Source organism: Asanoa sp. NPDC049475 (assembly GCF_040676915.1).
Taxonomy (GTDB): Bacteria; Actinomycetota; Actinomycetes; order Mycobacteriales; family Micromonosporaceae; genus Asanoa.
On record NZ_JBFAPY010000001.1, the window covers coordinates 1,101,496 to 1,159,166 of the forward strand.

51 protein-coding genes, 1 tRNA gene and 1 pseudogene (2 of these 53 only partly in view) are annotated in these 57,671 nt (G+C 70.4%); 38 read left to right on the forward strand and 15 right to left on the reverse strand.

Annotated features, from left to right (window positions below; genetic code table 11):
• From AB0J88_RS05230 to AB0J88_RS05275, 10 genes are all read left to right on the forward strand, one after another.
• Positions 1-75: the final stretch of a pilin gene (locus tag AB0J88_RS05230; protein WP_364352588.1), read on the forward strand. Its footprint begins 213 nt before the window's first position; 75 of the gene's 288 nt are visible here — the last part of the coding sequence; its start codon lies beyond the left edge, outside the window; the stop codon is at positions 73-75.
• Positions 76-83: 8 nt separating this feature from the next.
• Positions 84-1,055 (forward strand): hypothetical protein, encoded by a 972-nt coding sequence (locus tag AB0J88_RS05235; RefSeq protein ID WP_364352591.1) that lies wholly within the window; start codon positions 84-86, stop codon positions 1,053-1,055.
• Positions 1,055-1,945 carry a PrgI family protein gene (locus AB0J88_RS05240; RefSeq protein ID WP_364352594.1) on the forward strand — a complete coding sequence of 297 codons (891 nt, stop codon included), beginning with the start codon at positions 1,055-1,057 and terminating at the stop codon, positions 1,943-1,945. Before AB0J88_RS05235 ends, AB0J88_RS05240 begins: the two co-directional genes overlap by 1 nt.
• Positions 1,942-3,690, forward strand: coding sequence for a DUF87 domain-containing protein (locus AB0J88_RS05245; RefSeq protein WP_364352597.1), 1,749 nt, complete (start codon positions 1,942-1,944; stop codon positions 3,688-3,690). The genes AB0J88_RS05240 and AB0J88_RS05245 overlap by 4 nt, the downstream gene beginning before the upstream one ends.
• A gap of 797 nt (positions 3,691-4,487) precedes the next feature.
• The gene (locus AB0J88_RS05250; protein WP_364737796.1) at positions 4,488-6,152 is read left to right on the forward strand and encodes a type IV secretion system DNA-binding domain-containing protein; all 1,665 of its coding nucleotides are present in this window, start codon (positions 4,488-4,490) and stop codon (positions 6,150-6,152) included.
• A gap of 164 nt (positions 6,153-6,316) precedes the next feature.
• Positions 6,317-7,219, forward strand: a complete 903-nt coding sequence (locus tag AB0J88_RS05255) for a replication-relaxation family protein (protein WP_364352603.1) — start codon at positions 6,317-6,319, stop codon at positions 7,217-7,219.
• A gap of 294 nt (positions 7,220-7,513) precedes the next feature.
• Complete coding sequence (locus AB0J88_RS05260) at positions 7,514-8,197, forward strand: hypothetical protein (protein WP_364352606.1); 684 nt, start codon at positions 7,514-7,516, stop codon at positions 8,195-8,197.
• A gap of 278 nt (positions 8,198-8,475) precedes the next feature.
• A complete protein-coding gene (locus AB0J88_RS05265) occupies positions 8,476-9,666 on the forward strand; it encodes a helix-turn-helix domain-containing protein (protein WP_364352609.1) in 1,191 nt (396 codons plus the stop codon).
• A gap of 74 nt (positions 9,667-9,740) precedes the next feature.
• Entirely contained in the window at positions 9,741-10,730 is a 990-nt protein-coding gene (locus AB0J88_RS05270; RefSeq protein ID WP_364352612.1) for a DUF932 domain-containing protein, read from the forward strand.
• 304 nt (positions 10,731-11,034) lie between these two features.
• The gene (locus AB0J88_RS05275) at positions 11,035-11,241 is read left to right on the forward strand and encodes a hypothetical protein (RefSeq protein ID WP_364352615.1); all 207 of its coding nucleotides are present in this window, start codon (positions 11,035-11,037) and stop codon (positions 11,239-11,241) included.
• Between the two features lie 68 nt (positions 11,242-11,309).
• On the opposite strand, the gene AB0J88_RS05280 is transcribed toward AB0J88_RS05275, so the two are convergent.
• A complete protein-coding gene (locus AB0J88_RS05280; protein WP_364352618.1) occupies positions 11,310-13,223 on the reverse strand; it encodes an Hsp70 family protein in 1,914 nt (637 codons plus the stop codon).
• Between the two features lie 50 nt (positions 13,224-13,273).
• On the opposite strand from AB0J88_RS05280, the gene AB0J88_RS05285 reads away from it, so the two are divergent.
• Entirely contained in the window at positions 13,274-15,943 is a 2,670-nt protein-coding gene (locus tag AB0J88_RS05285) for a LysM peptidoglycan-binding domain-containing protein (protein ID WP_364352621.1), read from the forward strand.
• 260 nt (positions 15,944-16,203) lie between these two features.
• Here AB0J88_RS05285 and AB0J88_RS05290 read toward each other — a convergent pair whose 3' ends face one another.
• The 3 genes from AB0J88_RS05290 to AB0J88_RS05300 form a co-directional block, all read right to left on the reverse strand.
• Positions 16,204-17,310 (reverse strand): 12-oxophytodienoate reductase, encoded by a 1,107-nt coding sequence (locus AB0J88_RS05290; protein WP_364352624.1) that lies wholly within the window; start codon positions 17,308-17,310, stop codon positions 16,204-16,206.
• A gap of 41 nt (positions 17,311-17,351) precedes the next feature.
• Positions 17,352-17,732, reverse strand: a complete 381-nt coding sequence (locus tag AB0J88_RS05295; protein WP_364352627.1) for a MerR family transcriptional regulator — start codon at positions 17,730-17,732, stop codon at positions 17,352-17,354.
• A 222-nt stretch (positions 17,733-17,954) separates the two neighbouring features.
• The gene (locus tag AB0J88_RS05300) at positions 17,955-19,091 is read right to left on the reverse strand and encodes an MFS transporter (protein ID WP_364352630.1); all 1,137 of its coding nucleotides are present in this window, start codon (positions 19,089-19,091) and stop codon (positions 17,955-17,957) included.
• Positions 19,092-20,917: 1,826 nt separating this feature from the next.
• On the opposite strand from AB0J88_RS05300, the pseudogene AB0J88_RS05305 reads away from it, so the two are divergent.
• Positions 20,918-21,130 (forward strand): annotated as a pseudogene (locus AB0J88_RS05305) (recombinase family protein); the annotation flags it as partial.
• A gap of 630 nt (positions 21,131-21,760) precedes the next feature.
• Here the strand turns inward: AB0J88_RS05305 and AB0J88_RS05310 are convergent.
• The gene (locus AB0J88_RS05310) at positions 21,761-21,895 is read right to left on the reverse strand and encodes a hypothetical protein (protein ID WP_364352633.1); all 135 of its coding nucleotides are present in this window, start codon (positions 21,893-21,895) and stop codon (positions 21,761-21,763) included.
• A 108-nt stretch (positions 21,896-22,003) separates the two neighbouring features.
• Positions 22,004-22,075: transfer RNA gene (locus AB0J88_RS05315), tRNA-Arg, on the reverse strand.
• Between the two features lie 281 nt (positions 22,076-22,356).
• Here AB0J88_RS05315 and AB0J88_RS05320 point away from each other — a divergent pair.
• Positions 22,357-22,896, forward strand: a complete 540-nt coding sequence (locus AB0J88_RS05320) for a hypothetical protein (protein ID WP_364352636.1) — start codon at positions 22,357-22,359, stop codon at positions 22,894-22,896.
• A gap of 272 nt (positions 22,897-23,168) precedes the next feature.
• Here AB0J88_RS05320 and AB0J88_RS05325 read toward each other — a convergent pair whose 3' ends face one another.
• The 3 genes from AB0J88_RS05325 to AB0J88_RS05335 are packed head-to-tail and all read right to left on the reverse strand — an operon-like array spanning position 23,169 to position 25,372.
• Positions 23,169-23,843: a winged helix-turn-helix domain-containing protein gene (locus AB0J88_RS05325; protein WP_364352639.1), complete on the reverse strand. Its 675-nt coding sequence runs from the start codon at positions 23,841-23,843 to the stop codon at positions 23,169-23,171.
• Between the two features lie 56 nt (positions 23,844-23,899).
• Positions 23,900-24,556, reverse strand: a complete 657-nt coding sequence (locus tag AB0J88_RS05330; RefSeq protein ID WP_364352642.1) for a DUF305 domain-containing protein — start codon at positions 24,554-24,556, stop codon at positions 23,900-23,902.
• A gap of 3 nt (positions 24,557-24,559) precedes the next feature.
• Positions 24,560-25,372 carry a DUF3105 domain-containing protein gene (locus AB0J88_RS05335; protein WP_364352645.1) on the reverse strand — a complete coding sequence of 271 codons (813 nt, stop codon included), beginning with the start codon at positions 25,370-25,372 and terminating at the stop codon, positions 24,560-24,562.
• Positions 25,373-25,469: 97 nt separating this feature from the next.
• Between AB0J88_RS05335 and argS the strand changes: the two genes are divergently transcribed.
• Genes argS through AB0J88_RS05350 form a run of 3 tightly spaced genes read left to right on the forward strand, consistent with a single transcriptional unit; the run spans position 25,470 to position 29,823 of the window.
• Complete coding sequence (argS, locus tag AB0J88_RS05340; protein WP_364352648.1) at positions 25,470-27,134, forward strand: arginine--tRNA ligase; 1,665 nt, start codon at positions 25,470-25,472, stop codon at positions 27,132-27,134.
• An 8-nt stretch (positions 27,135-27,142) separates the two neighbouring features.
• On the forward strand, positions 27,143-28,528 hold the full coding sequence (lysA, locus tag AB0J88_RS05345; protein ID WP_364352651.1) for a diaminopimelate decarboxylase: 1,386 nt from the start codon (positions 27,143-27,145) through the stop codon (positions 28,526-28,528).
• The gene (locus AB0J88_RS05350; protein WP_364352654.1) at positions 28,525-29,823 is read left to right on the forward strand and encodes a homoserine dehydrogenase; all 1,299 of its coding nucleotides are present in this window, start codon (positions 28,525-28,527) and stop codon (positions 29,821-29,823) included. Before lysA ends, AB0J88_RS05350 begins: the two co-directional genes overlap by 4 nt.
• Here AB0J88_RS05350 and AB0J88_RS05355 read toward each other — a convergent pair.
• Positions 29,820-30,314 carry a tetratricopeptide repeat protein gene (locus AB0J88_RS05355; RefSeq protein WP_364352657.1) on the reverse strand — a complete coding sequence of 165 codons (495 nt, stop codon included), beginning with the start codon at positions 30,312-30,314 and terminating at the stop codon, positions 29,820-29,822. The two genes, AB0J88_RS05350 and AB0J88_RS05355, sit on opposite strands and share 4 nt — an antisense overlap.
• Before the next feature lie 505 nt (positions 30,315-30,819).
• Between AB0J88_RS05355 and AB0J88_RS05360 the strand changes: the two genes are divergently transcribed.
• The 8 genes from AB0J88_RS05360 to AB0J88_RS05395 all read left to right on the forward strand — a co-directional run bounded on the left by AB0J88_RS05360 (position 30,820) and on the right by AB0J88_RS05395 (position 42,224).
• Positions 30,820-31,407, forward strand: coding sequence for a DUF5937 family protein (locus AB0J88_RS05360; RefSeq protein WP_364352997.1), 588 nt, complete (start codon positions 30,820-30,822; stop codon positions 31,405-31,407).
• 64 nt (positions 31,408-31,471) lie between these two features.
• Positions 31,472-32,521 (forward strand): threonine synthase, encoded by a 1,050-nt coding sequence (gene thrC, locus AB0J88_RS05365; RefSeq protein WP_364352660.1) that lies wholly within the window; start codon positions 31,472-31,474, stop codon positions 32,519-32,521.
• A gap of 60 nt (positions 32,522-32,581) precedes the next feature.
• Positions 32,582-35,845 carry an efflux RND transporter permease subunit gene (locus tag AB0J88_RS05370; RefSeq protein ID WP_364352663.1) on the forward strand — a complete coding sequence of 1,088 codons (3,264 nt, stop codon included), beginning with the start codon at positions 32,582-32,584 and terminating at the stop codon, positions 35,843-35,845.
• Positions 35,846-35,876: 31 nt separating this feature from the next.
• Positions 35,877-37,103, forward strand: a complete 1,227-nt coding sequence (locus AB0J88_RS05375) for an MFS transporter (protein ID WP_364352666.1) — start codon at positions 35,877-35,879, stop codon at positions 37,101-37,103.
• Positions 37,104-37,138: 35 nt separating this feature from the next.
• Positions 37,139-37,336, forward strand: a complete 198-nt coding sequence (locus tag AB0J88_RS05380; protein WP_364352669.1) for a hypothetical protein — start codon at positions 37,139-37,141, stop codon at positions 37,334-37,336.
• 40 nt (positions 37,337-37,376) lie between these two features.
• The gene (gene thrB, locus AB0J88_RS05385) at positions 37,377-38,327 is read left to right on the forward strand and encodes a homoserine kinase (RefSeq protein ID WP_364352672.1); all 951 of its coding nucleotides are present in this window, start codon (positions 37,377-37,379) and stop codon (positions 38,325-38,327) included.
• A 238-nt stretch (positions 38,328-38,565) separates the two neighbouring features.
• Positions 38,566-40,605, forward strand: a complete 2,040-nt coding sequence (gene rho, locus AB0J88_RS05390) for a transcription termination factor Rho (protein WP_364352675.1) — start codon at positions 38,566-38,568, stop codon at positions 40,603-40,605.
• Between the two features lie 239 nt (positions 40,606-40,844).
• Complete coding sequence (locus AB0J88_RS05395) at positions 40,845-42,224, forward strand: nitric oxide synthase oxygenase (RefSeq protein WP_364352678.1); 1,380 nt, start codon at positions 40,845-40,847, stop codon at positions 42,222-42,224.
• A gap of 104 nt (positions 42,225-42,328) precedes the next feature.
• Here the strand turns inward: AB0J88_RS05395 and AB0J88_RS05400 are convergent, their stop codons facing one another.
• Entirely contained in the window at positions 42,329-43,237 is a 909-nt protein-coding gene (locus AB0J88_RS05400) for an AAA family ATPase (protein ID WP_364352680.1), read from the reverse strand.
• A 153-nt stretch (positions 43,238-43,390) separates the two neighbouring features.
• Here AB0J88_RS05400 and rpmE point away from each other — a divergent pair, with 153 nt between their 5' ends.
• Together rpmE and prfA are read left to right on the forward strand one after the other, a co-directional pair.
• The gene (gene rpmE, locus AB0J88_RS05405) at positions 43,391-43,615 is read left to right on the forward strand and encodes a 50S ribosomal protein L31 (protein WP_364352683.1); all 225 of its coding nucleotides are present in this window, start codon (positions 43,391-43,393) and stop codon (positions 43,613-43,615) included.
• A gap of 87 nt (positions 43,616-43,702) precedes the next feature.
• Positions 43,703-44,791 (forward strand): peptide chain release factor 1, encoded by a 1,089-nt coding sequence (prfA, locus tag AB0J88_RS05410; RefSeq protein ID WP_364352685.1) that lies wholly within the window; start codon positions 43,703-43,705, stop codon positions 44,789-44,791.
• Here prfA and AB0J88_RS05415 read toward each other — a convergent pair.
• Both AB0J88_RS05415 and AB0J88_RS05420 read right to left on the reverse strand, forming a co-directional pair.
• Positions 44,777-45,280, reverse strand: coding sequence for an endonuclease V (locus tag AB0J88_RS05415; protein WP_364352688.1), 504 nt, complete (start codon positions 45,278-45,280; stop codon positions 44,777-44,779). The genes prfA and AB0J88_RS05415 overlap by 15 nt on opposite strands.
• Positions 45,277-45,972, reverse strand: coding sequence for a Clp protease N-terminal domain-containing protein (locus tag AB0J88_RS05420; protein ID WP_364352691.1), 696 nt, complete (start codon positions 45,970-45,972; stop codon positions 45,277-45,279). Before AB0J88_RS05420 ends, AB0J88_RS05415 begins: the two co-directional genes overlap by 4 nt.
• A 422-nt stretch (positions 45,973-46,394) precedes the next feature.
• Here AB0J88_RS05420 and AB0J88_RS05425 point away from each other — a divergent pair, with 422 nt between their 5' ends.
• On the forward strand, positions 46,395-47,732 hold the full coding sequence (locus AB0J88_RS05425; RefSeq protein WP_364352694.1) for a hypothetical protein: 1,338 nt from the start codon (positions 46,395-46,397) through the stop codon (positions 47,730-47,732).
• Here the strand turns inward: AB0J88_RS05425 and AB0J88_RS05430 are convergent.
• Complete coding sequence (locus tag AB0J88_RS05430) at positions 47,629-49,176, reverse strand: GGDEF domain-containing protein (RefSeq protein WP_364352697.1); 1,548 nt, start codon at positions 49,174-49,176, stop codon at positions 47,629-47,631. The two genes, AB0J88_RS05425 and AB0J88_RS05430, sit on opposite strands and share 104 nt — an antisense overlap.
• A 106-nt stretch (positions 49,177-49,282) precedes the next feature.
• Between AB0J88_RS05430 and prmC the strand changes: the two genes are divergently transcribed.
• The 4 genes from prmC to AB0J88_RS05450 are packed head-to-tail and all read left to right on the forward strand — an operon-like array spanning position 49,283 to position 52,071.
• A complete protein-coding gene (gene prmC, locus AB0J88_RS05435; protein ID WP_364353000.1) occupies positions 49,283-50,143 on the forward strand; it encodes a peptide chain release factor N(5)-glutamine methyltransferase in 861 nt (286 codons plus the stop codon).
• Positions 50,143-50,787 carry an L-threonylcarbamoyladenylate synthase gene (locus AB0J88_RS05440; protein ID WP_364353003.1) on the forward strand — a complete coding sequence of 215 codons (645 nt, stop codon included), beginning with the start codon at positions 50,143-50,145 and terminating at the stop codon, positions 50,785-50,787. Before prmC ends, AB0J88_RS05440 begins: the two co-directional genes overlap by 1 nt.
• Positions 50,788-50,789: 2 nt before the next feature.
• Positions 50,790-51,401 carry a phosphotyrosine protein phosphatase gene (locus tag AB0J88_RS05445; protein WP_364352700.1) on the forward strand — a complete coding sequence of 204 codons (612 nt, stop codon included), beginning with the start codon at positions 50,790-50,792 and terminating at the stop codon, positions 51,399-51,401.
• A gap of 10 nt (positions 51,402-51,411) precedes the next feature.
• Positions 51,412-52,071 carry an L-threonylcarbamoyladenylate synthase gene (locus AB0J88_RS05450; protein ID WP_364352703.1) on the forward strand — a complete coding sequence of 220 codons (660 nt, stop codon included), beginning with the start codon at positions 51,412-51,414 and terminating at the stop codon, positions 52,069-52,071.
• On the opposite strand, the gene AB0J88_RS05455 is transcribed toward AB0J88_RS05450, so the two are convergent.
• The gene (locus AB0J88_RS05455) at positions 51,992-53,518 is read right to left on the reverse strand and encodes an SDR family oxidoreductase (RefSeq protein WP_364352706.1); all 1,527 of its coding nucleotides are present in this window, start codon (positions 53,516-53,518) and stop codon (positions 51,992-51,994) included. The genes AB0J88_RS05450 and AB0J88_RS05455 overlap by 80 nt on opposite strands.
• A 158-nt stretch (positions 53,519-53,676) precedes the next feature.
• Between AB0J88_RS05455 and AB0J88_RS05460 the strand changes: the two genes are divergently transcribed.
• The 7 genes from AB0J88_RS05460 to atpA form a co-directional block, all read left to right on the forward strand.
• Positions 53,677-54,117 (forward strand): hypothetical protein, encoded by a 441-nt coding sequence (locus AB0J88_RS05460; RefSeq protein ID WP_364352709.1) that lies wholly within the window; start codon positions 53,677-53,679, stop codon positions 54,115-54,117.
• A 146-nt stretch (positions 54,118-54,263) separates the two neighbouring features.
• Complete coding sequence (locus AB0J88_RS05465; RefSeq protein ID WP_089246444.1) at positions 54,264-54,521, forward strand: AtpZ/AtpI family protein; 258 nt, start codon at positions 54,264-54,266, stop codon at positions 54,519-54,521.
• 13 nt (positions 54,522-54,534) lie between these two features.
• Positions 54,535-55,329, forward strand: coding sequence for a F0F1 ATP synthase subunit A (gene atpB / locus AB0J88_RS05470; RefSeq protein WP_364352712.1), 795 nt, complete (start codon positions 54,535-54,537; stop codon positions 55,327-55,329).
• 93 nt (positions 55,330-55,422) lie between these two features.
• The gene (locus AB0J88_RS05475; RefSeq protein ID WP_089246440.1) at positions 55,423-55,647 is read left to right on the forward strand and encodes an ATP synthase F0 subunit C; all 225 of its coding nucleotides are present in this window, start codon (positions 55,423-55,425) and stop codon (positions 55,645-55,647) included.
• Between the two features lie 34 nt (positions 55,648-55,681).
• Complete coding sequence (locus AB0J88_RS05480; RefSeq protein WP_364352715.1) at positions 55,682-56,209, forward strand: F0F1 ATP synthase subunit B; 528 nt, start codon at positions 55,682-55,684, stop codon at positions 56,207-56,209.
• On the forward strand, positions 56,209-57,030 hold the full coding sequence (locus tag AB0J88_RS05485; RefSeq protein WP_364352718.1) for a F0F1 ATP synthase subunit delta: 822 nt from the start codon (positions 56,209-56,211) through the stop codon (positions 57,028-57,030). The genes AB0J88_RS05480 and AB0J88_RS05485 overlap by 1 nt, the downstream gene beginning before the upstream one ends.
• 65 nt (positions 57,031-57,095) lie before the next feature.
• Positions 57,096-57,671, forward strand: the 5' end (the start) of a protein-coding gene (atpA, locus tag AB0J88_RS05490) for a F0F1 ATP synthase subunit alpha (protein ID WP_364352721.1). 1,068 nt of this gene lie beyond the right edge of the window; 576 of the gene's 1,644 nt are visible here — the first part of the coding sequence; its start codon is at positions 57,096-57,098; its stop codon lies beyond the right edge, outside the window.

Genomic DNA, 57,671 nt, shown 5'->3' on the forward strand with positions numbered 1-57,671 from the left:
TCGCTTCAGGGCTATGCACTCGCCGTCCTGTCACCGGTGATCCTGCAGATCCTGCAGGGCATCCTCGGCGGCTAGGCCACGTCATGGTCGACCACTTCCTCAACGGCGTCATCGACTGGGCAGCTGACCGCGTCATCGACATCCTCGGCGGCGTCCTGGCCTTCCTCACCTCGTCGATGTTCCTGTCCCCGGACGTCACCGTCCTGCCCCAAGTCCAGACCATCGCCGGCAGGAGCGCGCTCGTCGTCAACGCCTGCTTCGGGTTGGCGATCATCACGGTCGGCATCGCGGTGATGGTCAGCAGCTCCGTCGAGACGCGCTACCAGGCCAAGGACCTCCTTCCACGGCTGGTCGTCGGGTTCACGCTGTCCACGTTCGCCGTGCCGCTGTGCGCCGTCCTGATCAAGGTCGCCAACGCGTTGACGGTGTCGATGGTCGGTCCGGCGACGCCGACGTCTGACGCGGTCACGATGGCGCGTATCCACGTGACCGCTGCCCTGGCCGACCATCGCACCGCGGTGGTCGCGTTGCTTGTCGGCGTTCTGATCGTCGGGCTGCTGTTCACGCTCGTGGTCGGATGGCTCGCCCGCGTCGGCGTGCTGATCATCCTGGCTGCGGTCGCCCCGATCGCCCTGGCCGGCTACAGCTTGCCGTGGACCGAAGCGATCGCCCACCTGTGGTGGCGTGCCCTGCTCGGCTGCCTCGCGACCCCGACCCTGCAGGCGACCACCCTCACCATCGGTGTCGAGCTGATCCTCGACCCGCAATCGAACCTTCCCGTCCTTGTCGGGCTACCGCAGTCGGACCTGCTGAACCTGTTGATCGTGGTCGTGGTCCTCTGGGTCACCGTCTCCATACCGGGGTTCGTCCGCCGGCTGATCAAGCAGCCGCGTGGACGCAACGCCGGCGCGGTCGCGGTGCGAGCCGTGATGGTCCACGCCATCGGCCGCAACCTCCGCCGGAAACCCGGGCCGTCGCCGCGTGTGCGCGTCAACAACCACAGCCACCACCACTACCGCCGGATGCGCCGCGTCGTTCTGGATCGAGACGCCTGATGCACGACGTCGACGACGCTCCCCGGGCCGTGGTGCCCGCCAACATCAATGAACCGGACAAGATCGCGTTCGGGTTGACGTTCCGCCAGCTGACCATCGTCGGCGGTGTCGGCCTCGCCGGGTTCACCGTGTACCGGCTCGCCGGTCACCTACTGCCCGCGATGGCCTGGCTGTTGGTCGCGGCGATCGTCGGCGCCGCGACCGTCGTCGTCGCGCTCGGCCGCCGCGACGGGCTCCCGCTGGATGTGTGGCTGCGCAACGGCATCAGCTTCACGACCGCGCCGCGGACGCTCGCACCCGGATCACCGCAGAGCACTGCCCTCGTCGCCGTCGCCGGCGAAGCGGCCCTGCCCGCGCCGCTGCGTCTGCCCGTCACCGCGGTCAGTCCGAGCGGAGTGGTCAGCGCCGAGGGTGTCGATCGGGTCGTGATCGCCTGCGGCACCACCAACATCCACCTCCGTACCGGTGACGAGCAGGAGGCCCTCCTTGAAGGGTTCGGCCGGTTCCTCAACTCGCTGACCGGTCCGGCGCAGATGGTGGTCGCTGCGCAACGCCAGGACCTGTCAGCCCATGCCGAGGTGATCGCGGAAGCCGCCCATGGCCTGCCTCACCCGGCGTTGCGGACGGCGGCCGACGAGCATGCCCGTTTCCTGGTCGAGCTGGCCGCCAGCCGCGATCCGCTGCGCCGTCAGGTGCTGACCGTCGTCACGGGTCCACAAGCCGCCGACGCCGCGACGCGCGCGCTGTCCGCCCTGGGCGTGGACGCCATCGCTCTCGACGGCCCTGCGGTCACCGCCGCACTCGCCGGCATGGTCGAGCCGTTCTGTCCACCCGTGCCCGGGCCCCGCGCGGTGCCCGGCACGCCTGTCACCCTGCGGAGAATCCCATGAAGTCGCTGCTGAAACCCTCCAGCCGCTTGTCGGGCGCCGGCGGCATTCCGTCTCCGGCCGCGTTGCAGGTCGCTCGGTCGCATGTCCGGCTTGGCGACGGGTACGCCGCCACCTACGTCGTGTCCGGCTGGCCGGCCGAGGTCGGCCCGGCCTGGCTTGATGCACTGCTGTCCTACCCCGGTCGCGTCGACGTGGCCGTGCACATCGAGCCGGTGGCGCCGCAGTTGGCCGCACCCATGCTCAAGCGCCAGCGCAGTCGCCTGGAGTCCACGCGCCGGATCGACGCCAACCAGGATCGTCTCGGTGACCCGGTCGTGGAGGCGGCCGCGGCGGACGCTGCCGACCTCGCCGACCGCGTTGCACGCGGCGCAGCGAAGCTGTTCGACACCGGCATCTACGTGACGATCCATGCCCGCGATCTCGACGAGCTCAGCACCGTCACCGTAGGGGTCAAGGCGGCCGCAGCGAGCGTGCTGCTCGATCTGCAGCCGGCGACGTTCCGCCACCAACACGGCTGGGTTGCCACGCTGCCCATCGGCGCGGACCCGCTGCGTGTGCGCCGCATCCTCGATACCGGCGCGCTCGCCGCGGCGTTCCCGCTCGCGTCGACGGACCTGGCCGCACCACTGCCGGGCGTCGTTTCGCCGCCCGAGGGCGTGCTGTACGGGGTCAACACCAGCAGCAACGGGGTCCTGGTCTGGAACCGGTGGGCCCAGGACAACCACAACTCGGTTGTCCTGGCCCGCAGCGGCGCCGGCAAGTCGTACTTCGTCAAGCTCGACGTCCTGCGCAACCTGTACCAGGGCACCGCGGTGTCCGTCGTCGATCCGGAGGACGAGTACGTACCCCTGGCCGAACACGTCGGCGGCGCCGTGGTGCAGCTCGGCCAGGCCGGCGTGCGGATCAACCCGCTCGACCTGCCCGCCGACTCGCGTCCCGACACGCTGACCCGTCGCGGCCTCTACCTGCACACCCTGATCTCCGTCATGCTCGGTGCCACGCCGCCGCCCGGTGAGAGCGCCGCGCTGGATCGGGCGATCATTGCCACCTACGGCCGGGCTGGCATCAACGCCGACCCCGCCACCTGGGGCCGGCAGGCTCCGTTGCTGCGGGACCTCGCGGACACGTTGGCAGCCGACCGTGACCCGGCCGCGTCGCAGCTTGCTGCCCGGCTCGCGCCGTGGACGACAGGCAACTTCTCGAGCCTGTTCGATGGGCCGACGACCACCCGCGCGCGGGGTCACCTTGTGGTGTGGTCGTTGCGGCACCTGCCTGACGAGCTTCGCACGGTCGGCACCCTGCTCGCGTTGGACGCGATCTGGACCGGGATCGACGCCCCCAGCGACGACACACGTCGCCGGCAGCTGGTCGTGGTCGACGAGGCGTGGCTGCTGATGCGTGACGGTGAGGGCGCCCGGTTCCTGTTCCGGATGGCCAAGGCCGCCCGCAAACGCACTGCGGGACTCTGCGTCATCACCCAAGACGCAGCCGACGTCCTGTCGACAGACCTCGGGCTGGCGGTCGTCTCCAACGCTGCCACGCAGATCCTGATGCGCCAGTCCACGCAGTCGATCGACGTCGTGGCCGAGGCGTTCGACCTGACCGCCGGCGAGGCCCGGCTGTTGCTGTCGTCGCCGCGCGGGGAAGGGCTGCTCGTCGCTGGCCGCACCCGCATCCCGTTCCGCTCCGTCGGCTCTGCCAGCGAACACCGGATCGCGGTCACGGGGATCGGCGAAGTCGAATGACATCGACGCCGAACTGGCCGACCGAGGCCTGGCATTGGATCGCTGCGCGGCCATGGTTAATCCCCATCGCGGTTGCCCTGCTCGCGGCAGCCGTGGTCGCGCAACGCCAGCTCTGGGCGTGGCGGCACCGGCGCCTGGCGGCGGACGCGCGGCTCGTGACCATTGCTCCGCCGCCGGAGGTCACCGCAGAGTCGGCGGCGGTGTTCTGGACAGTCCTTGTCGGCGTCCTGACCCCGTCGGTGTGGCGGCGCCACCTCTTCGGGATCCCCCACGTCGCCTGGGAATACGTTTGGTCCGGCCGAACCTTGACCATCCGGGTGTGGGTGCCGGGCACGGTGCCGCCCGGTGCGGTGGAGGCCGCCGTGCGCGCTGCCTGGCCGGCTGCCACGCTCACCGTCACCGACGCCGAACCACCGATCCCGGACGACGTGGGGGACCAGGTCGGCGGAGCTCATTGGCCGCAGCACGCAGCCGTGCTGCCGCTGCGCACCCAGCACGATGTCGATCCGCTCCGAGCGCTGCTCGCCGCCGGTGCCAACGTACGCCAGCACGAGCACGTGTGCGTGCAAGTCCTCGCCCGGCCAGCGTCCCCGACCCGAGTCCGGCGAGCACGCGCCGCGGCGGCCGCCTTCGCGCATCCGCACGGCAGTGCGGACCCGGCGGCGCGGATCGCGTCGTTTGTCGCGGAGGCGGTCGTGCTTCCGGTGACGTGGCTGCTCGACTTCTTTACGTCCGAGCGCTCTCGATCGCAGCGCGCGGCGGCCAACGCGCCGACGGCACGGGCCAGCCGGAACCCGGTGTACGCGGCCGGCCACACCGCAATGGTGGCCAAAGCTGTCGCCGTACCGCATTTCGAGATCGCGGTGCGGTTCGCGGCCGCGGCCGACCAGCCGGTACGGCCGCCAGGTGCGGAGCGGCGACGACAGATCCGCGAGCGCCTGGTTGGGCTCGGGCATTCGATCGCAGCCGCCTCCGCGACGTACACGGGCCCCAATCGCCTGCGGCGTATGAAAATGCCGCGTCCAGTGGTCGCACTCGCGGAGCGCCGGCTCCGGCGAGCGTTTCTCGCCACGGTGCCCGAGCTCGCCGCGATGGCCGCGCTGCCGCAGGACCTCGCGGTGCCCGGCCTGGACCGGGCACGGGCGAAGGCAGTACCGGCGCCAGCGCAGATCCCATCCGGCGGCCGTGGCATCAAGGTGTTGGGCCGATCGCAGGTCGGCCATCACAGCGTCGGCCTGAGCACGGTCGACGCCCGTCAGCACGTGCACATGGTCGGCAAGACCGGCGTCGGGAAGTCCACGCTGCTGCTGAGCATGATCCTCAGCGACATCAAGGCCGGCCGCGGCACCGTCGTCATCGACCCGCGCGGCGACCTGGTCACCGACATCCTCGATCGACTTCCCGCCACGTACGCCGACAAGATCGTGTTGATTGATCCTGACCAGGACAGCCCCGCCTGTTTCAACCCGCTCGACGACCGAGGCGATCCGCACCTGGCCGTCGACAACCTGGTCAGCATCTTCGCGAAGATCTTCCAAGGCCAATGGGGGCCGCGCATGGACGACACGATGCGCGTGGCGTGCCTGACGCTGATGCGGCACGCGCGGCCGACGTTGAGCCTTGTGCCGTCGTTGCTGCAGGACCGGGACTTCCGGGCCCGATTCACCCACGGTCTGGATGATCCGGACGGGCTCGGCGGGTTCTGGGTCTGGTACGACGGCATTAACGAGCAGTTCCGCGGTCAGGTCATCGCCCCGGTCCTCGCCCGACTGCGGGCATTCCTGCTCCGCGACTTCGTTCGATCGGTGATCGGCAACGCGCACAGCTCGTTCGACATGGGCAGCGTTCTCGACGGCGGTGTCCTGTTGTGCCGGCTGCCGAAGGGGATCCTCGGCGAGGACACGATGCGCATCCTCGGCTCGCTCATCGTCGCCCGCGTGTGGCAGGCCGCCACCGCGCGCGCAAGCATCCCCGAAGACCAGCGCAAGGACGCCTGCTTGTACCTCGAGGAGTGCCAGAACTTCCTCACCCTGCCCGGGAGCGTCGGCGACATGCTCGCCGAGGCGCGCGGCTTCCGCCTCGGTTTGGTGCTGGCGCACCAGGACCTGGCGCAGCTTCCGAAGGACGTCGCGGCCGCGGTCTCCGCCAACGCACGATCAAAGCTGTTCTTCAACGTCGACCCCGCCGATGCCAAGGAACTTTCCCGGCATACGAAGCCCGAGGTCGACGAACACGACCTCGCACATCTCGACGTCTTCACGGGAGCGGCACGGCTGCTGGTCGGCAACCGGGAGCTGCCGGCATTCACCTTCACCACCAGCCCACCGGCGCCAATTGTCGGTGAGGCGACCGCGATCCGTCAGGCATGCGCTGCCGCTCACGGCCGGACGGCCGAAGATCCGCCGATGCAACAACTGGCGCGAAGCGCGATGCGGCGCCGAATGTCAAAACAGCAGGACTGAGCGCTCGTCGTTGTCGGCGACTGGCTCGTTCGAGGTCTCGGCCGGGTCTGCCGGTGGGGGCTCGTCTGGGGGCGACGCTGATCCGAGGACCCAGACGAGCCCCAGGCAGTACCTCGATCGGCCGGCGGACCTGCCAATATCCGCTGCTTGCGGCCAGATGTGGCGTGATCAACCTGTCCAGACTCCCTACGGGATTCTCTCTCCAGGGGGACCAACCCATGTCCCAAACCCGTTCCAGCCTGCTGACGATCTACCCCCACATCACCGATCGAGACCGGCACCTGCTGCGTCTGCTCAACGAGCACCAGGTCCTCACGACCGGTCAAGTCCACCGGCTCCTCTTCCAGGCCCGCCGTACCTGCCAGATCCGGCTGGCCGAGCTGCGCGCCCTCGGCCTCATCGAGCGGTTCCGGTTCGCCCGCGCGGGCGGCGGCAGCCAACCATGGCATTGGACCCTCGACCACGCCGGGCAACGCTTCCAAGCCGCCGCCGCTATCCTCCCGGAGCCAACGCTTCGCGCAAGTCGCGAGCGCCTCACCCGGTTGTCAGCGAACCCGCACCTCTCACACCTGGTGCAGGCCAACGAGTTCGGGGTCCGCCTCACCGCATACGCACGCAGCCATCCTGGGGCTCGGCTTGAACGCTGGTGGTCGGAAGGCAGCACCACGAAGCAGTACCGAACGATCACCGCGGACGGCCACGGCCTGTGGAGCGTCGACGACCGTCGGGTCGGCTACTTCCTCGAAGTCGACACCGGAACGGAACCGCTGCGCCGGGTGGTGGCCAAGCTGGACCGCTACGCCCGCCTGAGCAGCCGGGGCGGTCCGCGCTACCCGATTCTCTTCTGGCTCCTCAACGAAGAACGCGAGGACCATCTCCACTGGCTACTACGCGGCGACGACAGCCATGTTCAAACGGCCACTGCCATCTGGGCGGCCGACCCTGCCGAGGCGGTGTGGCTACCCGCTGACGGCGACGATCGCGTACGCCTGGTTGATCTGCCCAGCGACGACGGGCGCCCGGTCGCCGACAACCCCAACTTCGTCGACGGCGAGTTCGTAGCCTGACAGACCCTGACCGCATCTGAGCGATGTGCTCCGCCGCAGGTCAGCAACCCTCGGCGCTCGTCGAGCTGTCAGGTACCGAGGCTACGGTCCTTGCACCTTCTTTCTCACTCGACACCGTCGCCCGTCTCCCGCCCGGCCTGCCCGCGCCAGCGGCGTCACCTCTAGCCCACCATCCGGTCGGCCCGTGACCCGCCCAGCGCGACCCCTTCAAGCAGCCGCCGCTCAGACGCCGCGACAGGTGCCATGCCTCCTCCAACCCGAAAGGAGCACCCTGTCGTGCCTACCAACAGCCCGATGTCCGACCGCATCGTCACCGTCTGCTTCGCGCCCGGCAACGACGCCGACTGGTTCGCCGCCTCCGAGAAGGTCAACGACCTCCTCCACGAGAGCGGCACCCCGGCACGCCGGTTCAACGTCAGGCACCGCCGTCTCCTCGGCTGGCTGACCCGCTGGTTCGGATACTTCCTGCTCGACGCCGCCCGCCGCTTCGGTGCCTACACCCTCGCCGCCGGCGGCCGAAAAAGTCGCCTCGACCTGACCGGCACCGCCGCCCGCGCCGCGAGCGTGGCCAGCCTGCGCTGGTGCGCCTGGAACCTCCACGTCGCCGCGACCACCCGGCCCGCCCGCGCCTGGGAGGACTTCCTCGCGCAGCACCGCGCCGACCCCCAGAAAGTCAGCCTGGCCGAAGCGCGCCGGCGCTTCGAACAGCAGCCCCAGGTACTCGCGATGCTTGCCCACTCCGGCGGGCACACGTTCGATCCTTACGAGCTGGCTGCCTACCAGGCCGGCGAGGCTGCCTACACCGGGCTGCACTGGCGGACAGCCCTGATCGGCGACGCGCTGATCACCACCGACGGGCGTCTGTTGCAGCCGGTCAGCCCGTCGACCGCGGACCGGCTCCGCTTCCTCAACGACGCCTGCATCTACCTGCGCAGCCTGCACTCCCGCGCACGGCTCTGCGCCGTGGCCATCGCCTGAACCCCGAGCACCACCCCGAGGCCGGCAGCCGACGTTCGGCGGCCGGCCTTCGTCGTGCCCAAGACCGTTCTAAGGAGACCGCTCCTGTCCCGCGCTGATCGAGCGCTGCGGCGCAACCCCGTGGCGACCACCAACGCCCTACGCACCTACCGCTGGCGGCACGAACTCGGGCTGATCGCACAAAACATCGCGATCACACCACCTTGCCGCACACCGCGACTGATCAAACCTCGGCACGACTGTGCCGTTGGCCGAAACCCGAAGGAGGAACGACGTCCATGAGCGACCAAGCTCTCTCGCCGACCGCAGAGGCCGTGCTGCAGGCTCTGACCGAGCTCGGCCAGGGCACACTCCAGGATCTGGTGAGTAAGTCCGGCAGGGCCCGATCCACCACCGAGAAAGCGATCAAGACCCTGGTTGAGGTCGGGCTGATCGTCCCGACCGACCCCGAAGCCGACCCGGCCGACGGCTCGCCGATCCGGTGGACCCTGGCGGGGTCGCACGAGGCCGACACCACCGATCACGCTGACGTAACTGCCGGCGAGGCGCAGACGATCGCACCGGGCCATGCGGACGGCGCTGGATCGAACCCCGACAGCACGCTCGACGCCGAAGACCCCGACGAGCCGGTGCAGGCGCTCCTGCCCGGCGACGGGGACCCCGACAACAGCGACCCGCACGTGCATGACGACGACCGGGACGCCAACGACGCCGCCCACACGGGTTCGAGCGACGGAGGCAGCACGGTCGCCGCCGTGCGGCCGGCGCGGCCGGGCGACCGCAAGGTAATGGCCATCAAGGGCGTCCTGGCCGACTACGCCGAGGCCGGCGCGACCCTGGACGTCATCGTGGCCGAAAGCGGGATCGGTCACCCGACAACAGTCCGGCTGCTGACCGCGATGGAGCAGGCCGACGCGGCCCGCCGGCTGCCCGGAACGCCGGAGCGATGGATCGCCGGACCGACGAAGGCCAGCGAGGTCGACCCGAATCCGGAACCGCCTCGCTGCCCGCTGTGTTACCAGGTCATCCGCGCTGCCGCTTCGATGCCCGGCGCCGCGACGGCGGTGATGCCGCTCGTCCAATCGGACGGCACGCTGCATGTGGTCGGGCCGGACGGCGAGACGCACGTCGTCACCCTGCCCACCAACACGCCGCCCCGCGCGCCGGGCGTCGCCCGCGTCGGACGTAGCGACGCGACCGTAAACGCCGACGGCAGCCAGCCATTCAGTCGAGGCGAGCTGGAGAAACTCACCGTCGACGTCCTCGCTGCACACCAGGGGCAGGCGATGACCCCGCAGGAGATCGCCACCGCCATCGGCGCGCAGCTCGGCCGCACGGTCAGCTCCGGTGCGGTGCGTAACAACTGCACCAAGGCCGCCGCCGCCGGACGCATCGTCCTGGTCTCCGACACACCGTTGACCTTCGCCCACCCGCCGCAGTCCGACGGCGACAACTCCGACCAGCTTTGACCCGAGCCACTCTGCCATCCCGTTCCGGGGGCGAGCGCTGGCTCGGCCCCGGAACCACATCGAAGGAGAAACCCGTGCCGCATGAACTCGAGACCTTCGCCGACGGAACGGCCGCGTTCGCCAGCGCTCGCCAGTCCGCCTGGCACCAGCTCGGCACCGTCACCCAGAACACCATGAAAGCCGAAGAGATCATGGTCGCTGCCAAGCTCGGTGACTGGGGCGTGCGCACCATCCGCACCGTCGGCATCGACACCATCAACGGCGTCGAGGTCCAGATCCCCGCCGACGACAAGCGCATGACCGTCCGCCGCAACCCAGTCACCGGCGCCACCGAGTACCTCGGCATCGTCGGCACCGACTACACCGTCGTCCAGAACGAGCAGTGCGCCGAAATGCTCGACCGCCTCGTCGACGAAGTCGGCGGCGCCCACTTCGAAACCGCCGGCAGCCTACGCCGCGGCAAAAGCGTCTTCGTCACCATGAAACTGCCCACCACGATGGAGGTCGCCGGCGTCGACCGGATGGACCTCTACCTGATCGGCACCACCTCACACGACGGCACCGCCGCCCTGCGAGTCGACGCAAGCCCGGTCCGGGTGGTATGCGCCAACACCCAACGGGCCGCGTTCCAACACGCGGTCGGGCACTACACGTTCCGGCACACCTCCAACGTCAACGCCCAGATCAGCCAAGCCCGCGAAGCCCTCGGACTGATGTGGACGTACATCGACACCTTCCAGAAAGCCGCCGAACGGATGCTCCAGACAGCGCTGACCACGCGCGAGTTCGAGCAGATCGTCGCCCAGGTCTGGCCGGTCAAAGACAACGCCTCCGACCAGACCCGCAACAACGCCAAGCAGCGGCTCGGCACCCTCAAATACCTCATCCGCGAGGCCGACACCCAAAAAGCCATCAGCGGCTCCCGGTGGGCCGGATACCAGGCCATCACCGAATACCTCGACCACTACCAGCCGGCCAAGAACGAAACCGCCCGCGCCAACCGCGTCCTCACCGGCAACGTCGGCGACCTCAAGCTGGCCGCCTTCGACATGCTCACCGTCTGACCGGGCCGACTTCGCCGACCGTAGGCCGCCATCCCGCTCGTCTCCGAATCCTGCTGGCATTCACGCGCCCGGTCCCGCCGGAGAGCCCGAACGGCGAGCGCCGCTGAACCGTCAATTCGATGGCCCGGCGCGGAGCCACCCTCCGACCCGGAAGCCGTCGACCCACACCTGTGGAGATCCCATGCCGTACACGCCCCCATGGCGGCGGCCGTGCGACTGCCGCTGCCCAATCCACCACCGACGTCTCCGCGCCATCTACAACCAGCCTCAATGCGCCTGCACGATCACCTGCGGCAGCCAACCGATGACCCTGCTGGCAGAGCAGTGGGCCTGTGCCCTGTTCCTCGACGAAGGCAACGACCTCTGGTTCGTCAATCGCATAGGCCGCGCTAGCTGGGAGTGGGAGAGCGCCGGACTCGTCGGCCCACGGCACGAGGTGTACCGGGCGGCCAACCAGATCAGCCAACTACTACGGATGGCCGCGCATACACTGATCACCGCTGTCGAATGACCGATGTGGGCCGCCTGCGAGGGCGGCCCACGACCTTTTTTGCGTTACGGAGAAGTCCTACCGCCCGGTCAGGGGGACCGCGGCGCGAGGACGCGTTGGATCCGATCGCGCAGCCCCGGGTACGCCAGGCGAGCAGTCACAGCGACCCTCGTCGTGGCCCACCAGATGGTCGCGACGACGTAGGCGAGCGTGATCGCGCGGTTGTTGCCGAGGCTGGCGACGGCGAAGCCGCCAACCGAGAGAACCGCGGCCGTCAGCAGTTGGAGGCGCCTGCTTCGAATCACCGTGATGGCGATGGCGATTCCGGTGAGGGCGGCACTGACACGGAGGATGACCGATGAGGTTCCGGCGTCGATCTGGGCGTGGACGGCGTAGCGCATCCCGATGACGCCGAGGCTGCCCAGCAGAACGCCAGCCACGGGATGGCGAAGTTGCGCCAGCCAGCTAGAGATGGCCGCGGGTGGGACGGATCGCGCGAGGGTCCCGATGATGAGCGCGGCCAGCGCGATAGGAAGAGCCGGCACGATGGCGTGCGACGCGTACTCCGTGGTTGTGGCCCCGATGAGGGCACCAACGGCCAAGCCGTAGAGGGCCGAGACGACGAACCCGAGTACGCCCGCGCCGGAGAAGGTGGCGCGGATCAGTGCCGTGCCTTCGGCCGGGTTGGAGTTCGGGCCCGACAGATAGAGGGTGGGCAGCAGATGGGCGACCGACCAGGCCGTGAGAACGGCCACCACGGCAGCGGCCGAGATGAGCTCTTCCGCCAGGTGGACGAACAGGCTGCTGGCGTTCGTCGTGGTGAACAAGGTCATCAGGACGAACGCGAGCAGTGCTAGCGATGAAGCGGCAAAGAGTGCCGGTCGCATGAGGTCGGCCGGGCGGAGCCTGACGCGGGGCAGTTGGAGAGGTGTCGTCGCCTGCGGCGCGGAGGCGGTGGCCGCGGTCAGCGCGCCGTCGGCCGCGGCGATGTCCGTGCGAGCGGGAAGCTGAGGTTCGTGACCAGTCGCCGTCGCCAACGCCTGCTTCATTCCCGGGACGGCCGCGTTGCCTCCGGTTAGCACCACCAATGACAGGTGGCTGTGGTCGATGTCGGCTGCAGCGAGCACCTCAGCGACCGCGGCACCGAGCGAGGCGAGCGCGGATCGAGCGATCTTGGCAAGGTCGGCCCTGTCCACGACGACAGGTGGGTGAGGATCGTGCAGCGCGACTGCGGTCCGTTCGTGCTCTGCCAGGCCTACCTTCGCGTCCTCGGCCGCAGCGAGCACCGATTGCCACTGTGGATCGTTCGGATCATCTGCGGGCTTGGGCGCGCCGGGTGGTGTGACCGCCTCCAGGAGGTGGACTGCGAGGAGTCTGTCGAAGTCACGCCCTGACGCACCAGCGGCGACAGCCGTCGCGAGTTGCTGGAACCCGCCGTCCGCCTGTTCGAGAACGGTGAGTGTGGTCGCCGCGGCCCCCGAATCGCACACCAGCACATATCCGCCGACCGGCACGTGGGTACCGGTGGCCGAGGTCACGTATGTAGTGGCGGCGGCGGACGAGGAGACGAACACGATGTCGTTAAAGCCAGCCGCTGTGGCCCCTTGGCGCAAGGTGTCTCGGCGGATTCGTCCCCACGAGGGCGGGACGGTCAGCACCACGGAGTTCAACGCATGGCCAACGGTTCGGTTCGCCTCGGCGTGCACGGCCGTCAGGATTGCGGCAAAAGCGTCGGAGGCATCGATCGTCCGGTCGCCGAGTTGAACCTGCCCGGCGCCGAGCGCCGCTATCGGGTCCTCGATATACCGGTCGCGTTGCTCCACTGCTGCGGCACGCGCGGCCGAGCCGACGAGGAAGCCTCCGTTGGGGAGGGCGAAGACGCCGCTGCGCATTCGCGGAGAGCCGTCCGGCATCAGCGGCAGCCGTCCGCCATCGCTCAAAGCGACGACGGCCTTGGTGTTGGCCGAGCCGATATCAACGCCGAGACGGGCAGCCGCGGGCACTGAAGCAGTCTGCCCAGGCATCTCCTCCAGCGCCCGCCCGATGCCGATGGGTGATCAAAGATGTGCGGATCGTGAACATTCTTCGATCGACAGGTTGCGATGTGAACCAGGATGCGAGTACACGCGAGGTATCTGCCTGCCTGCTGCCCCCGGAGGCTGTCCTGACCCGATCCCCGGATCGGCCGACGCGCGAGCGAGACGATCTTCTGCGTCAGGAGACCGTCTGGCTTGCGGCACCTCCACCGAGGAGGCCCAGCGCGACCGCGCGAGCTGTCGCGCTCGCGCGCGCAGTCGGCGCCGTGCTGACCTTCGCCGTGTGGCTTGTCGGCATTCCCGTCGCACTCGTGATCGTCGTTGGATGGCCGGTGCCCCGGAGGCTCCCATCAGGACGAGAACTCCTGGACGCCCTGTCGCAACCGGACCTGTTGACGGAGCAGAACTTCCTCCAGGTCGCCGCCGCGCTCATCTGGCTGATCTGGGGCCTGTCCATCGCCTACACCGCGTACGCGCTCGCCGCGCTCGCGCCGTCGCGCTCACCGCGGATTCCTGTCCCGAGACTCGTCCGCCGCATCGTCACCGGCCTGGTCGGCTCGGTCTCCGTTACGGCCACCGGGCAGGTCGCGTCCGTCGCAGCACCGCCCGCGGTCACGGCGACCGCTCACGACGTTGAAGCGCCATCGCAGTCCCCGCAGCCCTCTGCAGGCGCGGCCGTCCAATCAGCGCCGAAGGCGAAGCCGAACGCCGTCGAGCACCCGGTCGTTCGAGGCGACACCCTCTGGGACATCGCCGACGAACACCTCGACGACCCGAACCGGTGGGACGACATCTATGACATCAACAAGGGACGACCCCAACCCGACGGACGCGCCCTACGGGATCCAGACCTGATCCAACCTGGATGGCGGCTCACGATCCCGACCGACCCCGCTCCCGCCACACCCACGCCTCCTGAGCAAATCCCGGAAGACCCTGCACCCGTGCCCACCGAGTCGCCTACGCCCGCGCCAGCTACGGCGACCACACCACCTTCAGCGTTAACGGACGCGCGCCGAGACGTCCGCGTCACCAGCACAGACGAGCGGGGCATCGAACTGTCCGACGGAAGCTGGATCCCTTGGGCACTGGCAGGCGCCCTCGCGACCGTCGCGGCTGCCGTATGGAGGCAGCGCCGGCGCCGCTACACCGGCAACGACGTGGAAGACGCGCCGACGATGCCGCCGCCGGCTCTGGCAGCAATCGGCCGGGCAGCGGCCAGGGCCAAGACCCGCAGACCGGCCGACGGAGCCTCCGGCGGCCGGATCCCTGTCGAGGAGGAGACTGCGGCCCAGGGGAGCGGAACGCCGCAGGTAACTGCTCTCGTCGGCGATGGAAGGTTGGGAGTGGCGCGCTCTGCGATGACGCAGACCCTGACCACCCCCGCTTCCGAACACACCGAACTGCGCGGCGAAGTCGTCACCGATCAAGCGTCGCTTGCGGCAATGCTCGGACCCTTCGGGAGCACGGTCGGCGGTTGGGCGCGGCTCCACATCGCCGTCGACATCGATGAAGCCGTCAGCATCCTGGAAACGCGGCTCCTGCACCGTGCCCGGATCCTCGACACTCAGGAGACGGAAGAGGCACCGCCACCGCTGTTGTTCATCTGCACAGCGCCACATCAGTCCGCCCAGCCTCGCCTTAACGCGATCCTTGGGCAGGGCCTTCCCCTTGGCGCGAGCGCACTCCTCCTGGGCGATTGGCCTGCCGCCGAGACCTTGAACGTCACCAGCGATGGCACCGTTCGAGGTACTGGCAGCCTGCCCCCGTCCCGAGTCGCAGTCCTCACCGCACGGACCGCCAATGAGGCGATCAACGCCGTCCGCGAAGCTCAAACAGGCGAAGCGGCGACCACACCGGCTACCCCCGACTTCGTCCCGATCGCGGCAAGCCGCACCCAGCACAGCAGCCCGGCAGCCCTGCCAGTCAGCACCGTAGCCAGCGAGCAAGCGGCGGCACCGAAGGCCCGACTACGCGTCCTCGGCCCACCCGGCATCGACGACATCAACAGACCGGGCCGCCCGCTACGCGCGAAAGCACTCGAAGTCGCCGTCCTACTCGCCTGCCATCCCGACGGCCTCACCACCCGAGACATCGGCGAACACGTCGAACCCGACGCGAAACTCAAGCAGGCCGACGAACGCGTCCACACCAACATTTCCAACCTCAAACACGTCTTCGGACGAGCGTCGGGCAAGCGCACCAAGGCATACGTCATCCGAGCCAACGGCAGATACCAACTCGACCGCGACACAGTCGACATCGACCTATGGGAACTGCGGGACCTCCTTCGCAACGCCGCGATCGCCAACCACGGCACACGGCGACGCCAACTCGAAGCCGCCTGCGCGCTGTACACCGCACCCCTGGCGGCGTCGACCGCCTACGACTGGATCCAGCCCCACCGCGAGGCCGTCCGCCGATGGGGAACCGAAGCGCACCTCCAGCTCGGAGAGCTACTACTCGCCGACGACCCGAGCGCAACCTCCGGACTCATGGACAAGGCAATCGCGCTCGACAGGTTCAACGAGGCCCTCTACCGGCTAGCGATGCGCGCCCGCCACGCCCTCAACGACACCGAGTCGGTCACCACACTTCTGCATGCCCTGACTAGGGCGCTCGCCGAGATCGACGCGATGCCCGACCAGGAGACCACCGAACTCGCGCGTCGGCTTCAGGCCCGCTGAGCAATCCTCTTTACCGACTGCGGCGACGGCATCGAGCCGGCGCCGCCCATAAAGTTCGCCAGGGCCCGGCAAAGTCGCGAAGGACGTAGCCGTGCCCGGATCGCGTAGACCAGTCCTGTCGTAGACAGCAGAGACGGCATGACTGGTCCGTCGAGCCTCGACGGCCTCGGCGCTGATCTGCCCTCACGGCCGCCCGGAGCATCGGAAAGCCGCCCATTGTGTGGTTCCCACCGGATTGCTGAGGTTGCTCCCGCGCGGGATCAGTGGTAGCTGTCCTCGTGCTCTTTGCGGTAGTCGACGATCGTGTCGAGGTTCCCGTCAGCGGCGTTGGTGACCCAGGCTGGGTTGGCCAGCAGGATCCGGCCCAGCGCGACGAGGTCGAACTCCCCCTCCGTCAACCGTTCGACAAGGCCGGAAATCGACTCAGGGCCGCCTGGCCTTAGGAACTCGCGCGTCAGGGCCACCGAGCCCACCGTGATCGCAGGCAGGCCCGTGAGTCGCTTCGCCCAGCCGGCGAGGTTGCGGGCGGAGCCGGGGAAGGCCGGTTGCCAGAACCGCCGTTGGGACGCGTGGAACGCGTCGGCGCCGGCGTCGGCGAACGCGGTCAGGATCTCGCCCAGTTGCTCGGGCGTCTCGGCGATGCGTGCGTCGAACCGCCGCTCTTTGAACTGCGAGAATCGCACGATGACTGGTCGGTCCGCCGGGAACGCGGTGCGGACCGCGCGCACGACCTCGGCCGGGAACGCCGCCCGGCGGGCCGGCGGACCGCCGTACGCGTCGGTGCGCCGATTGGTGAAGGGCCACAGGAACTCGTCCAGCAGGTAGCCGTGCGCGGCGTGCACCTCCACGGCGTCGAATCCGGCTCGGGCCGCCACCCGAGCGGCCTCGGCGTACGACTCGAGCAGGACGTCCATGTCGGTGAGAGTCATCGCGTGGCTGGCCGGGCGGCCCGGCTCCCGCACCCCTGACGGCGCCCACGCCCGCACCCCATCGACCGGGTCACGCAGGCTACCCAGATGCCATAGCTGCGCGGCGATCCGGCCGCCCGCGGTGTGCACGTCGTCAACCACGCGCCGCCAACCGGCCTCGACCGGACCGGCCGTCATCCGCGGCACCGTACGCTCGTGCCCCGCGCTCGGGTGCCCGACCAATACGCCCTCAGTGACGATGAGCCCGACGCGCTGCTCGGCCCGGCGCCGATAGTAGGCAGCGACCTCCGGCGTCGGCACGCCGCCGGGCGACCGGAACCGGGTCATCGGCGCCATGACGAACCTCGACGCCAACGACAGGCCCGCAAAGGTGACCGGCTCCAACAACGCGGCCATCAGCTGGCCGGAAACGGGGCGTGTGACCGTGGTCGTTGTCATGCCGTCAACGTAGAACCTGACACCGGTGTCAAGGGCAAGCCTCAGGCAGCGGCGCGGCCGCCAGATCGGGTGGGCCGCTCGTCGACGGCCATGTCAGCCAGAACGTCGTCGAGCACCTCGACCGTCTGCGCCAGCCGCGCCATCTCGGCGACGATGCGCTCGCGTTCCTCGCAGAGCCGGTCGGTCAGCCACGACGTGCGGACGTCGGGGTTGGTCATGCACGGCAACAGCTCGTACATCCGAGTGCTGCTGATACCCGCGTCGAAGAGCCGCTGGATAAGCAGGACGCGGTCGACCGCCGCGTCCGAGAAAACACGCTGGTCGCTCGCGGTCCGCGCCGACACGAGCAGCCCCTGCTGCTCGTAGTAACGGATCGACCGGGTACTCACACCGGTCCGGGTCGCTAGTTCGCCGATCCGCATCGCTGTCCTCCGGTGCCCGAGATTGTGTCCACCGTACGACGAGATGAGTCAGAGTCAATGAGTCAGAGTCGTAGTCCCGATCGGGTCTATGGCTTCGGTCGTGAGAACGGGGCCCGAATGAGCGTCTCCTCCGGGCCCGGGGCGGACTGTTCCGCCTTGATCAATGTGCGCGAGTCCGGGACCCACCTTGCAGACGCCGACGGGTGAGCGCGAGCATGTCGATCAGGGTGTTCGATCGTGGTCGAGGACCACGGATCGGAAGCGCCAAAGGAGGAGTAGGTCATACGCCGCCTTGGCTGATCCGGCGAGCACGAGTGGTGCGGCGAGGCTGCCGTTGGCGAGCAGCCAGCCGGCGAAAGCGGGTGTCGCGGCTGCCGCCAGGCTGCGGGGCACGTTAGTGACGCTCGCCGCAGCCGCTCGCTCTTCGGGGAGGACCACGGCCATCACGAGCGCTTGGCGGGCAGGCACGTCCATCTGAGACAGCAGCGATCGCAGCAGCAAGAACCCGATGGCGACCACGGGGTGAGGCACCAGCGCGGCGATGATGAGGAAGCCGTTGGCCGGAAGGTGGGTGAAGACCATGGCGTGGACCAGTCCGATGCGCCTTGCCAGGCGAGGTGCGAGGAACTGTGAGAACGCGGCTAGCGTCCCGGCGCAGAAGAACACGGTGGCGGTCGATGCGATCGATAGGTCGAACTTGAGGTGGAGCCAGACGACTAGCAGCGATTGGATGACCAGGCCTCCGCCGGCGGCGTCGAGGCTGAACAAGGCGGCGAGCTGAACGACGACTGTCCGTGAGCGTTGGAGGGGTCTGGTGGGGGTGGATGGTCGCGGCTCGTCGCGGGGAAGGCCTCGGTAGACCAGAGCGGCGATCGCGGCAACCGCGACGTAGAGCAGAAAACCGGCGCGACCGGTGATGGCGCCGGATGCAAGCGCGCCGAGCGCGCCAGCGAGGTTCCCGCCGACGTTGTAAAAGGCGTACAGACGGGTGCGGGCATTGCCGGTAGCCTGGCCCGCCAGGAATGCCTGTTCGGTGGGGAGGAACACGCTGACGTCACCGGCGGACGGGTTGAGAGTGCCGACGACGGCGACCGCGAGGAGGGGGATGAATGCGGTGATCGCGAAGAAACCCAGTCCGGTCGCGGCCATGAGAGCACTGGCGCCGAGCAGGACGGTGCGGAAACCGACCCGCACGCCGGTGAGACCGACGAGGAGCGTCAGCGCGGCCGAGCCGACCAGCGTGCCGGTGACGATGACGCCGACTTGCAGAGGCGTGAATCCGATCGCCACGAGATAGTGGGCCAGCAAGACGCTCACAAACCCGTCGGCAAAACCTCGCAAGGTCCGGACGAGCACCACGCGGCTAGCGTCGGAATGCATACCTCACCCGGTTGGGCAGTCCACGCCGAGTACGCCCGCTGGCCGCCCAGTCCGCTTCATGATCATGTGGCGCATCCTCTCACGCCGCTCGTCCGCCGGCTGATCGCAGCAAGGCGATGCGGCGCATGGACGAACCGATATGTCAGGGCCCGACGATGTTGCCACGCCATCGCCGCCAAAGGCGGGGAGCAAGCGTGCTCATCAGCAGATCCGGACGCTGCTGCGCGCGAATACCGCCCCGTGTAGTTGGTGATCTCTATGCGAGGGCGTCGGCCCGACCATCACCCCGACGCCAGATCAGACCGGGTCCCAAACTGACGCCCAATGAAATCCGCGTGCAGATACCGGGACCCAAACTCCCGCCCAAACGGGTCCGCTACTCGCGCTCAGAACCAGGTCTAGGCCCGCAACGCTCTGACAGTCGCGGAAGCTGCGTCGGCCAGTCGCCGAGCGGGCCGCGGTGTCGACCCAGCCCGGCGATCGCCTGGCGGGCATTGGCGTCCTCGACACACCGAGCGGTCGTCGCCTGCTGAGGCCAGCAGGTGATGGCCGTTGGCCGCGTGCCTGTGGACCTTGATGATCATCTGAACCGGTCATCCCTGCCCTGCCACCAGCAGCAATGGCGCGTCTACACCGACCACATCAAGCCGGGCACTCCGCGACTTTGCCGGGGCCCGTAAAAGTTCGCCCCCATGACTCGAAAGGAGAACCCATGGCCGAAACGTCTGTGGACGCGGTAACGCGCGTTCCCATCGCCAAGGGAAATCCGTGGTTGACGCGAGCGATCAGCAAACCAATGGGACGGCATCCGCCGACCCAATTAATTGCACCGTGGACGATGTCGAATCCGAATTGTCGACAAAACGTGCCCCGACGGGTACGTCGAACATCGACCAATCGGCATTAGAATTGGATTTTGACATCACTATTGTTGGCGGGGCAGCTGGCAGGCGGTTAGCGGCCGAACAGGTCAACGCCATTCTGGAGGTTGTCGAATGGTTCACTCGAAGGCCACCTCGGTCGACATGACTGAGAACAGCGAAGCGGATTCTGCCAAGCTCGCGACCTGGCTCCAAGCCCGCGTCGTCGACACTCCCGAACCGCGCCGGCTGCGGCTGGCCTGGATGGGAAGAACCTCGGACGATGAGGTCCAAGACCCGACAATCTCGCTCCCCAGGCAGCTGCGCTCCTGCCACGTCGCGCTGGGCGACGACATGGAGATCAGGCTGCACTTCTGGGACGTGGAGACCTCACGCAAGGCTCTCGGCGCTCGGGGGAGTAGCTCTGCCTGGCGCAACTTCGACATCGACATCCCACGCGACGGCGGGATCGCCGACTTGCTCGCCGAGGCTCAACTGCCCAACCGCAGGTTCGACGGGGTCATCTGCGAATCCATCGACCGCATCGCACGGCTGACATACCAGAGCACGAAGATCGAACATGACCTCGAACAACTCGGCATTCCGCTGATTGCCGCCGACGAGCCGGTCATGCGATCCGCGCGGACGGGCCGGATCGAGAAGAAAGCCGGCATGGTGCTGCTACGCCGCGCCAAGCAGGGCGTCGCCGAGTGGTACGTACTCGAAATGCTGGAGAAGTCCCGCAACGGCATCGAGATCCACACCGACCAAGGCTTTAACGTCGGCAAGCCGCCCTACGGCTACCGCGCCGAGCGAATCCGGCACCCGGTTCCGGCCAAACGGTCCGAGGGCAAGCACAAGACCAAGCTCGCGCCCGATGCCGTACGCGGCCCGGTCGTCACGCGAATCTTCGAGATGCGCGCCAACGACGGTCTCTCCTACCGCATGATCGCCGGCAGGTTGAACGAGGACCTCACTGAGAACCCGCCGCCGGAGCCTGTTGACCCCACCCGAGCGCTGGGCCGGTGGAGCCCGCCATCAGTGCGCGAGATCCTGCTCAACCCGAAGTACACCGGTCACATGGTCTGGAACCGCCGCGCCACCAAGGACAAGCAAAGTCCCGGCAAGTTGAACCCGCGCGACGAGTGGGTCATCTCCAGCCGCCCCGTACACGAGGCGCTCGTAGACGTCGAACTCTTCCTCGCCGCACAGCCCACGCCACGGCGACGGGACAGAGCGCGCGCCGATCTCGGCCCGCTGGCCCGAAATCCGCATCGACAGACGAAAAGCGTCTACCGGCTTCGGTCCTACGTGTACTGCTCACCCTGCGGAACGCGCATGCACGGCAAACGCAACCACGCCGGCACTCCCTACAGCTACTGCCAGCCCCGGGGACGAGTCCGTCCGGACGGCCACCCCGCCACCGTATGGGTCAACGAGCGCAAACTCACCGACGTCGTGTCCCACTTCTTCAACACCCACGTTCTCGGACCCGACCGCGTCCAACTCGTCGCGGCAAGCCTGCCCGCGGCCGCAACACACGCCGCCGCAGCCCACCTCCAAGCGGAAGTCGTCTTAGAACGACGGGCGGCCGAGCTCGAAAGGTCAGCCGACAACCTGCTTCGTGCCCTGGAGAGAAACGCTGACGCCGATGGCCACTTCTTCGCACGCATGAACCGCCGCGTCAAGGACCTTGATCGGGAGATGGCAGAGGCGGCCAACGCCCTCGCCGCACACCGCGCGGCGGCGCCTGAACCGCCGACCAACGATGTCTCCCTGCTCGACCTGCTACCGCTGGTCGAGATCGATCTCAACGAGCTGGCGGCCGACCGCCTCCGCAAGTTCCTCGACGCCTTCCGGGTCGAGATCCACTACGACCACCGCAGCCGACGGGCGACTCTCAAGGCCGAGATCAGCGGACAACTGATCGAGGAACTTACCCGGGTGGCGAACTGGGGACAGCCAACACCAGAACGCGAAAAGGGGGAGGACTCACATGCTGGCGACACCGCCGCGCACAGTTTAAGGAAGTGCCCCCGGCAGGATTCGAACCTGCGCCCCCGCCTCCGGAGGGCGGTGCTCTATCCCCTGAGCTACGGGGGCTCAGTGACCGAGAAAGAGTACCAGGGATCCGACCCTGGGGTGCACAGGCACCCAGGAGGTGCCGTATCGGGGGTCCGAGCTGCGGGTGAAGCTGTCCCTTCAGTGGATGCGCCGGGTGTCAGCCGCCGAGAAACATGTGTCGACCGGGAGCACGTTCGGAGGCTGGAGGATCTTTGCGTTGGCGGCCTGCGCTGGCACTTGCCGCTTCGGTGGCGGGTGTTGCCCTGCTCTCCGGAGCCGGGCCCGCCTGGGCTGATCAACCCGCGGCCCCGCAGACCCGCGTGGGTATCCCAGCAGTCGGCGCTGGCATGGTCGGCAGTCCGCCCCCACGGCCGGCCAGCCCACCCCCGCCGCCGGTCGGCACACCTAAGCCGCCGCCCGCGGACACGGAACCGCCGAGCCTCCCACGAGCCACGGCCGACCCGGCCGCGTCGGACGATCTCCGGCTCGACAGGACGCCGGCACCGCCACCGCCGCCACCCCTGGACGGGCTGCGGGCCGGGCCGCACAGCTCCCGCCAGCGAGCCGAGGCCGGCGTCGTCAACGCGGTCCTCGAGGTCGCCGCCGAGAACGCCGTACGCGTGGCCGACCGTTCGTCGGCGGGCAACGACGACGACGTCCTGCCGACCGAAACTGCGGTCGTGCCCAGCACAGACCCGTCGGTGCCCGGCACTGGCGGCGGTGGCGACGGCGGCACCGATCCGGGGGCCACAGGCATGGCGGTCGGCAGCGTCCTCCTGATCGGCGTCGGGCTGATGGCCGCCGGAGTCGCCTTGGTCGGTCTACGCAGCCGCCGCGACACAGCGGACCACAGCCACTAGACAACCGTCCGCGGCTCCGCATCGGGCTCAGCGTCGACGGTCGCAACACCGGTCGCGGCGTGCCGGACGGACCAGCCGCAAACCGGCCCGGCTGACATGTTCAGGTCGCCGAGCAGCACCTGTGGTGCCCCGAACGAACACCTCGACACCCGCTCCGCCGCCTGCCGATCAGCGGTTCGGCACGCGACATGGAGGAGAGCCGCAGCTTCCGCCGCGACCGCGGGGTCGGGCGCCATCCCGGCCCCTGCCGCGATATGGCTGCCCACCGCCCGCTAGGAAAGGCGTTCGCAGCTTGGCATCGGGTGTAGGACCACCTTGCCCGGCGCTCGTCTGGGTAGCTGCCACGTTGCCCAGGAGCCGTCCACTATCGCGTGGGCTGGGCGGTTTCCGCTCAGGCGGCCCAGGAAGTCGCGGGGGAGTGCTGCCGTGGGGCCGCCTGGCGCGATCATGAAGCCGATCCTCGTCCGGCCAGCCGGGCCAGAGACCGCCGACACCATGTCCGCGGCCGGGGCAACACCGCACAGACGCGCCCGGCCGATCCAGTGCAGCTCAGCCCTGTGGGTGGCGGCCGTTCGGGCGATCAGCGGGTACGCCGTGGTCATCCACCGCCCGACCGCTCCCGCGCACATCGGGCACGCGCGTTGGGCGGGATCGCGGGCGATGGCTCCCCACGCCGTCAGCAGGCGCGTCACCCGAGCGGTGGTCAGCTTGACCCCGAGGAGACCGCTGGCCAAGGCCGCGACAGTCCGGCGGGTCCATAGGTCGCCAGGAAGGGCCAGGTCGGTGGGCACATGGCCGCGGATGGCCTCGATCAGGGCGGCTTCCTGTGCGCGGGTCAGCGCGCGTGAGTGCGCGCGTGGGCCCGCAGCCAGCGCGCCGTCGCCGCCGATGCGTTCGCGGCGGCACCAGCTCACCGCCGCGGCGCGCGGGTCGAGAAGTGCCCCCATGACAGGTCAACGACCGTCGTGGGGGCTAGGTAGCGCAATGTAACCAAAGAATTACGCTAAGCGCCGATCTTGGTCAGGATCTGTTGGATGAACTCGAGCTCCGCGCGTTGGTTGTTGGCCATCGACTGGGCCAGCCACACGACGTCGGTCTCGTGGGTCTCGGCCAGCACGCCCTCGACCATGTGGATGCCGCCCAGGTGGTGCTGCTGCATCAACCGCAGGAACAAAAGATCGAAATCATGGCCGGTCGCGTTGCGCAGCTTGGTCATGTCAGCGGCGCTGGCCATGCCTGGCATCAGGCCGTTCTGCATCAGGCTGGCGCCGTCGGTCATCCAGCTCATCTGCGGCCGATGCCCGGTCGGGCCGAGGTGCCAGTCGCGCAGCCAGGTCTGCATCATGCCGATCTGGGCCTGCTGGGCCTGGGCGCTCTCGCCGGCCAGCAGGCGCAGGTCGGGCTGGGTGCTCTTGTCGAGCGCCAGCATGGACATCTCGACCGCCTGGGCGTGGTGCGAGGACATGTCGCGGGCGAACCCCGCCTCGACCGAGTCCTCGCCGGGGTGGTTCCGCGACTGGGCGAACCACCCCGCTCCGAAGGCGGCGATGACCACGAGCACGGCCGCGACGACGGCGGAGGTGACCAGCAAAGCCCTTCGGCGCGGCGGCGCCGAGACGGAGGAGACGGCTACCGCGGCGTCGTCATAGGTCGTGCTCATGGGTCACTGTCCTTGAGGCTGCTGCTGGAGCTCCCGGGGAGTCGTCCCGGTAGCGGTCACGCCGCCCGAGCAGCCGACGCCAGGCTCGAGGGTGGCGTTGAGCCGCAGCGCGCGGATGAACTCGTCGACCCGCTCGTCGCTGGCGTTGTCCACCTTGAGCTGGTAGCCCCAGGCCTGCAGCGAGATCGGCTTGTCGAGCCCCGGGAACGGGCTCATCATGGTGAACTCCTGGCCCCGCACCTTGGACGCGAGCGCGTCGACCTGGTCCTTGGGCAGGTCGGGCCGGTAGGTCACCCAGACGGCGCCGTGCTCGAGGCTGTGCACCGCGTTCTCGTTGGCGATCTGCGCGTCGTAGACGTCGCCCATGCAGTTCTGCCAGCTCACGTTGTGGTCACCGGCGACCGGCGGCGTCTGCGCGTACTGGATGGAACCGCTCTTGTGCGAACGGGTGTCGACCAGCTTGGGGTCGGACTTGCGGAAGTCGCTGATCCCCGAGATGCCCTCGGCCTTTTCCTTCCAGTCCTTCGGACCGACCGAGACGGCGTAGATGCCGTACCCGATGATCGCCGCGGCGATGACGCCGACGGCGGTGAAGAGCGCTATCGGGCCCCAGCTGCGGCCCTGGCTGACCTTGACCGGGGTGATCGGCTTGCGCGGCTTGCCCCCGCCACCCGGCCGGTTGCCCTTGCCACCTCCACCACCCGAGGGGCGGGCGCCGCGCGCGGCGGGCGGACGCCCCGCACCGGCTGTGGCCTTCTTGGCGGCGGGCGGCGCGGTCTGACGGCTCGAGTCGCCGGCCGGAGTGCTGATGCTCATGGTGCCTCGTCATCGTCGGTCGGTGATGGGGGGATGCATCATCGGGCGCACAGGGTCGCCACCGAGTGACAGAGTCTACCCCCGCTAGCATGGATCAGTGACTCCCGCCAAGCTCGCCGAGGTCGTGCTCGCCGCTGCCCACGCCGTCTTCACCGGCCGTGGCCTTGATCTGTCCGCCCTGCCCGAGAGCACGGCGGTCGAGCGACCCCGCAACCCCGAGCACGGCGACTACGCCTCCACGCTGGCACTTCAGCTCGCCAAGAAGACCGGCGTGCCGCCGCGCGAGCTCGCATCGGCGATCGCTGAGCAGCTCGGCCGCGCGTCGGGCATCAAATCGGTGGAGATCGCCGGCCCCGGCTTCCTCAACATCCGGCTCGACGCCGCCGCCGCCGGCCAGCTCGCCCGTGTGGTGGTCGAGGCAGGAGAGGCCTATGGGCACAGCGACCGCTTCGAGGGTCAAAAGGTCAACCTGGAGTTCGTCTCCGCCAACCCGACCGGCCCCGTCCACATCGGCGGCGTCCGCTGGGCCGCCGTCGGCGACGCACTGAGCCGGCTGCTGCGGGCCGCGGGCGCCGAGGTGACCACCGAGTACTACTTCAACGACGCCGGCTCGCAGATCGACCGGTTCGCCCGCTCGCTGCGCGCGGCCGCGAAGAACGAGCCGGCACCGGAAGACGGCTACCGGGGCGCCTACATCGCCGAGATCGCCGACGCGGTCGCCAAGGAGCACCCCGAGGCGCTCACCACCCCCGAAAAGGAAAGCCTGGAGACCTTCCGGGTGGCCGGCGTCAACATCATGTTCGACGAGATCAAGTCGTCGCTCGTCGACTTCGGTGTGCACTTCGACGTCTACTTCAACGAGAAGCAGCTTCACGACGAGGGTGAGCTCGAGCTGGCGCTGACCCGGCTGCGCGCCGAGGGCCACATCTTCGAGGCCGACGGCGCCGTCTGGCTGCGCACTACCGACTTCGGCGACGACAAGGACCGGGTGCTGCGCAAGTCCGACGGCGACTGGACCTACTTCGCCGGTGACTGCGCCTACTACCTCGACAAGCGGCAGCGCGGCTTCGATCGGGTCGTGATCATGCTCGGCGCCGACCACCACGGCTACATCGGCCGGATGAAGGCCATGTCGGCATGCTTCGGCGACGACCCCGACCGCAACCTCGAGATCCTCATCGGTCAGCTCGTCAACCTCGTCGAGAACGGCGAGGCGCTGCGCATGTCCAAGCGGGCCGGCACCACGCTGACACTGGAGGACCTGGTCGAGAAGATCGGCGTCGACGCCGCCCGCTACGCGCTGGCCCGCTACTCCATCGACTCGCCGATCGACATCGACGTCGACCTGTGGACCCGGTCCACGAGGGACAACCCCGTCTACTACGTGCAGTACGTGGCCGCGCGCACGGCGAGCGTGGGCCGCAACGCCGCCGAGGTCGGCCTGACCCGGGGCGCCGGCGCGGAGTTCCACCCCGAGCTGCTCGACCACGAGAAGGAGCTCGACCTGCTCAAGTCGCTCGGCGACTACCCCGCCGCTGTCACCGCCGCGGCTGAGCTGCGCGAGCCCCACCGGGTGGCGCGCTACCTGGAAGACCTGTCCGGTGCGTACCACCGGTTCTATGACAACTGCCGGATCCTGCCCCGCGGCGACGAGGAGATCACCGACACGCACCGCGCGCGTCTGTGGCTCAACGACGCCACCCGCACCGTGATCGCCAACGGTCTGGGGCTGCTCGGCGTCACCGCACCCGAACGGATGTAACAAGGAACATGAGGGCGCACGAAGCTGGCGCGCTGCACGGGGAGCTCGGCAATCGGGGTCCCGCCTGGCTGCGTACCCCCGACGACGTCAATGCCCTGGTGCCGCAGCTGTGGGCGCGCGGCGTGGCCCGCGACGACGACGGAGCCCTGACCGTCCGCGGTCTCAAGGTCCAAGACCTCCGCCAGGAGTACGGCACACCCGCGTACATCCTCGACGAGGACGACCTGCGGGCCCGTGCGCGCGAGTTCAAGGCGGCCTTCGACGGGCACGACGTCTACTACGCCGGCAAGGCTTTCCTCTGCCGGGCCGTGGTGCGCGCGATCGACGAGGAAGGCCTGTTCCTGGACGTCTGCAGCGGTGGCGAGCTCGCCACGGCGCTGTCGGCCGGCATGCCGCCCGAGCGGATCGGCTTCCACGGCAACAACAAGTCGGGGTCCGAACTAACCCGGGCTGTCGACGCCGGCGTCGGCCGGATCATCGTCGACTCGTTCGACGAGATCGACCGGCTCACGCGGATCGCCCGCGAGCGGAACGTCCGGCAACCCGTCCTCGTGCGGGTGACCGTCGGCGTCGAGGCACACACCCACGAGTTCATCGCCACCGCGCACGAGGACCAGAAGTTCGGCTTCTCGGTCGGCGGGGGAGCGGCGTTCAAGGCCGTCTGCAAGATCCTCGACGACGACGCGCTGGACCTGCGGGGGCTGCACTCGCACATCGGCTCGCAGATCTTCGACGCGAGCGGGTTCGAGGTCGCCGCCCGGCGGGTGCTGGCCCTGCAGGCCCAGATCCGCGACGCGCGGGGGGTCGAGCTTCCCGAGATCGACCTCGGTGGTGGGTTCGGCATCGCCTACACGACCCAGGACGATCCGGCGGCCCCGGCCGACCTGGCCGAGCGGATGCTCAAGATCGTCGACGACGAGTGCGAGGTGCGCGGCCTGGCCGTGCCGAAGCTCTCCGTCGAGCCCGGCCGGGCCATCGTGGGTCCCGCGATGTTCACGCTGTACGAGGTCGGCACCGTCAAGGACGTCGACGGCCTGCGCACGTACGTCAGCGTCGACGGCGGGATGAGCGACAACATCCGGACGGCCCTGTACGACGCGTCCTACTCGGCGACGGTGGCCGGCCGCGCGTCCACGGCCGACCCGATCCTTGCCCGGGTGGTGGGAAAACATTGTGAGTCCGGGGACATCGTTGTTAAGGATGAATTCCTGCCCGCTGACGTGCAGCCCGGAGATCTTCTCGCCGTGCCCGGAACAGGTGCCTACTGCCGGAGCATGGCGAGCAACTACAACCACGTGCCCCGGCCACCGGTGGTCGCCGTCCGCGGCGGCGAGGCACGGGTGATCGTCCGGCGGGAGACCGAAGACGACCTCCTGGCATTGGATGTGGGATGAGTAAGACTGTCCGCCTGGCTCTGCTCGGCTGCGGCACCGTCGGCACCGAGGTCGTGCGCCTGCTCCACGAGCAGGCCGCCGACCTGACCGCCCGGATCGGCGCACCGTTGGAGATCGTCGGCATCGCCGTGCGGCGGCCCGGGCGCGACCGCGGCGACCTGCCGGTCGACCCCAACCTGTTCACCACCGACGCGCTCGGCCTGGTCAAGCGCGAAGACGTCGACGTGGTGGTCGAGGTCGTCGGCGGCATCGAGCCCGCCCGCACCTGGCTGGTCGAGGCCCTGCGCGCCGGCAAGAGCGTGGTCACCGCCAACAAGGCCCTGCTCGCCGAGGACGGCGGCACGCTGCACGACGCGGCCACCGAGGGCGGCGCCGACCTCTACTACGAGGCGTCCGTGGCCGGCGCGATCCCGCTGCTGCGGCCCCTGCGCGAGTCGCTCCAGGGCGACACGATCAACCGGGTCACCGGCATCGTCAACGGCACCACCAACTTCATCCTCTCGGCGATGGACGCCACCGGCGCCGGCTTCGAGGAGGCGTTGGAGGAGGCGACCGCGCTGGGCTACGCCGAGGCCGACCCGACCGCCGACGTCGAGGGCTTCGACGCCGCGGCGAAGGCCTCGATCCTCGCGTCGCTCGCGTTCCACACCCGGGTCGGCGCGGCCGACGTCTACCGGGAGGGCATCACCGCCGTCTCGGCCCGCGACGTGGCCAGCGCCAAGCAGATGGGCTGCACGATCAAGCTGCTCTGCATCGCGACCCGGTCCGTCGACAGCACCGGGCAGGCCTCGGTCGCCGTGCGCGTGCACCCGGCGATGATCCCCACCAGCCACCCGCTGGCCAGCGTCGGCGACGCCTTCAACGCGGTGTTCGTCGAGGCAGAGGCGGCCGGCCAGCTCATGTTCTACGGCCGGGGAGCCGGCGGCGCCCCGACCGCGAGCGCGGTGCTCGGCGACATCGTGGCGGTGGCCCGCAACCACCTCGCGGGCACCCGGGCGGCCAGCGAGTCGTCGTACGCGGCCCTGCCGATCCGTCCCATGGGTGAGGCGGTCACCCGCTACCACGTGAGCCTCGACGTCGCCGACCGCGCCGGCGTGCTGGCCTCCGTGGCGGGCATCTTCGCCAAGCACGACGTCTCGATCGCGACGGTCCGCCAGTCCGGCCGGGGCGACGACGCGGTCCTGGTGATCGTCACCCACGGCGCCCCCGACGCGGCCCTGGCCGCGACCGTCGAGGAGCTCCGTGGGCTCGAGTTCGTCCGCGCGATCGCCAGCGTCCTGCGCGTCGAGGCCTAGGGCTCGACCAGCAGCCGGGCGTAGTTGGCCATCGAGCGCTGGTAGCGCGGCAGGTGCGGGGCGAGGGCCGCGACCGCGACCGAGACCGCCTCGCGCTCGCGCCCGACGTCGGTCAGCGCGAGCGCCAGCGTCGCGGCCACCGCGTCGTCCAGCTCATCGTGGCCGGCCTCCCGCTCCGCGGTCAGCAGCGCCACGCTCTCCCGCGCCCGGCCGATGTTGCGCAGCGAGCTGGACAGCTGGATGACCGCGCGGCGCCGCCGGATCCCGGTCAGGCCGATCTTCAGCGCCTCCTGGTAGAGCGGGACCGCCAGGTCGGAGTGTCCGGTCGAGTCCCACGCGCAGGCCCGCTCGAACGCGGCGACCGCGCTGCCGGCGGGCAGCTCGTCGGCGAGCGAGCCGATCAGGCGCACGAAGTCGTCCTCGGCGTAGCTGTCGATCGCGGCCCACGCCTCGGCCACTCGCTGTTCCCAGTCGGCGTTGATCTCGGTCATGACCTGCTCCATCTCGTTGTGCGGCTGTGCGCGCCCATCCTGGGAGGCGCGGTAGCCTCGGCACCAGTGATTCGGCGACCGCCGAATCACATACGGAGGAACCATCGCCGCCACCCTGCGGTTCAGCGCCGCTGACCTGCTGCGCTGCCGCTTCGCGATCTCGCCGGCGTTCGAGACGCTGTCGGCGATCCGGCTGACCCTGCCCGAAGAGTCGCCCGGGCAGCACCGGCCCTGGCTGGCGGCGGTCGCCGACCGGGTCGCCGGCCTCGACCTGCGGCCGATCACCATCCTGCAACCTCGGCGCGGCTACACCCCGGACTTCCTGGCTCCGCCGCCGATCGGAGCGTCCGTCAGCTTCGACGACGAGCTCGCCCGCATCGCGGCCACTCCGCCCGAGCAGGTCGCCACCGAGATCGCCCGGTCGCTGCACGACACACCGGGCGCGGCCGACAGTGACGTCGGCCGACTGCTGCGAGGGGACCCGCTCGACCTCCTCGTCGGGCTGATCCGCACCGCGTGGCAGGAGCTGGTCGAGCCGTTCTGGCCCCGGGTGCGGGCGCTGCTCGACGCCGACGTCGGCTTCCAAACCCGGCGGCTCGCCGAGGGCGGCCTGGACCGGCTCTTCGCGGAGCTGCATCCGGCCCTGCGCTGGCACGACAACACCCTGATCCGGGCGCGCGGCGACGACGACCATCGCGACCTGGCCGGCGCGGGCCTCGTGCTGCAGCCGAGCGTGTTCAAGTGGGACCAGGTGATCGTCGTGCTCGACCAACCGTGGCAGCCCACGGTGATCTACCCGGCCCGGGGCACGGGAGGCCTCTGGGAGACGCGGGCGGGCACGACCAACGCCGCGCTGGGCCGGCTCATCGGGCGTACCCGTGCCGCGCTGTTGATCGGACTGACCGAGCCCGCGGCCACGACCACGCTGGCCCACCGGCACGCACTGGCCCCGGCAACCGTCTCGGAGCATCTGACCGTGCTGCGCGACGCCGGGTTCGTCACCGGGGTGCGTCACCGGCACGAGATCCGCTATCGGCGCACCGCGTTGGGGACCGCCGCGGTCGACGTCCCGAGCGGTGGAAACACCCGGTAGCGCCGACGGAGATCACTTAGCGTGTGCCTACGCTAGCCGTGACACCTGCGACGAGGAGAAGGCCATGTGGCGGGGACTGATCGACGCCTACCGGGACCGGTTGCCGGTCACCGACGCCACCCCGGTCGTCACGTTGCACGAGGGCAACACGCCGCTGCTGCCGGCGCCGGTGCTCTCCGCGCGGCTCGGCGCCGAGGTCTACCTCAAGGTCGAGGGGGCCAACCCGACCGGCTCCTTCAAGGACCGCGGCATGACGGTGGCGGTCTCCCTGGCGGTCGAGGCCGGCAACAAGGCGATCATCTGCGCCTCCACGGGCAACACCAGTGCTTCCGCCGCCGCGTACGCCGCGCGGGCCGGGATCACCTGTGCGGTGCTCGTGCCGCAGGGCAAGATCGCGCTGGGCAAGCTGGCCCAGGCGCTGGTGCACGGCGCGCGGCTGCTCCAGGTCGCCGGCAACTTCGACGACTGCCTCGGGCTCGCCTCGAAGCTGGCGATCGACTACCCGGTCGCGCTGGTCAACTCGGTCAACATCAACCGGCTGCACGGGCAGAAGACGGCCGCCTTCGAGGTGGTCGAGGCGCTCGGCGACGCTCCGGACATCCACTGCCTGCCGGTCGGCAACGCGGGCAACATCGCCGCCTACTGGATGGGCTACCAGGAGGACGCGGCGGCCGGGCGGGCCACCCGTACCCCCAAGATGTTCGGTTTCCAGGCCTCCGGCGCGGCTCCGATCGTCACCGGCAGCGTGGTCCGTGAGCCGTCGACCATCGCGACCGCGATCCGGATCGGCAACCCTGCGAGCTGGACCAAGGCGGTCGACGCCCGCGACGAGTCCGGCGGGCTGATCAACGCGGTGACCGACCGCGAGATCCTGGCCGCGTACCGGTTGCTGGCCCGCGAGGTCGGTGTCTTCGTCGAGCTCGGCAGCGCGGCCAGCGTCGCCGGCCTGCTCCAGAGCGCCGAGGCCGGCCTCGTCCCGCGCGGCTCGACCGTCGTCTGCACCGTCACCGGGCACGGCCTCAAAGACCCCGAATGGGCCATTTCCACCGCACCTTCCCCCACTACCATCCGTAACGACGTGTTGGTGGCGGCCCGGGCATTGGACCTCGCGTAGGCGCCGTTCCCTCGCACCCCGCGCGGAAGGGTGACAACCGGCTACGCCAAAATCTTCCGCATGTCGCTACTCGCCCGGCTCAGTCTTGCCAACCGGGGCCTCGTCGCGCTGATCGCGGTGGTCATCACCCTGTTCGGCGTTTTCACCCTGCCCCAGCTCAAGCAGCAGCTCCTGCCCTCGCTGGAGTTCCCGGGCGCGTTCATCATCGCCAGCTACCCGGGCGCCTCGCCGGAGGTCGTCGAGCAGCAGGTCACCGAGCCGCTGGAGAACAGCATCCAGGGCATCGACGGCCTGTCGAAGGTCAACTCGTCGAGCCGTGAGGGTTCGGCGACGGTGCAGGTCGAGTACGAGTTCGGCACCGACCTGGACAGCGCCGTCAACCAGATGCAGACGGCGATCAACCGGATCCGCCCGCAGCTGCCCGACAACGTCGACCCGACGGTGTTCGCCGGCAGCACGGACGACCTGCCGGTGCTGGTGCTCGCCGCGACCGTCCGTGACGACGAGCGCGCGCTGGCCGACCGGCTGCGCACGCAGGTGGTGCCCGAGCTCGAGGGCGTCGACGGCGTGCGCACCGTCAACATCTCCGGCGCCCGCGAGCAGATCGTCAAGATCACGCCCAACCCGGCGAAGCTGGCGGCGGCCAAGGTGAGCCCGGTCGCGCTGGGCACGATCCTCCAGGCCAACGGCGTGACCGTCCCGGGCGGCTCGATCACCGACGCCGACAAGACGTACGCGGTGCAGACCGGCGGCCAGATCGACTCGCTGGACGCCCTCAAGGACCTCTACCTGCCGGCCACGCCTCCCGCGATGCCGGCCCGGCTGGGCGACGTCGCCGACGTCGTCGAGGACCTCGCCCCGGCCACCTCGTTCACCCGCACCAACGGCACCGCCAGCCTGGGCATCGAGATCTTCGGTACGCCCGACAGCAACGCCGTGGAGATCTCGCACGCCGTCCGCGACCAGCTCGGTGACCTCGGCACCGCGGTCAACTCCGAGCTGACCGTGATCTTCGACCAGGCGCCGTTCGTCGAGAAGTCGATCGACAGCCTGACCACCGAGGGCCTCCTCGGCCTCGTGATGGCCGTCGTCGTGATCCTGGTCTTCCTGCTCTCCGTGCGCTCCACGCTGGTCACCGCGGTCTCGATCCCGCTGTCCGTGCTGGTCGCGCTGATCGTGCTCTACCTGGGCGACTACTCGCTCAACCTGCTCACCCTCGGCGCGCTGACCATCGCGGTGGGCCGGGTGGTCGACGACTCGATCGTCGTCCTGGAGAACATCAAACGACATCTGGCGTACGGGGAGGCCAAGCGCACCGCGATCCTCACCGGTGTGCGCGAGGTGGCCGGTGCGGTGACCGCGTCGACGCTGACCACCGTCGCGGTGTTCGCGCCGATCGCCCTGGTCGGCGGCTTCGTCGGGCAACTCTTCGCGCCGTTCGCGATCACCGTCACCGTCGCGCTGCTGGCCTCGCTGCTGGTCTCGCTCACCGTGATCCCGGTGCTGGCGTACTGGTTCCTCCGCCCGGCCGGTGCCGGCGCCGACGACGAGAAGGTGCGCGCCGCCGCCGAGGCCAAGGAGCGCGACAACCCGCTCCAGAAGGCCTACGTGCCGGTGATCCGGTTCGCGACCGTGCGCCGCTGGACCACGGTCGGCATCGGCCTCGTGGTGCTGCTGGGCACGTTCGCGCTCGCCAGCCGGTTGGAGACCAACTTCCTCGACGACAGCGGCGGCAACACGCTGTCGGTGAGCCAGGAGCTGCCGCTCGGCAGCGGGCTGGCACAGACCGACCAGGCCGCCGCCCAGGTCGAGGCGATCCTGAAGCGCACCGACGGCGTCGAGTCCTACCAGGTCACCGCCGGCGGCTCCGGGCTGCCGTGGGAGGGCGCGGCCGGTGGCCGCACCGCCACCTACTCGCTGGCCTTGCGCGAGGGCGTCGAGTCCAAGGACGTCGAGGCGAAGCTGCGCGACGAGGTCGGCAAGCTCTCGAACGCCGGTGAGTTCACCTTCGGCAACAGCGGCAGCGCCCAGGCCGACCAGCTCGCGGTCGTGGTCCGCGCGTCCGACCAGGACGCCCTGGCGGCCGCGGCCGAGCAGGTGCAGGCGGCGATGGCCGGCACCGCCGGCGTGGTCGACGTGCAGAGCGGGCTCGCGGAGAGCTCCACCCGGTTCGACGTCGTCCTCAACCGCGCGTCGGGCGCCCGCTACGGGCTGACGGACGCGTCGGTCGGCCAGCTCGTCGCCGGTGCGATGCGTGGCGCACCGGCCGGCCAGATCACCGTCGACGGCGAGCGGGTCGACGTGGTGATCCAGACCGGCGCCGCACCGACGACCATCGACGAGCTCAAGGCACTGCCGGTCGGCCCGATCCGTCGGGGCGTCCCGGTGACCCTGGGCCAGGTGGCCACGGTGCAGTCGGTCGAGGGCCCGGTGGCCATCGACCGGATCGACGGCGAGCGCAGCGTCACCGTGACCGGCACGGCGACCGGGTCCAACCTGGGCAAGACGACGGCCGACCTCCGCAAGACGCTCGACGGGCTGAAGCTGACTGGCGGCGCGACGTGGGAGATCGGCGGCGTCAGCGCCGAGCAGGCCGACGCGTTCCAGCAGCTGCTGCTGGCCGTGCTCGCCGCGATCGCGATCGTCTTCGTGATCATGGTGGCCACCTTCCGCAGCCTGGTGCAGCCGCTGATCCTCCTGGTCTCGGTGCCGTTCGCGGCGACCGGTGCGATCGGCCTGCTGCTGCTGACCGGCACCCCGATGGGCGTGCCGGCCCTGATCGGCATGCTGATGCTGGTCGGCATCGTGGTCACCAACGCGATCGTGCTGATGGACCTGATCAACCAGTACCGCGACCAGGGCATGAGCGTGCGCGACGCGGTGATCGAGGGTGGCCGGCGCCGGCTGCGGCCGATCCTGATGACGGCGGTGGCGACGATCTTCGCCCTGCTGCCGATGGCGCTCGGCCTGACCGGCGAGGGCGGGTTCATCTCGCAGCCGCTCGCCGTGGTCGTGATCGGTGGCCTGATCTCCAGCACGCTGCTGACGCTGGTGCTGGTGCCGACGCTGTACACGATGGTCGAGGGCACCAAGGAGCGGAGGCGGCTGCGCAAGGCCGGCCCCGACCCCTCGTCCAACGGGCACGGGCCGAAGAACTTCGACGACGTGGCGCCGAACCAGGTCGCCACGCCGGCCGGCTCGCCGCTGCAGCGCACCGCCGACCCGGACCCGAGCCGGCCGTCGGCCGCGCTGTTCGAGGGCACCGACCAGTTCGAGGTGCTGCGGCTGCCCCGCAACCGGCCCCGCCCGCCGAGCGAGGACTGATCGAGAGCGGGCGTACGACTAACGTCTGGTCGTGCGTCCGCTCCTTTCACTCCTGTTCCGCTACCCGGACTTCCGCCGGCTCTTCGTCGCGGAGCTCGTGGTCTTCGGGTCCGACTGGTTCGTCATGGTGCCGCTGCTGGTGCTCCTTCCGGAGCTGACCGGCAGCGGCACCTGGGGCGCCTACGTGCTGGCCGCCGACACCGGGATCACCGCGCTCGTGCTGCCGTACGCCGGGACGATCGCCGACCGCCTGGACCGCAAGAAGGTCATGGTCACCGCCAACCTGGCGTGCCTCGGCGTGCTGCTGCTCCTGCTGTTCGTGCGCAGCGCCGGCACCGCCTGGTTGGCCATCGCCGTGGTCGGCGGCGTGGCGGTGGCGAAGGGCTTCTACTCGCCGGCCGCCTCGGCGTCGCTGCCCAATGTGGTCCCGCCGGAGCAGCTCGGCCTGGCCACCACGCTGGCGGGATCGGCGTGGGGCACGATGGCGGTCGTCGGCGCCTCGCTCGGCGGCATCCTGACCGCGGTGCTGAGCCCGTACGCCTGCTTCTGGATCGCCGCCGCCGCGCTCGTCGGCGCGGCGCTGCTGGGCAGCCGGATCCAGGTGCCGCTGCAGGTGCCGCGGGACACGGCGGAGCCGCCGGCGCGCGCGTTCGCGGCGATCGGCGAGGCGTTGCGCTACATCGGCGGCCGGCCGACGGTGCGGGCGCTGGTCACGGTGAAGTCCGCGGTCGGCCTCGGCAACGGGGTGCTGACCGTCTTTCCGCTGCTGGCCGCCGTCTACGGGGTCGGCCCGATCGGCGCCGGGCTGCTCTTCGCGCTGCGTGGGCTCGGTGCGCTGATCGGCCCGTTCGCCCTGCGGCCGCTGTTGACCCGGCGCGCCCTGCTGTTGCCGGGGCTCGCGCTGTCCATGTCGACGTACGGGCTCGCGTACCTCGGCGTCTCGGTCCTGACCTGGTTCCCGCTCGTGCTGGTGCTGGTCTTCCTGGCGCACTTCGCGGCCGGCAGCAACTGGACGATGTCCAACTACGCGCTCCAGACCGAGGTGCCGGACCGGCTGCGCGGCCGGGTGTTCGCGACCGACCTGATGCTGGCGACACTGTCGATCTCGATCAGCCAGCTCGGCGTGGCGGCGGTGGTCGACACCCTCGACGAGCGCGTCATCCTGGCCGGCTGCGGCACGGTGACGCTGGTGTACGCGGTGGGCTGGTGGCTGGCCACCCGGCGACTGTCGCTGACGAGCGCTCCTGCGGTATCGTAGTGATATCACTTTGATAGTGGAGCAGGGTTGACGGCATGGCCGAGCGCAAGAAGCTGCTGCTGCGGCTCGATCCACACGTCTACGACGCGCTGGCCCGGTGGGCGGCCGACGACCTGCGCAGCGTCAACGCCCAGATCGAGTACGCGTTGCGACAGGCGCTGCGCGCGGCCGGCCGCCCGATCCGGCCGGCGGTCGAGGCCGAGCCGGAGTTCCGATCCGTGGACGACTCCTGACCCGGGAATTGTTGTCGGTGGCTGGCTCTAGAGTGCGGGCATGGGTGTGACCTTCGTCGACGGCCCCGTGAAGGTGCGGGTGCCGGCGACCAGCGCCAATCTCGGGCCGGGCTTCGACGCGCTCGGCCTGGCCCTCGGCCTGCACGACGACGTCGCCGCCTGGGTCACCGACCGCGGCTGGCACGTCGACGTGGCCGGTGAGGGCGCCGGCGAGCTACCGAGCGGCGCCGACCATCTCGTCGCTCGCGCGATGGCGGCGACGTTCGAGCGGCTGGGCGGTCAGCCACCGGGTGTCGCGATCGAGGCCGTCAACCGCATCCCGCAGGCTCGCGGGCTGGGCTCGTCGTCGGCGGCGATCGTGGCCGGCGTGCAACTCGCCCGCGCGCTGGTCCGCGACGGCACCACGATCCTCGACGACGAGGGAGCGTTGGCGCTGGCGGCGGAGTTGGAGGGCCATCCCGACAACGTCGCGCCCTGCCTGCTCGGCGGCTTCGTCATCGCCTGGTCCGACGAGACGTCCGGTGGGTTCCGGGCGGTGCGGCTCGAGCCCGACGAGCGCGTCCGGCCGACGGTGTTCATCCCGACCGATCGGGGGCTGACCGCCGAGGCGCGGGCGGCGTTGCCGGCGACGGTGCCGCACCACGACGCCGCCTACACGGCCGGGCGGGCGGCGTTGCTGGTGCACGCGCTGACGGCCGCGCCCGACCTGCTCTTCGCGGCCACCGCCGACAAGCTCCACCAGGGCTATCGGGCGCCGGGCATGCCGGCGACCGCGGCGCTCGTCGATGAGCTGCGTGGTCGAGGCGTGGCCGCCGTGGTCAGTGGGGCCGGCCCGAGCGTGTTGGCGCTGACCAACCCGCCCGAAGACGACGATCTGGGAATAGGTTGGCGCGTCGCGCCGTTGGCTGTAGACATAGCCGGCGCCAGGATTGGTTCAGGTAGACTCGGACACGCCGAGCGGGCCCCTGTTGCCGCAGGTCGGAAGAGTTGATTACGCTCTAGACCTAGCACAGCCGCGAAGCGTGCGATCTGCGGGGCGGCGCATCCCCGAAGCTATCGACGGTCGATCCGTCAATTTCCTGCCTCGGCTTACGCCGCACCACCTGAGCCCGCGATGAGTTGGCGTGCGAAACCCCGTGACGCGTCAAGCGAGGCGGGTGCACCGAGGCCGCCCGGCCACCTGATCTACCCAACCTGGGCAGCCCCGGCCTATCGAGGGAAGGAATCCATTGAGCGACACCACCGACGTGACGTCGGATGTCACCAACGTCGCTGACGACGCCACGACCACCGGCACCCGACGCCGGCGGGGCAGCGGTCTGTCCGCAATGCTCCTGCCGGAGCTGCAGAGCCTGGCCGCGTCCCTCGGCATTTCCGGCACCGCCCGGATGCGCAAGGGCGAGCTGATCACCGCGATCTCCGAGCGCCAGAACGGCGCCGCTGCCGGCAGCACGCCGCGACCGCGGGCCGAGTCCGAGGCCAAGGCGGCGGAGACGGCTCCGGCCGGTTCGGCCCCCTCCGGTGCTCCGTCCGGCTCCGCGTCCGCACCGGCTTCGGCGGGTGTGGCCGCCGCGCCAGCCTCCGCGGGCACCGCCGTCGCGACCATCGAGGCGCCCGCCGCCACCGTGGCCGCCGAGGGCGGTCAGCGGTCCCGGCGCACCCGTGCCACCGCGTCCGCCTCGACGTCCGCCCCGGCCGAGCCGAAGGTCGACGGCGAGGAGCGCGACGACTCGCGGGGCGACCGTGACTCGCGGGGCGAGCGGGACACCCGTGACCGCGGTGACCGTCACGAGCGTGGCGAGCGCACCGACGAGCGGTCCAGCCGCAACGACCGCGGTGACCGCAACGACCGGGGCGACCGCAACGAGCGCGGCCAGCGCGACGGCCGCCGGGGCGATGGCCACGGTGACGGCCGCCGCGACGGCCAGCGTGACAACCAGCCCGCCGGCCAGCGCGACGGCGGCCGTGACCTCGACGGTGACGGCGACGACGACGGCGAGGGCGGCGGCCGGCGCAGTCGGCGCAGCCGGTTCCGCGACCGGCGGCGGGGCCGTGGCGAGCGGGCCGAGGGCGACGACCGCTCGGGTGCCCGCGAGGGCGGCGGCCGTGAGGGCCGCGACCCGCAGGTCAGCGACGACGACGTGCTCGTGCCCGTCGCCGGCATCGTCGACGTGCTCGACAACTACGCGTTCGTCCGCACCACGGGCTACCTGTCCGGCCCCAACGACGTCTACGTCTCCATGTCCCAGGTCAAGAAATACGGCCTGCGGCGCGGCGACGCCGTCACCGGTGCCGTCCGCCAGGCCCGCGAGGGCGAGCAGCGGCGCGACAAGTACAACCCGCTGGTCCGGCTCGACACGGTCAACGGCATGGACCCGGAGGAGGCCAAGCGGCGCCCCGAGTTCTACAAGCTGACCCCGCTCTACCCGCAGGAGCGCCTGCGGCTGGAGACCGAGCCGCACATCCTGACCACCCGGGTCATCGACCTGATCATGCCGATCGGCAAGGGGCAGCGCGCGCTGATCGTGTCGCCTCCCAAGGCCGGCAAGACGATGATCCAGCAGGCGATCGCCAACGCGATCACCCGCAACCACCCTGAGGTGCACCTCATGGTCGTGCTCATCGACGAGCGCCCCGAAGAGGTCACCGACATGCAGCGCTCGGTCAAGGGCGAGGTCATCTCGTCCACGTTCGACCGTCCGCCGCAGGACCACACCACGGTCGCCGAGCTCGCCATCGAGCGGGCCAAGCGGCTGGTCGAGCTCGGCCATGACGTGGTCGTGCTGCTCGACTCGATCACCCGCCTCGGCCGTGCCTACAACCTGGCGGCCCCGGCGAGCGGCCGGATCCTCTCCGGCGGCATCGACTCGACGGCGCTCTACCCGCCGAAGCGCTTCCTCGGCGCGGCCCGCAACATCGAGAACGGCGGGTCGCTGACCATCATCGCCAACGCGCTGGTGGAGACCGGTTCCATGATGGACACGGTCATCTTCGAGGAGTTCAAGGGCACCGGCAACGCCGAGCTCAAGCTGGACCGGAAGATCGCCGACAAGCGGGTGTTCCCCGCTATCGACATCCACCCGTCCAGCACGCGTAAGGAAGAGATCCTGCTCGCGCCGGAGGAGCTGGCGATCACGCACAAGCTCCGCAAGGTGCTGCACTCGCTCGAGTCGCAGGCCGCGCTGGATCTCCTGCTCGACCGGCTCAAGCAGAGCCGCACCAACATCGAGTTCCTGCGCCAGATCGCCAAGTCGACACCGGGAGAGTGAACCCGGGTCGCGTCCGCGGCTTGAAACCGGCCCCTACCTTGCCCAGGTAGGGGCCGGTTTCATGTTTTGCCAGCCCAGTGGGTGTCTCGCGTGCGGACCAACCGATCGCACAAAGTGTCCGATCGAGGCATGACCCCAGGTGAAACTCTCCTCACACTGCGCACCGGGAGCTGCCCCCCGACTGCGGCGGCACCATCGTGCGCGCGTGCTGTGAATACGTCATCAATCTGGGAGGCGCGATGACGACACCTGGGTACCGTGACGTGCCCCCGCGGTCGTGGGATCCGGACGCCCCGGTCGACTTCGCCGAGGCCGAAGACTTCCTGCGGATGTGCTACCGCGACAACAGCAAGCTGGGCTCGGTGGAGCCTCGGCTCGCTGTCGTTCGTGCTCAGATCGCCGCGACCGGCACGTACGTGCACACGCCGGACGAGCTCGCCTACGGCGCCCGGGTCGCGTGGCGCAACTCCAGCCGCTGCATCGGCCGCCTCTACTGGCGCAGCCTGGTGGTGCTCGACCGGCGCCGCGCGCGTACGCCCGAGGAGATCTTCGCCCTGGTCGTGCGGCACCTGTGCATGGCCGGCGGCACCGCGGCGGCCAACCGCGAGCCGGGCGCCATCCGTCCGGTGATCTCGGTGTTCCCGCAGGCGCAGCCGGGTCGGCCGTACGCCCGCATCTGGAACGAGCAGCTCATCCGCTACGCGGGCTACCGCGACGTCAACGGTGGCGTGACCGGCGACCCGCGGGTGGTCCGCTTCACCGAGTCGATGCGCGACCTGGGCTGGCGCGGCAAAGGCGACGCCTTCGACGTGCTACCGGTCGCGATCGAGACCCCGGCGCACGGAGTACGCCTCTTCGAGCTGCCCGAGCGCGCGGTGCTCGAGGTGCCCCTGGCCCACCCGGAGTTCGGCTGGTTCGCGGAGCTCGGGCTGCGCTGGCACGCGGTCCCGGCGATCTCCAACATGCGCCTGACCATCGGCGGCGTGCACTACCCGCTGGCGCCGTTCAACGGCTGGTACATGGGCACCGAGATCGGCGCCCGCAACCTGGCCGACCCGGACCGCTACAACATGGTGCCGGTCGTGGCCCGCCTGATGGGCCTGGACACCTCGAAGCCCGGCACCCTCTGGCGCGACCGCGCCCTGGTCGAGCTCAACCGCGCGGTCCTCTGGTCCTTCGAACGCGCCGGCGTGAAGATCACCGATCACCACACCGAGTCGGACCGCTTCCTGGCCCACATCCGCAACGAGGCCAAAGCGGGGCGCGAGGTGCCGGCCGACTGGAGCTGGATCGTCCCACCGATGTCCGGCGGCGCGACCGGGGTCTTCCACCGCTACTACCACGAGGCCGACGAACGCCCGAACTTCTACCTGGACCCGGAAGCCCGCGCCCTGGCCACCCACGGCCACCGAGCCCAAACCGCGACCCCGGAGCCCACCGCCCCGGCCCAGGTCCGCCGGCAGCCGGCGGCCAGCCCGACTTCAGCGGCCGCGGAGAGCCCGACCCTGACCGACCCGACCGCGCCGCGCCGCATCCCGGCCCAGCCCATCCCACCGGCGGCACCCTCCCGGGTGGCCCCGTCGCCAACCCTCCGCCCCGCCTGCCCGGTCCGGCACTGAGGTCGGCCACCGCGGACCTGGCAAGCTGAGCGCAGCGGAGCGATCCCTCGCGGGAGGAACGATCCGGACCACCCGCGAACCCGAGTCATGATCCTGCTATTGGCTCAGAAGTCGCCTTCGGCGACCTGGAAGACGGTCAGTCCTAGTTCCCGCCACATCTTCACGACATGTTGTCGGTCGTCGAAGACGCCGATCACGCGGTAGCCGGCGGCGATCTCGCTCTGGAAGATGTCGCGTTTGACGAGCGCGTCGCGGCGCGTGTCGCCGTAGGCGCGCATGTGCAGGGCCAGGTACGGGACGCCGACGTTCGCGGCGAGCCAGCGCTCCGTGTCGAAGCGGGCGCTCTCCTCGCGGCCTGTGCAGTAGATCACTCCGTAGCCCGCCGCGTGCATGGCGCGCACGGCCGCGATCACCGCGTGGTTGGGCTCGTCCTCGGCGACCAGGTGCAGATCCAGGTGATGGCGGTCGCCGAGCAGCGCGACCGTGCCGTCGATGTCGACCAGGACGATCTCGGGGGCGTCCGCGGGCGGCTCGTAGCGGTCCGTCGGCGGTGCGGCGGCCACCGTCGGCACGGGCAGCGGCAGGGTGCGCCCGGCCAGGTAGCGCTGGTGCATCGAGCGGATCGCCGCCTCGCCGACCTGCTCGTCCTTGGGGCGGGTGGCGTCGCGCCGGACGCATTCGTCGACGGGCACGTCGGTGAAGTCCCGCACCTCGAAGGTGGCGCCGTGGCGGGCGGCCAGCCCCGCCCAGTCGCGGGCCAGCCGCGGGATCAGGTTGGTGTCGTCGACGCAGACGTCGATGCCGGCCTGGAGCAGACTGTCGACGAGGGTGTACGAGGCGATCGACACCTGGCGCTCCGCGCGGTCGGTGAGCAGGGGCTCGCCGTGCAGCATCCGGCGCAGGTCGTCGCGGTTGACCCGGACCACCCAGGGCTGGAGGCTCCGGGCGAAGGTGGTCTTGCCGGACGCGGGCAGGCCGCGGGTAATGATCAACCTGGGCGCACGGTGCGGCATGGTGTCAATCATGGCCCACGGGAATGCGTGCCCCGGGGGCCGCGTTACACGGGGCGGACCAGCGCATGGCAGACTGGTCAATCGGCCAAGGTTCCGGTTCCCGTCTCGCATCCCACGGACGACCCGGCGACCATCGATTGAGAGGACCGAGGCGTGAAGCCTGACATCCACCCGCAGTACGTGACCACCGAGGTCACCTGTTCCTGCGGCAACACCTTCAGCACCCGCAGCACGGCGAAGAGCGGTCAGATCCACGTCGAGACCTGCAGCGCCTGCCACCCGTTCTACACCGGCAAGCAGCGCGTTCTCGACACCGCCGGCCGCGTGGCCAAGTTCCAGCAGAAGTACGCCAAGGTCCAGGCCGCCAAGAAGAAGTAGCGACGCCGACGGCGCCCCCTCGCGATCAAGCGGGGCGGGCGCCGTCGTCTGTTCGCCAACCGTTTCGGCCAGATCTGAGGGGCACAGATGAGCGTGGATCGACTCGCGGGGTTGCTCGACGAGTACGGAGAGCTGGAGAAGCGGCTCGCCGACCCGGCGATTCACGCCGACCAGAACACGGCGCGGCGGGTCGGTCGCCGGTTCGCCGAGCTGGCTCCAATCCGCAAGGCCAACGACGAGCTCGAGCAGGCGCGGGCCGACCTGACCGCCGCGCGGGAGCTGGCCGCCGAGGACCCGTCGTTCGGCGGTGAGGTGGACGCGATCGCGGCCACCCTGCCGGCGCTGGAGGAGCGGCTCGCCGAGCTGCTCATGCCGCGCGACCCGCACGACGCCAAGGACGTGATCGTCGAGATCAAGGCCGGCGAGGGCGGCGAGGAGTCGGCGCTGTTCGCCGGCGACCTGCTGCGGATGTACTCCCGCTACGCGGAGCGGCACGGCTGGGTCACCGAGGTGATCGACGCGCAGGACTCCGACCTCGGCGGCGTCAAGGACGTCTCGCTCGCGGTCAAGACCAAGGGTGTGCCCGAGGGCGGCAACGGCGTCTGGTCGCGGCTCAAGTGGGAGGGCGGCGTCCACCGGGTGCAGCGGGTGCCGGTCACCGAGTCGCAGGGGCGGATCCACACCTCGGCCGCCGGCGTGCTGGTGCTCCCCGAGGCCGAGGACGTCGACGTGTCGATCGACCCTGGCGACATCCGGGTCGACGTGTTCCGCTCGTCCGGTCCCGGCGGGCAGTCGGTCAACACCACGGACTCGGCGGTACGCATCACCCACCTGCCCACGGGCATCGTGGTGAGCTGCCAGAACGAGAAGAGCCAGCTGCAGAACCGGGAGCAGGCGATGCGGATCCTGCGCGCCCGGCTGCTGGCCGCGGCCCAGGAAGAGGCCAACGCCGCCGCCTCCGACGCCCGCAAGGCGCAGGTGCGCACCGTCGACCGCTCCGAGCGGATCCGCACCTACAACTTCCCGCAGAACCGGATCAGCGACCACCGGATCGGCTACACCGCGTACAACCTGGACCTGGTGCTGGCCGGTGACCTCGACGGCGTGCTGGACGCGCTGACCGAGGCCGACCGCGCCGCCCGGCTCGCGGGGGAGACCGAGCTATCCCGGCAGTGACCGGGCGAGCCGGTCGACACGGCGCAGCGCGTCCGGGATCCGGTGTGCGCCGGCCATCGCGCTGACGAGGGCGGCGGCCTCGTCGACCTTCATGCCGGCCGCGGTCACGTAAAGCGGCCGGTCGCCGCTGCCCCTGATGACCGGGACGGCGTGCGTCGCCGATCGGAACGCGGTCTTCGCGACACCCACCACCGGCCGGTTCGTCTCCTCGTGGACCCGCGCGCCGAGCCCGGGGCGCCCGTCGGGGTCGAGGTCGACGTAGCCGTCCACCACCAGCACGTCGATCGGCGCCGTCGTGGCCAGCACCGCGCGGATCGCCGGCAGTTCGCGTTCGAAGAAGAAGCCCGGCCGGTACGCCGGCACGGTGTCGACGTCGGCGGTCAGCTCCTCGATGAGCGTGGCGAAGCGTGGCTCCGTGGCGACGACGAGCGCGGCGCGGGCGCCACCCTCGTCCGGATAGTGCGCGTCGACCGCGCCGTATCGGGTCATCCCTTGGTGCGGTGCGCAAGACCGACCAGGGCCGTGCGCACGGTCTCCTTGGTGCGGTCGTAGGTGAAGCCCGCGTCGTGCAGCACCCGCCCCGCCGCGGTGTCGGGCATGCGCAGCAGGCCGAGCAGGATGTGCTCGGTGCCGACGTAGTTGTGGCCCAGGTCCAGCGCGCTCTGCGTCGTCTCCTCGAGCAGTTGCTTGGCCTCGGGGGAGAACGGCACGTGCTCGCGGACCGTGCCGGTCGGGTCGGGCAGCGCGGAGGTGACGGTCTCGGCCAGCGCGGCGGGGTCGGCGCCGAGCGCCACGACGAGCTTGGCGGCCAGGGCCTCGGTCGCGCCGAGCAGCGCCACCAGCACGTGCTCCGGCTCGACCGACGGGTTGTGGCGCTCCCTTGCCAGCGCCTGCCCGGCGCTGACGACCTCGGCCGCCCGGGTCGTGAAGCGCGAGAACCGGCCCGTGCCGCGCTGCTGCGCGGCCTGCTTCGAGACGCCCATGGCGTCGCCGATCTGGCTCCAGGACGCGCCGGTCTGCCGGGCCGCCCGGATGAAGTGGTCGATGAGCTGGTCGCCGAGGTCACCGAGGGCACGCGCGCGGGAGCGGGCCTCGCCGACGCGGGTAACGGGGTCGGCGTCGGGCAGATCGCGCTCGAGCTGGGCGATGAGGTCGTCGACAGAGATGCCGAAGGGTGCCATGCCGTCAAGTCTGGGTTGACGGTAGCTTCTCGTCAAGGCCGAGTTGACGCGCAATTCTGTCACCTTTGTACCTTTATGTAGTTAATCTGACGGGTGTGAAGGGGTTTCGGCTCGCTGTTGCCGCTGCCGTCTTGCCGCTGGGGCTCCTGGTCGCCCTTCCGGGGATCGCGCTGCCGGCACCGGCCGTCCCGCCTATGCCAGCCGCGCAAGCGGCGCCGGCACGGGCCGTGCCGGCTGCGTCAGGGCTGCCGGCAAGGGCCGTGCCGCGTGCGTCGGCGCTGCTGGTGGCGCCGGCTCCGACGAGGACCGCGCCGGCAGTGCCGGGCTCAAGGCCGTCGCCGGCTTCGACGGTGACCGGAGGCCCTGCCGCCCCGAGCAAGCCGCGGCCGCTTACGCCGATTCCGACCACCGTGGACGTGGCCGTGACCGGCAAGGTCTCGCCCGCCACGGTCCGGACCGGTCAGGACGCCACCCTGACCTTCACGGCCCGCAACGAGGGCATCCTGCCCGCCGGCGACGTGCGGGTGGCCGTGCCGCTGCCGGCCCAGGTGACGGCGACCAAGCCAGCCGCCAGCCAGGGCACGTTCGACGGTCTGGTCTGGACCGTCGGCGCGCTTCCGGTGCGCCGGGCCGCGACCCTGACGTTGCTGGTGCGAGCCGGCACGCCGGTCGCCGTGACCGCGACCGCGGCCCTGCTCGGCTCGACCCCCGACGACGGCGACACCCGCGACGACCTGGGCACCGCCGCGCTGCGCGTCGCCGCGCCGGCCGGCACCCGGGTGCCCCGCGCCGACCTGGTGCTCAACGCCCGGGTCGCACCGGAGCTGGCCGGCCCGGGCGACCCGGTGACCTGGGCCGTGACGGTCGCCAACAAAGGCCCTGACCCGGCGACCGCCGTGGAGGTGGCTGATCCGGTGCTCACCGGCACCTTCCTCGCGTCATCCGTATCCGCCGGCCAGGTGGTCGGGATGCCGGTCCGCACCGGCGAGCCCGGCACCGCCGCCCGCTGGCGCGTCGGCACGTTGGCGCCCGGCGCCAGTGCGACGTGGGCGGTCCGGGCACTCGCGACGGTGACCACCCGCGGCGACGCGGCCGTGCTGGTCACGCAGAGCGGTGCCGACGACCCGGTCGGCGGCGACACCGTCGCCCGGGCGCTGCCCAAGGTGAGCGCCGCGGACCTCGCCCTCACCCGGGACGTCAGCAACCTCACCCCGAGCTTCGGGCAGGAGGTCACGGTCACCGTGACCGCCAGCAACGCCGGACCGGACCTGGCCCGCGGCGTGACCGTGAGCAACCCGTTCGGCGACGACCTCGTCTTCGTGTCCGCCTCGATGGAGGTGGGTGACTACGACGACGGCCGTTGGGCGATCGGTGACCTGGCGGCCGGTGCCACGGCGACGCTGACCCTGCGGGCAAGGGTGGCGGTGGAAGGGCTGATCAGCAGCCGGGCGACCGTGGAGGGGAAGCCGGGCGACCCGGACGGCGCGAACAACCTCGTCGAGACCGTGCTGGCCGCCGGCAGCGACACGCCGCCGCACGCGCCGGTCTTCCGGACGGGCTTCCCACTGCCGTACACGCAGATCCGACTCTCCACGATGGAGGCGACGGTGGTCGGCGGCCTGATGATGCTGTTCGGCCTGATCCTGCTCTTATACGTCAGGACGCGGCTCGCGGACGGCGCTTGGACCGCAGCATCTCCCGGTCAGCGATCTCGAAGGCCTGACCGAGCGCGTCGCGCAGCGCCGGGCCGGATCCGTTGACCTCGGCGAAACCGACGCTCACACCGACCGGCGTGCCCGGGACCAGCGCGTGCCAGTCTTCGGCGGCCACCGCCACGGCGATCCGGCGGGCCACGTCGGTCGCCTCGGCCATGCCGGCGCCCGGGAGGACCACGACGAACTCGTCGCCGCCGTAGCGGGCCACGAAGTCGCCGCGCCGCATCACCCGGTGGATCACGCCGGCGATCCGTTGCAGCACCAGGTCGCCCGAGTGGTGGCCGTGCTCGGTGTTGACCGCCTTGAAGCCGTCGAGGTCGCAGACGCCGATCACGGCCCGCTCGCCCCGGGCGACCATGGCGGCCACATAGCGCTCGAGCTGGCGGCGGTTGGGCAGGCCGGTGAGCGGGTCCGTGAGTGCCTCGCCGGCATATTGCGCGGCGGTGCGGCGCAGCTCCTCGCGCTCGATCTGGGCCGCGATGCCGTCGACGTAGACGGTCTGGAGCCGGTCGCTGCGCTGGGCGGCCAGCCGGAACGCGTGCCGGTCGGCGCGGTGGGCGGCGGCGTGGTCGCCGGCCGCCGCGAAGGTCAGGCTGCGTAGTCGCTCGGGCTCGGCCGCGCCCAGGGTCTGCGGGGAGATGCTGATCGTGCCGAGCCGGGCCAGTGCCTCGATCGGTCGGCCGGCCGCGATCGCGACGCAGACGTCGCCGAGCTGGCGCAGGTCGCGCGCGCGGGCACCGTCGCCGCCGGCGGCCAGCAGGGCGCCCACGTCAACCCGGTCGTCGATCTCCTCGCCGAGGGCACCCCGGCGGGCGGCGGCGTAGCCGTAGGCGGTCACCGTGGACGGTCGCAACCGGACACCGCCGTCGGCGTCGAGGAACCGGCACAGGTCGACGCCGATGTCGCGGAGCACCCGCAGGCAGCCGTCGGAGTCGCCGGAGTGGTCGAGCGCGACCGCGTTGCGCAGCCGGATGCCGGGCGCCGCGAACAGCTCCTCGGGCAGCCCGGCCGCCGTGCCCAGCTGCCGGGCCCGCTCGATCGCGCCCAGCGCGTAGCCGTGGAAGCTCAGGTAGGAGTAGGCCATCGCCAGGTCGTGCCAGCCCCAGGCGGTGTCGCCGTCCGGGTCCTGCACGCGGCCCAGGTAGCTGGCGCTCTGCACGAAGTGGGTGACGCAGCGGTCGAGCGCGCCCTGGTGGTGGGCGGCGAGCGCGGCGAGGGCGTGGGCGTGGCCGAGGATGTACGGGTCGCCGACCTCGCGGGCGCACTCGAGCGCCTGGTCGACCGCGGCCGCGTACTCGGCGGTGCGGGCGAGGTTGAGCACCGCGGACAGCCGCTGGACCAGCGCGTCCGCCCGGGCCTGTGGCTCGTTGGTGGTCTCGAGCACCTGGTCCAGCACCAGGCAGGCGTCGGCCGATCGGCTCCGCATCATCAGTGCGCGAGCCTGCCGCAGCGCGTCAACCTGGTCGGGGACCCGGTCGAGCCAACCCACCGAGTGACCCCCTTCTGCAACCTTCGTGTGGTCGAGCGTCAATGATTATCGCGTGACGGGCCGCAGACAACAGCCGACCGAAGGGACGACCATCCGCGTCGCACCAATGATCGCCGATGCCACCGGAAGATTGGTATCCGCGGGGGTCGAATCCCCGCGAAACGACGCTGAGCTGTTGGCGGCCTTCGTTCTCGGCGTGTCGCGCGGTCGGCTGCCGCTTGTCGACCGGTTCTCCGCCGAGCAGGCCGACACGTACCGCCGGCTGGTCGAAAGACGGGCCGATCGGGAACCCCTGCAATACCTCATGGGTACGGCGGCCTTCCGCTACCTCGAGCTCGCGGTCGGCCCGGGCGCCTTCGTGCCCCGGCCGGAGACCGAGATCCTCGCTGGCTGGGGGATCGACGTGGCCCGCGCACTGACAACCCCCGTGGTGGTCGATCTCTGCGCCGGACCCGGCCCGATCGCGCTGTCGGTGGCGACCGAGGTGCCGACCGCCACCGTGTACGCCGTGGAGAAGTCACCGGCCGCCCTGGACTGGCTGCGCCGCAACGCCGCCGACCTGGCACCGGACACCCACGTGGTCGCCGGGGACGTGGCAGACGCGGACCTGCTGCGAGACCTGCACGGTCGGGTCGACGTGCTGCTCAGCAACCCGCCGTACGTGCCGGCCGGCACCCCGGTGCCTCCCGAGGTGGAGCGGTACGACCCCGCGACCGCCGTGTTCGGCGGCCAGGACGGGCTCGACGTGGTCCGCCCCGTGATCGCCCGCGCGGCCGAACTCCTCCGCCCGGGCGGAGCGCTGGCGATCGAGCACGACGAGGAGCATGCCGAGGCCCTGCCGGAGCTGCTGCGTGCTGACGGCCGGTTTGACCGAATTGAGCCACACGCTGATCTCACCGCCCGTCCTCGATTCACCACTGCCCGACGAACCGGGGCCACGTCGTCGTGGCAGACTGGCTCCTCGTGATGCTCTATGACTGCCGGTCGATCGCCGACCGTGACAAGGGGATCGCCGCGGCGATCGAGGCGGTCAAGTCCGGCGAGCTGGTGGTGCTCCCGACCGACACGGTCTACGGGCTGGGCGCCGACGCGTTCACGCCGCACGCCGTGTCGCAGTTGCAGACCACCAAGGGCCGGGACCGCAGCATGGCCCCGCCGGTGTTCGTCGGCTCCCGCCACACCCTCGACGGCCTGGTCTTCTCGCTGCCGCAGGCGGCCCGCGACCTGGTCGAGGCGTTCTGGCCCGGCCCACTGACGATCATCATCGAGCACTCGCCGACCCTCCAGTGGGACCTGGGTGAGACGGGCGGGCAGATCGCCGTCCGGATGCCGCTGCACCCCGTGGCGCTCGAGGTGCTGCGCGAGACCGGCCCGATGGCGGTGCTCGCCGCCAACAAGGCCGGCCTGCCCGCGCCGACCACAGCGGAGGAGGCCCGCGAGCAGCTCGACTACGCGGTCCGGGTCTATCTCGAGGCCGGCCCCAGCGCCGACCCGGTGCCGAGCGCGATGGTCGACGTGACCGGCGACGTGCCCCGCCTGCTGCGCGCCGGCGGCATCCCCATCGAGAAGCTGCAGGACGTCGTGCCCGGCCTGGCCGGCCCGGGGATGTGACCGTGCCGCCGTTCACCGTCCTGCACGTCTGCATGGGCAACATCTGCCGGTCGCCGATGGCCGAGCGCCTGCTCGCGCTCGCCGTCCAGCAGCGGCTGGCGCGGGTGCCGGCGAGCCCCGGCGCGGACGGGTTGGTGCTCAGCCACAGCGCCGGCACCGGCGGCTGGCACGACGGCGAGGAGATGAACCCGCCGGCGGCCCGCCAGGTGCGCGCCCGCGGCGGCGACCCGACCGGCTTCGCCGCCCGCAAGCTGCTCTCCGAGCACATCGACGCGGCCGACCTGGTGCTGACCGCGACCGCGGACCAGCAGGAGTACGTGGTCGCCCTGCGCGCAGACGCCGCCGGGCGCACGTTCGTGCTCGGCGAGTTCGGCCGCCTGCTGCCCGCGGTCGACCCCGCGGCGCTGCCGGACGGCGGGCTGACCCCCGACGGCGTGTACGCGCGCGGCGTGGCGCTGGTCGAGGCGGTCGACGCCGCCCGCCGGGGCGCCGCCGCACTGCCCGCCGACGACCTCGACGACCCGTGGGGGCGCGGCGACCAGACGTTCAGCCGGGTGGCCGACGAGATCGAGGAGACCATCGTCCCGCTCGCTCGCCTGCTCATTCCGTCCTGAGGGGACTCACATGGTCAACGCCCGTTGGCTGGCGCCGGGCTCGGCGTCCGGGCTGCTGCGGCTCTCCGACGCCGAGGACGTCGCGGCCGTGCTCACCGGTGGCGGCCTCGCCGTGCTGCCCACCGAGACCGGCTACATGCTGGCCGCCGCCGCGACGATCGAGTCGGCCGTGCTCCAGGTGTTCCGGGCCAAGCAGCGCGACCTCGCCCACCCGATGCACATCGCCTGCGCGTCGCTCGAGATGGCGGCCCACTTCGCGGTGCTCACGCCCGACGCCCGCAAGGTGATCGGCGCCTTCACGCCCGGCCCGCTGACGGTGGTGGTCGAGCAGACCAGCGAGCTCCCTGACCGGCTGGTGACCCACGAGGGCACGGTCGGCATCCGGGTGCCGGACCACCCGGCCACGCTGCAGGTGATCGCCGCCGCCGGCGTGCCGGTCACCGCCACGAGCCTCAACCCCTCCGGCGCCGAGTCCCGCCCGGTCGACGCCGACGTGCTGGCCGAGCTCGAATGGTCGACCGGTCAGGAGGTGCCGGTGGTCGTCGACCACGGCTCGATCCGGCACACCCTCGCCTCGACGCTCGTGACGCTCACCGGTCCGGACGGTCCGCGGGTGCTCCGTGAAGGTCCGGTCTCGGCGGCGCAGGTACGGGAGATCCTGGGTCGCTAGGGTTCTCCGCGCCCCGAGCGATGTTGCGGGCCATCCCGCCGAAGATCATCGCGTGGAACGGCGAGACCGCCCTCCAGTACGCGTGCCCGGCCAGCCCGCGCGGCAGGAACACCGCGCGCTGCCGGTAGCGGGACCCACCACTCGGCGCGTCCGGCTCGGCCCGCAGCTCCAACCAGGCCCGGCCGGGCAGCTTCATCTCGGCGCGCAGCCGGAGCAGCTCACCCGGCACGATCTCCTCGACGCGCCAGAAGTCGAGCGCGTCGCCGACGTGGAGCCGGTTCGGGTCACGCCGGCCGCGCCGCAGCCCGACGCCTCCCACCAGTCGGTCCAACCAGCCGCGGACCTCCCAGGCCAGTGGGAACGAATACCAGCCGTTGTCGCCGCCGACACCCTCGATCACCCGCCACAGCATGGCCGGGTCGGCGGCGACCTCGCGCTCGCGCACGTCGGTGTAGACGCTGCCGCCAGACCACCGCGGGTCGGTGGGCAGCGGGTCGGCCGGTGAGCCGGCGCCCGACCAGCGGGTCTCGACGTCGAAGTCGCGCACCTTGGTCAGCGCGAGCTCGACGGCCTGGTCGAAGCCCGTCAGCCCTTCCGGCGGGTCCGGCACGTACTCGGCGATGTCGTGCTCGTGCGCCACCGCCTCGTGGATCAGGCTCTCGACCAGCGGCCGGGCGATCGCGTTGGGCACCGGGGTCACGAGGCCGACCCAGTGCGAGGAGAGCCCCGGAGTCAACGGCCGGACCGGCACGATGATCCGGCGGGGCAGCCCGGCCACCGCGGCGTACCGCTGCATCATCTCGGCGAAGGTCAGCACGTCCGGGCCGGCGATGTCGAAGCCCCGGTTGACGTCGGCCGGCAAGGCCGCGGCGCCGATCAGGTAGCGCAGCACGTCTCGGACGGCGATCGGCTGGATCCGGTTGCGCACCCAGCGCGGCGTGACCATGGCCGGCAGCCGCTCGGTGAGGTACCGGAGCATCTCGAAGGACGCCGAGCCCGAGCCGAGGATGACGGGTGCGCGCAGCACCGCGGTCGGTGTGCCGCTGTCCAGCAGGATCTGGGCGACCTCGGCGCGGGACCGCAGGTGGGCCGAGCTCGTGCCGCCGGGGGGCGGCTCGGGACCGCCGAGGTAGACGATCCGCCGGACACCCGCGTCCCGCGCGGCCTGGGCGAAGGCTTGCGCGTTGGCCCGGTCGAGCTTCTCGAAGTCGGGCCGGCCGAGCGAGTGGACCAGGTAGTAGGCGACGTCGACGCCTCCGAAGGCCGCCGGCAGGGACCCAGGGTCGCCCAGGTCGCCCTTGGCCACCTCGACCCCGCCGGCCCAGGGCACGTCGCGCAGCTTCTCCGGCGAACGGCTGAGGCAACGGACCTCGTGACCGGCGTCCAGCAGGCGGGGAACGAGCCGGCCGCCGATGTAGCCTGTCGCTCCGGTGACTAGGGCTTTCACCCTTCTCACTATGCGGGTCGCGGCGGGCGCCCGCTCGGTATCCGGATCGTCACCCAGAGTTCGCCGCGAGTTTTCCGGACCCGCCGAAATTGTCCAGCTGTATCCGAATCGACCACGCCTTTCGGACACCTGGCGGGACGCACGTAGACTCCGACGCGATGTCGACGACCTCTGCCCAGACCCCTGACGCGACCGCACCCGACGCGGACCGCAACTGGCGGCTGCGCCATCTGCCGCCCATCCTTATCGCCGCCGCCGTGATGACGATCGGCGCGGCCGTGCTGGGCGGCCTGCTCGCGGGCGGTGTCGGCGCCTACGCCGCCCCGCTCGGCGTGTTGCTGGCGACGGCCAGCTTCCTCGCCTCGACGTTGGCCATCGCGTGGGCGGACAAACTCGACACCAAGCTGGTCATGCCGTTCGGCATGGGTGTCTACGTGGCCAAGCTGAGCCTGCTCGGCGGCATCCTGCTGGTCGTCGCGACAACCGAGTGGGCCGGCATCAAGCCGCTCTCCGCGGGCATCGTGGCCGGCGTGTTGGCGTGGACAGCGACCCAGATCTGGTGGATCGTGACCGTGCACGCACCAAGATTTCGCCGTTAACGCGACCCTTGGGTGACCCCACTTGGCGGGTCGGAGGAGTAGCGTGAGCGCAGAGGCAGAACCATCATCCCATTCCCCCCGCGCAGCCTGAGTGTGCGGGGGTCGAGTCTTCGCCTCCCTCTACCGGCTGATACGGTTCCCGCGTCATGGCCGGTGACCCACCCTCGCAACACTCCGACAAGGACCCCGACGCAACGCCGACGGGGGCCGACCTCGGCTGGACGGCGCTGTCCTACCTCATCGGTGGGATGTTGGTGTGGGGTTTCATCGGCTGGCTGATTGACCGTTCGGTGCATACCGGCGGCGTGATCACCGGCATTGGCGTGGTGATCGGATGCGCTGGCGGGATCTACCTGGTCATCAAGCGGATCGGGGCCCCACCACCGGGGCCCGGAAGTTCATGAGGGAAGGGACGCGGTGATCGGACAGGCGGTCGCTCTCCAGAGCGACGTTCCGTTTCCACCTGAGGTAGGCGACTTCTACCTGCCCTCGATCGTGCCGTGGGGCGGGCTCGACTCGCTGTGGTTCACCAAGATCACGGCGTTGGTGTGGGTCAGCACCGCGATCATCATCATCTTCTTCACGCTGGCCTACCGGAAGCCCAAGCTGGTTCCGGGCAAGGCGCAGTGGATCGCCGAGTCGACGTACGGCTTCGTGCGCAACAACATCGCGGTCGAGATGCTGGGCGCCCGCGGTGTGCGGTTCGCTCCTTATCTCGCGACGCTGCTGCTCTTCATCGTCTTCAACAACCTGTGGAGCATCGTCCCGATCGCCCAGATCTCGCCGAACTCGCACATCGCGTTCCCGGCGTTCCTGGCGCTGATCAGCTACGTGCTCTTCAACTACGTCGGCATCAAGAAGTTCGGGTTCCGCAAGTACATGCGCAACTCGCTCATCCCGCCGGCACCGTGGTTCGTTCTGCCGATCCTGATCCCGATCGAGTTCTTCTCGACCTTCCTGGTGCGGCCGTTCTCGCTCGCGGTCCGGTTGTTCGCCAACATGTTCGCCGGGCACATGCTGCTGCTCGTCTTCACCCTCGGTGGGTTCGCCATGCTTCAGGCGAACACCGCCCTGGCACCGATCTCGGTGCTGTCCTGGTTGATGACCATCGCGCTGACGCTGCTCGAGCTGCTGGTGATCTTCCTGCAGGCCTACGTCTTCACCGTGTTGACCGCGAGCTACATCCAGGGCGCGGTCTCGGAGGAGCACTGATCCCGGCCCCTCGGGAAAGTGGTCCAACCCCCGCACCAACAGTTGTCCGTCCCGCGTGAACGTCACGCGTGATAACCAGGAGGAACCTCAGCAATGGACATCGCCGCAGTTGAGGGCAGCGTCGCCGCTATCGGTTATGGCCTCGCCGCCATCGGCCCGGGCATCGGCGTCGGGCTGATCTTCGCGTCCTACATCCAGTCGACCGCCCGCCAGCCCGAGTCGTCCCGCATGACCCTGCCGTTCGTCTGGATCGGCTTCGCCGTGGTCGAGGCGCTCGCGCTGTTCGGCATCGCGTTCGGCTTCATCTGGGCCGGCTGACCCGCCTGACCCGGCTGAACCCCAGGAGGTTTCCATGAACCTAAGCGCAGCAGTCGAGCACAGCCCGATCCTGCCGCTCTGGCAGGAGATCGTGGTCGGTGGCGTCGCGTTCGCGGTGCTCTGCTTCGTGCTGATGAAGTTCGTCTTCCCGCGCATGGAGGAGACCTTCCGGGCGCGAGTCGACGCGATCGAGGGCGGCCTCAAGCGGGCCGAAGAGGCCCAGTCCGAGGCCAACAAGCTGCTCGAGCAGTACAAGGCCCAGCTGGCCGAGGCGCGCACCGACGCCGCGAAGATCCGCGACGACGCGCGTGCCGACGCCGAGGAGATCCGTCAGGAGATCCAGGCACGGGCTCGCGAGGAGTCCGACCGCATCATCGCCGCCGGGCGCGAGCAGCTCAACGCCGAGCGTCAGCAGATCGTTCGCGAGCTGCGGGCCGAGGTGGGCACGCTGGCCGTCGACCTGGCTGGCCGGATCGTCGGTGAGTCCCTCGCCGACGAGGCGCGCCAGCGCGGGACCGTCGACCGATTCCTGTCCGAGCTCGAGTCGACCGGGAGTCGTTGATGCAGGGCGTCAGCCGGGAGTCCTTCCGCGCCGCCGCGGATCGGCTGGACTCGTATGCGATGTCGGCGCCCGCCGCCGACATCGCGACGACCGGTGACGAGCTGCTGTCCGTGGCCGACGTGCTGCGGCGGCAGCCGCGGCTGCGGCGGGCGCTGTCTGACCCGGGCCGTTCCGGGCAGGACCGGGCGGAGCTGATCCGCTCCCTGCTCGCCGGCAAGGTCGGCGACGAAGCGCTCGAGCTGGCCAGCACCCTGGCCTCCGGCGGCTGGTCGGCCGCGAGCGAGTTGCTCGACGCGACCGAGCGGTTGGGCGTCGAGGCGCTGCTGGCCAGCGCCGACCGCGCCGACGACCTCAGCGACGTCGAGGACGAGCTGTTCCGCTTCGGGCAGGTCGTCGACGGCTCGCCGGAGCTCTCCGGTGCCCTGTCGGACGTCGTCGCGCCGCCCGCGCAGCGCGCCGAGCTCGTCAAGGCCCTGCTCGACGGCAAGGCCAAGCCGGTCACCCTGCGACTGGTCGAAGTGGCGCTCGGCGGCTTCGGTGGACGGTCTTTCCAGGCGGCTTTGAGTCGCATGGTGGAAATGTCCGCGGATCGCCGCGATCGCCAAGTCGCTTATGTCACCGTTGCCGCACCTCTGTCCGATGACGAGGAGCGCCGACTGGGCACAAAGCTGTCGCAACTGTACGGTCGAGACGTCAGCGTCAAGCAGACGGTCGATCCGCAGGTGCTGGGCGGCATGAGTGTGCTCGTCGGCTCCGACCTCTACGACGGCACGGTGCTGCGCCGGCTCAACGACACCCGCAAGGCGCTCTCCCAGCGCTGATCCCGCCCCGCTTAGACCCTGACATCGCACCGGTAACTCCCGGGCCTGAATAGAGGAAGCAGAGGATGGCCGAGCTGACCATCTCGTCGGAGGAAATCCGCGGCGCCCTTGAGCGCTACGTCTCCTCCTACAGCGCCGAAGTCTCCCGCGAGGAGGTCGGCACCGTCGCCGACGCCGGTGACGGCATCGCACACGTCGAGGGCCTGCCCTCGACCATGGCCAACGAACTGCTGGAGTTCGAGGACGGCACGCTCGGCGTGGCGCTGAACCTCGATGCCCGCGAGATCGGTGTCGTCGTCCTGGGCGACTACACCGGCATCGACGAGGGCCAGCGCGTCAAGCGCACCGGCCGCGTCCTGTCCGTGCCGGTCGGGGACCAGTTCCTCGGCCGCGTCGTCGACGCGCTCGGCAACCCGATCGACGGGCTCGGCGAGATCGAGAACGAAGGGTTCCGTGAGCTCGAGCTCCAGGCGCCCAACGTGGTCTCCCGCCAGTCGGTCTCCGAGCCGATGCAGACCGGCATCAAGGCGATCGACGCCATGACGCCGATCGGCCGTGGCCAGCGTCAGCTGATCATCGGTGACCGCAAGACCGGCAAGACCACGATCGCGCTCGACACGATCCTCAACCAGAAGGCCAAC

Coding starts and splice junctions, on each gene's coding strand:
- AB0J88_RS05380 (WP_364352669.1), top strand. CDS start 37,139: ATGGCCGAGCGCAAGAAGCTGCTGCTGCGGCTCGATCCACACGTCTAC.
- AB0J88_RS05415 (WP_364352688.1), bottom strand. CDS start 45,280: ATGACCCGATACGGCGCGGTCGACGCGCACTATCCGGACGAGGGTGGC.
- AB0J88_RS05295 (WP_364352627.1), bottom strand. CDS start 17,732: ATGCGGATCGGCGAACTAGCGACCCGGACCGGTGTGAGTACCCGGTCG.
- AB0J88_RS05265 (WP_364352609.1), top strand. CDS start 8,476: ATGAGCGACCAAGCTCTCTCGCCGACCGCAGAGGCCGTGCTGCAGGCT.
- AB0J88_RS05325 (WP_364352639.1), bottom strand. CDS start 23,843: ATGGGGGCACTTCTCGACCCGCGCGCCGCGGCGGTGAGCTGGTGCCGC.
- AB0J88_RS05260 (WP_364352606.1), top strand. CDS start 7,514: ATGTCCGACCGCATCGTCACCGTCTGCTTCGCGCCCGGCAACGACGCC.
- AB0J88_RS05400 (WP_364352680.1), bottom strand. CDS start 43,237: ATGCCGCACCGTGCGCCCAGGTTGATCATTACCCGCGGCCTGCCCGCG.
- AB0J88_RS05420 (WP_364352691.1), bottom strand. CDS start 45,972: ATGGCACCCTTCGGCATCTCTGTCGACGACCTCATCGCCCAGCTCGAG.
- AB0J88_RS05480 (WP_364352715.1), top strand. CDS start 55,682: ATGAACCTAAGCGCAGCAGTCGAGCACAGCCCGATCCTGCCGCTCTGG.
- lysA (WP_364352651.1), top strand. CDS start 27,143: ATGAGGGCGCACGAAGCTGGCGCGCTGCACGGGGAGCTCGGCAATCGG.
- AB0J88_RS05350 (WP_364352654.1), top strand. CDS start 28,525: ATGAGTAAGACTGTCCGCCTGGCTCTGCTCGGCTGCGGCACCGTCGGC.
- AB0J88_RS05465 (WP_089246444.1), top strand. CDS start 54,264: ATGGCCGGTGACCCACCCTCGCAACACTCCGACAAGGACCCCGACGCA.
- AB0J88_RS05275 (WP_364352615.1), top strand. CDS start 11,035: ATGACCCTGCTGGCAGAGCAGTGGGCCTGTGCCCTGTTCCTCGACGAA.
- AB0J88_RS05460 (WP_364352709.1), top strand. CDS start 53,677: ATGTCGACGACCTCTGCCCAGACCCCTGACGCGACCGCACCCGACGCG.
- prmC (WP_364353000.1), top strand. CDS start 49,283: ATGATCGCCGATGCCACCGGAAGATTGGTATCCGCGGGGGTCGAATCC.
- AB0J88_RS05235 (WP_364352591.1), top strand. CDS start 84: ATGGTCGACCACTTCCTCAACGGCGTCATCGACTGGGCAGCTGACCGC.
- AB0J88_RS05395 (WP_364352678.1), top strand. CDS start 40,845: ATGACGACACCTGGGTACCGTGACGTGCCCCCGCGGTCGTGGGATCCG.
- AB0J88_RS05485 (WP_364352718.1), top strand. CDS start 56,209: ATGCAGGGCGTCAGCCGGGAGTCCTTCCGCGCCGCCGCGGATCGGCTG.
- AB0J88_RS05240 (WP_364352594.1), top strand. CDS start 1,055: ATGCACGACGTCGACGACGCTCCCCGGGCCGTGGTGCCCGCCAACATC.
- AB0J88_RS05440 (WP_364353003.1), top strand. CDS start 50,143: ATGCTCTATGACTGCCGGTCGATCGCCGACCGTGACAAGGGGATCGCC.
- prfA (WP_364352685.1), top strand. CDS start 43,703: ATGAGCGTGGATCGACTCGCGGGGTTGCTCGACGAGTACGGAGAGCTG.
- AB0J88_RS05355 (WP_364352657.1), bottom strand. CDS start 30,314: ATGACCGAGATCAACGCCGACTGGGAACAGCGAGTGGCCGAGGCGTGG.
- AB0J88_RS05330 (WP_364352642.1), bottom strand. CDS start 24,556: ATGAGCACGACCTATGACGACGCCGCGGTAGCCGTCTCCTCCGTCTCG.
- AB0J88_RS05245 (WP_364352597.1), top strand. CDS start 1,942: ATGAAGTCGCTGCTGAAACCCTCCAGCCGCTTGTCGGGCGCCGGCGGC.
- thrC (WP_364352660.1), top strand. CDS start 31,472: ATGTGGCGGGGACTGATCGACGCCTACCGGGACCGGTTGCCGGTCACC.
- AB0J88_RS05450 (WP_364352703.1), top strand. CDS start 51,412: ATGGTCAACGCCCGTTGGCTGGCGCCGGGCTCGGCGTCCGGGCTGCTG.
- AB0J88_RS05475 (WP_089246440.1), top strand. CDS start 55,423: ATGGACATCGCCGCAGTTGAGGGCAGCGTCGCCGCTATCGGTTATGGC.
- AB0J88_RS05370 (WP_364352663.1), top strand. CDS start 32,582: ATGTCGCTACTCGCCCGGCTCAGTCTTGCCAACCGGGGCCTCGTCGCG.
- AB0J88_RS05290 (WP_364352624.1), bottom strand. CDS start 17,310: ATGACAACGACCACGGTCACACGCCCCGTTTCCGGCCAGCTGATGGCC.
- thrB (WP_364352672.1), top strand. CDS start 37,377: ATGGGTGTGACCTTCGTCGACGGCCCCGTGAAGGTGCGGGTGCCGGCG.
- AB0J88_RS05335 (WP_364352645.1), bottom strand. CDS start 25,372: ATGAGCATCAGCACTCCGGCCGGCGACTCGAGCCGTCAGACCGCGCCG.